General features: G+C 41.3%; 51 protein-coding genes, 1 tRNA gene and 3 other annotated features (1 of these 55 only partly in view). Of the genes, 46 read left to right on the forward strand and 6 right to left on the reverse strand.

Annotated features, from left to right (window positions below):
- Positions 1-84: 84 nt before the first annotated feature.
- The gene (gene sspI / locus AC0KTX_RS03490) at positions 85-309 is read right to left on the reverse strand and encodes a small acid-soluble spore protein SspI (protein ID WP_474250848.1); all 225 of its coding nucleotides are present in this window, start codon (positions 307-309) and stop codon (positions 85-87) included.
- Between the two features lie 97 nt (positions 310-406).
- Between sspI and AC0KTX_RS03495 the strand changes: the two genes are divergently transcribed.
- From AC0KTX_RS03495 to trxA, 13 genes are all read left to right on the forward strand, one after another.
- The gene (locus tag AC0KTX_RS03495; RefSeq protein ID WP_474250849.1) at positions 407-1,159 is read left to right on the forward strand and encodes a TrmH family RNA methyltransferase; all 753 of its coding nucleotides are present in this window, start codon (positions 407-409) and stop codon (positions 1,157-1,159) included.
- A gap of 49 nt (positions 1,160-1,208) precedes the next feature.
- Positions 1,209-1,440, forward strand: a binding site (T-box leader).
- Between the two features lie 44 nt (positions 1,441-1,484).
- On the forward strand, positions 1,485-2,519 hold the full coding sequence (pheS, locus tag AC0KTX_RS03500; protein ID WP_474250850.1) for a phenylalanine--tRNA ligase subunit alpha: 1,035 nt from the start codon (positions 1,485-1,487) through the stop codon (positions 2,517-2,519).
- 25 nt (positions 2,520-2,544) lie between these two features.
- Complete coding sequence (gene pheT, locus AC0KTX_RS03505) at positions 2,545-4,956, forward strand: phenylalanine--tRNA ligase subunit beta (protein ID WP_474250851.1); 2,412 nt, start codon at positions 2,545-2,547, stop codon at positions 4,954-4,956.
- A 229-nt stretch (positions 4,957-5,185) separates the two neighbouring features.
- Complete coding sequence (gene zapA, locus AC0KTX_RS03510) at positions 5,186-5,449, forward strand: cell division protein ZapA (protein WP_474250852.1); 264 nt, start codon at positions 5,186-5,188, stop codon at positions 5,447-5,449.
- Positions 5,446-6,012 (forward strand): CvpA family protein, encoded by a 567-nt coding sequence (locus AC0KTX_RS03515; RefSeq protein ID WP_474250853.1) that lies wholly within the window; start codon positions 5,446-5,448, stop codon positions 6,010-6,012. Before zapA ends, AC0KTX_RS03515 begins: the two co-directional genes overlap by 4 nt.
- A 154-nt stretch (positions 6,013-6,166) precedes the next feature.
- Complete coding sequence (polX, locus tag AC0KTX_RS03520) at positions 6,167-7,879, forward strand: DNA polymerase/3'-5' exonuclease PolX (RefSeq protein WP_474250854.1); 1,713 nt, start codon at positions 6,167-6,169, stop codon at positions 7,877-7,879.
- Between the two features lie 27 nt (positions 7,880-7,906).
- Positions 7,907-10,267 carry an endonuclease MutS2 gene (locus AC0KTX_RS03525; RefSeq protein ID WP_474250855.1) on the forward strand — a complete coding sequence of 787 codons (2,361 nt, stop codon included), beginning with the start codon at positions 7,907-7,909 and terminating at the stop codon, positions 10,265-10,267.
- A 22-nt stretch (positions 10,268-10,289) separates the two neighbouring features.
- Positions 10,290-10,700, forward strand: a complete 411-nt coding sequence (locus tag AC0KTX_RS03530; RefSeq protein ID WP_474250856.1) for a DUF350 domain-containing protein — start codon at positions 10,290-10,292, stop codon at positions 10,698-10,700.
- Between the two features lie 214 nt (positions 10,701-10,914).
- Positions 10,915-12,618 (forward strand): long-chain-fatty-acid--CoA ligase, encoded by a 1,704-nt coding sequence (locus tag AC0KTX_RS03535; RefSeq protein ID WP_474250857.1) that lies wholly within the window; start codon positions 10,915-10,917, stop codon positions 12,616-12,618.
- Between the two features lie 107 nt (positions 12,619-12,725).
- Positions 12,726-13,331 (forward strand): TetR/AcrR family transcriptional regulator, encoded by a 606-nt coding sequence (locus AC0KTX_RS03540; RefSeq protein WP_474250858.1) that lies wholly within the window; start codon positions 12,726-12,728, stop codon positions 13,329-13,331.
- Positions 13,332-13,382: 51 nt separating this feature from the next.
- Positions 13,383-14,156: an electron transfer flavoprotein subunit beta/FixA family protein gene (locus AC0KTX_RS03545; RefSeq protein ID WP_474250859.1), complete on the forward strand. Its 774-nt coding sequence runs from the start codon at positions 13,383-13,385 to the stop codon at positions 14,154-14,156.
- Positions 14,157-14,183: 27 nt separating this feature from the next.
- Positions 14,184-15,161: an electron transfer flavoprotein subunit alpha/FixB family protein gene (locus AC0KTX_RS03550; RefSeq protein ID WP_474250860.1), complete on the forward strand. Its 978-nt coding sequence runs from the start codon at positions 14,184-14,186 to the stop codon at positions 15,159-15,161.
- A gap of 198 nt (positions 15,162-15,359) precedes the next feature.
- Positions 15,360-15,674 carry a thioredoxin gene (trxA, locus tag AC0KTX_RS03555; RefSeq protein WP_474250861.1) on the forward strand — a complete coding sequence of 105 codons (315 nt, stop codon included), beginning with the start codon at positions 15,360-15,362 and terminating at the stop codon, positions 15,672-15,674.
- Positions 15,675-15,785: 111 nt separating this feature from the next.
- Here trxA and AC0KTX_RS03560 read toward each other — a convergent pair whose 3' ends face one another.
- Positions 15,786-16,016 (reverse strand): hypothetical protein, encoded by a 231-nt coding sequence (locus AC0KTX_RS03560; protein ID WP_474250862.1) that lies wholly within the window; start codon positions 16,014-16,016, stop codon positions 15,786-15,788.
- 232 nt (positions 16,017-16,248) lie between these two features.
- Here AC0KTX_RS03560 and uvrC point away from each other — a divergent pair, with 232 nt between their 5' ends.
- Entirely contained in the window at positions 16,249-18,021 is a 1,773-nt protein-coding gene (uvrC, locus tag AC0KTX_RS03565) for an excinuclease ABC subunit UvrC (RefSeq protein ID WP_474250863.1), read from the forward strand.
- Positions 18,022-18,066: 45 nt separating this feature from the next.
- Here the strand turns inward: uvrC and AC0KTX_RS03570 are convergent, their stop codons facing one another.
- Entirely contained in the window at positions 18,067-18,531 is a 465-nt protein-coding gene (locus tag AC0KTX_RS03570; protein WP_474250864.1) for a YslB family protein, read from the reverse strand.
- A gap of 336 nt (positions 18,532-18,867) precedes the next feature.
- Between AC0KTX_RS03570 and AC0KTX_RS03575 the strand changes: the two genes are divergently transcribed.
- From AC0KTX_RS03575 to AC0KTX_RS03625, 11 genes are all read left to right on the forward strand, one after another.
- Positions 18,868-19,476, forward strand: a complete 609-nt coding sequence (locus AC0KTX_RS03575) for a succinate dehydrogenase cytochrome b558 subunit (protein ID WP_474250865.1) — start codon at positions 18,868-18,870, stop codon at positions 19,474-19,476.
- Positions 19,477-19,513: 37 nt separating this feature from the next.
- The gene (gene sdhA, locus AC0KTX_RS03580; RefSeq protein ID WP_474250866.1) at positions 19,514-21,265 is read left to right on the forward strand and encodes a succinate dehydrogenase flavoprotein subunit; all 1,752 of its coding nucleotides are present in this window, start codon (positions 19,514-19,516) and stop codon (positions 21,263-21,265) included.
- A gap of 29 nt (positions 21,266-21,294) precedes the next feature.
- Complete coding sequence (gene sdhB / locus AC0KTX_RS03585; protein WP_474250867.1) at positions 21,295-22,059, forward strand: succinate dehydrogenase iron-sulfur subunit; 765 nt, start codon at positions 21,295-21,297, stop codon at positions 22,057-22,059.
- Between the two features lie 410 nt (positions 22,060-22,469).
- Positions 22,470-22,694 (forward strand): spore germination transcription factor GerE, encoded by a 225-nt coding sequence (gene gerE / locus AC0KTX_RS03590; protein WP_474250868.1) that lies wholly within the window; start codon positions 22,470-22,472, stop codon positions 22,692-22,694.
- Between the two features lie 129 nt (positions 22,695-22,823).
- Positions 22,824-23,264, forward strand: coding sequence for a MarR family winged helix-turn-helix transcriptional regulator (locus AC0KTX_RS03595; protein ID WP_474250869.1), 441 nt, complete (start codon positions 22,824-22,826; stop codon positions 23,262-23,264).
- Positions 23,265-23,274: 10 nt separating this feature from the next.
- Entirely contained in the window at positions 23,275-24,093 is an 819-nt protein-coding gene (racE, locus tag AC0KTX_RS03600; RefSeq protein WP_474250870.1) for a glutamate racemase, read from the forward strand.
- Positions 24,094-24,197: 104 nt separating this feature from the next.
- Positions 24,198-25,280 carry a GerMN domain-containing protein gene (locus AC0KTX_RS03605; RefSeq protein WP_474250871.1) on the forward strand — a complete coding sequence of 361 codons (1,083 nt, stop codon included), beginning with the start codon at positions 24,198-24,200 and terminating at the stop codon, positions 25,278-25,280.
- 109 nt (positions 25,281-25,389) lie between these two features.
- A complete protein-coding gene (gene rph, locus AC0KTX_RS03610; protein WP_474250872.1) occupies positions 25,390-26,157 on the forward strand; it encodes a ribonuclease PH in 768 nt (255 codons plus the stop codon).
- On the forward strand, positions 26,154-26,753 hold the full coding sequence (locus AC0KTX_RS03615; protein ID WP_474250873.1) for an XTP/dITP diphosphatase: 600 nt from the start codon (positions 26,154-26,156) through the stop codon (positions 26,751-26,753). The genes rph and AC0KTX_RS03615 overlap by 4 nt, the downstream gene beginning before the upstream one ends.
- Positions 26,750-27,253 (forward strand): metallophosphoesterase family protein, encoded by a 504-nt coding sequence (locus AC0KTX_RS03620; RefSeq protein ID WP_474250874.1) that lies wholly within the window; start codon positions 26,750-26,752, stop codon positions 27,251-27,253. Before AC0KTX_RS03615 ends, AC0KTX_RS03620 begins: the two co-directional genes overlap by 4 nt.
- A gap of 123 nt (positions 27,254-27,376) precedes the next feature.
- Positions 27,377-27,450: transfer RNA gene (locus AC0KTX_RS03625), tRNA-Arg, on the forward strand.
- A 349-nt stretch (positions 27,451-27,799) separates the two neighbouring features.
- Here the strand turns inward: AC0KTX_RS03625 and AC0KTX_RS03630 are convergent.
- Positions 27,800-28,255, reverse strand: coding sequence for a DUF1284 domain-containing protein (locus AC0KTX_RS03630; RefSeq protein ID WP_474250875.1), 456 nt, complete (start codon positions 28,253-28,255; stop codon positions 27,800-27,802).
- 1,009 nt (positions 28,256-29,264) lie between these two features.
- Positions 29,265-29,520: a binding site (T-box leader), on the forward strand.
- Positions 29,521-29,596: 76 nt separating this feature from the next.
- Here AC0KTX_RS03630 and ilvB point away from each other — a divergent pair.
- From ilvB to yihA, 13 genes are all read left to right on the forward strand, one after another.
- On the forward strand, positions 29,597-31,318 hold the full coding sequence (ilvB, locus tag AC0KTX_RS03635; RefSeq protein WP_474250876.1) for an acetolactate synthase large subunit: 1,722 nt from the start codon (positions 29,597-29,599) through the stop codon (positions 31,316-31,318).
- Positions 31,315-31,830 (forward strand): acetolactate synthase small subunit, encoded by a 516-nt coding sequence (gene ilvN, locus AC0KTX_RS03640; protein ID WP_474250877.1) that lies wholly within the window; start codon positions 31,315-31,317, stop codon positions 31,828-31,830. Before ilvB ends, ilvN begins: the two co-directional genes overlap by 4 nt.
- A gap of 45 nt (positions 31,831-31,875) precedes the next feature.
- Positions 31,876-32,901: a ketol-acid reductoisomerase gene (gene ilvC, locus AC0KTX_RS03645; protein ID WP_474250878.1), complete on the forward strand. Its 1,026-nt coding sequence runs from the start codon at positions 31,876-31,878 to the stop codon at positions 32,899-32,901.
- On the forward strand, positions 32,888-34,429 hold the full coding sequence (locus AC0KTX_RS03650; RefSeq protein WP_474250879.1) for a 2-isopropylmalate synthase: 1,542 nt from the start codon (positions 32,888-32,890) through the stop codon (positions 34,427-34,429). Before ilvC ends, AC0KTX_RS03650 begins: the two co-directional genes overlap by 14 nt.
- A 27-nt stretch (positions 34,430-34,456) precedes the next feature.
- Complete coding sequence (gene leuB, locus AC0KTX_RS03655; RefSeq protein ID WP_474250880.1) at positions 34,457-35,572, forward strand: 3-isopropylmalate dehydrogenase; 1,116 nt, start codon at positions 34,457-34,459, stop codon at positions 35,570-35,572.
- A gap of 101 nt (positions 35,573-35,673) precedes the next feature.
- On the forward strand, positions 35,674-37,089 hold the full coding sequence (gene leuC, locus AC0KTX_RS03660; protein ID WP_474250881.1) for a 3-isopropylmalate dehydratase large subunit: 1,416 nt from the start codon (positions 35,674-35,676) through the stop codon (positions 37,087-37,089).
- 12 nt (positions 37,090-37,101) lie between these two features.
- Positions 37,102-37,695 (forward strand): 3-isopropylmalate dehydratase small subunit, encoded by a 594-nt coding sequence (gene leuD / locus AC0KTX_RS03665; protein WP_474250882.1) that lies wholly within the window; start codon positions 37,102-37,104, stop codon positions 37,693-37,695.
- Between the two features lie 81 nt (positions 37,696-37,776).
- A complete protein-coding gene (locus AC0KTX_RS03670; protein WP_474250883.1) occupies positions 37,777-38,757 on the forward strand; it encodes a tetratricopeptide repeat protein in 981 nt (326 codons plus the stop codon).
- A gap of 228 nt (positions 38,758-38,985) precedes the next feature.
- On the forward strand, positions 38,986-40,272 hold the full coding sequence (gene tig / locus AC0KTX_RS03675) for a trigger factor (protein ID WP_474250884.1): 1,287 nt from the start codon (positions 38,986-38,988) through the stop codon (positions 40,270-40,272).
- Positions 40,273-40,552: 280 nt separating this feature from the next.
- A complete protein-coding gene (gene clpX / locus AC0KTX_RS03680; protein ID WP_474250885.1) occupies positions 40,553-41,818 on the forward strand; it encodes an ATP-dependent protease ATP-binding subunit ClpX in 1,266 nt (421 codons plus the stop codon).
- A gap of 135 nt (positions 41,819-41,953) precedes the next feature.
- Entirely contained in the window at positions 41,954-43,612 is a 1,659-nt protein-coding gene (gene lonB / locus AC0KTX_RS03685) for an ATP-dependent protease LonB (RefSeq protein WP_474250886.1), read from the forward strand.
- Positions 43,613-43,806: 194 nt separating this feature from the next.
- A complete protein-coding gene (gene lon, locus AC0KTX_RS03690; RefSeq protein WP_474250887.1) occupies positions 43,807-46,131 on the forward strand; it encodes an endopeptidase La in 2,325 nt (774 codons plus the stop codon).
- Positions 46,128-46,709, forward strand: coding sequence for a ribosome biogenesis GTP-binding protein YihA/YsxC (yihA, locus tag AC0KTX_RS03695; protein ID WP_474250888.1), 582 nt, complete (start codon positions 46,128-46,130; stop codon positions 46,707-46,709). Before lon ends, yihA begins: the two co-directional genes overlap by 4 nt.
- Before the next feature lie 63 nt (positions 46,710-46,772).
- On the opposite strand, the gene AC0KTX_RS03700 is transcribed toward yihA, so the two are convergent.
- Positions 46,773-47,249, reverse strand: a complete 477-nt coding sequence (locus tag AC0KTX_RS03700) for a LiaF transmembrane domain-containing protein (RefSeq protein ID WP_474250889.1) — start codon at positions 47,247-47,249, stop codon at positions 46,773-46,775.
- A gap of 194 nt (positions 47,250-47,443) precedes the next feature.
- Between AC0KTX_RS03700 and hemA the strand changes: the two genes are divergently transcribed.
- The 7 genes from hemA (at position 47,444) to spoVID (ending at position 54,950) form a co-directional block, all read left to right on the forward strand.
- Positions 47,444-48,781 carry a glutamyl-tRNA reductase gene (gene hemA / locus AC0KTX_RS03705; RefSeq protein WP_474250890.1) on the forward strand — a complete coding sequence of 446 codons (1,338 nt, stop codon included), beginning with the start codon at positions 47,444-47,446 and terminating at the stop codon, positions 48,779-48,781.
- A gap of 13 nt (positions 48,782-48,794) precedes the next feature.
- Positions 48,795-49,616: a cytochrome c biogenesis protein gene (locus tag AC0KTX_RS03710; protein ID WP_474250891.1), complete on the forward strand. Its 822-nt coding sequence runs from the start codon at positions 48,795-48,797 to the stop codon at positions 49,614-49,616.
- A 24-nt stretch (positions 49,617-49,640) separates the two neighbouring features.
- Positions 49,641-50,585: a hydroxymethylbilane synthase gene (gene hemC, locus AC0KTX_RS03715; protein WP_474250892.1), complete on the forward strand. Its 945-nt coding sequence runs from the start codon at positions 49,641-49,643 to the stop codon at positions 50,583-50,585.
- A complete protein-coding gene (locus AC0KTX_RS03720) occupies positions 50,572-51,372 on the forward strand; it encodes a uroporphyrinogen-III synthase (protein WP_474250893.1) in 801 nt (266 codons plus the stop codon). The genes hemC and AC0KTX_RS03720 overlap by 14 nt, the downstream gene beginning before the upstream one ends.
- Positions 51,373-51,375: 3 nt before the next feature.
- Complete coding sequence (hemB, locus tag AC0KTX_RS03725; protein WP_474250894.1) at positions 51,376-52,356, forward strand: porphobilinogen synthase; 981 nt, start codon at positions 51,376-51,378, stop codon at positions 52,354-52,356.
- Positions 52,357-52,374: 18 nt separating this feature from the next.
- The gene (gene hemL, locus AC0KTX_RS03730; RefSeq protein ID WP_474250895.1) at positions 52,375-53,658 is read left to right on the forward strand and encodes a glutamate-1-semialdehyde 2,1-aminomutase; all 1,284 of its coding nucleotides are present in this window, start codon (positions 52,375-52,377) and stop codon (positions 53,656-53,658) included.
- 137 nt (positions 53,659-53,795) lie between these two features.
- Positions 53,796-54,950: a stage VI sporulation protein D gene (gene spoVID / locus AC0KTX_RS03735; RefSeq protein WP_474250896.1), complete on the forward strand. Its 1,155-nt coding sequence runs from the start codon at positions 53,796-53,798 to the stop codon at positions 54,948-54,950.
- Positions 54,951-55,476: 526 nt separating this feature from the next.
- Here spoVID and AC0KTX_RS03740 read toward each other — a convergent pair.
- On the reverse strand, positions 55,477-55,668 hold the full coding sequence (locus tag AC0KTX_RS03740) for a hypothetical protein (protein ID WP_474250897.1): 192 nt from the start codon (positions 55,666-55,668) through the stop codon (positions 55,477-55,479).
- A 140-nt stretch (positions 55,669-55,808) separates the two neighbouring features.
- Positions 55,809-56,033: a binding site (T-box leader), on the forward strand.
- A 54-nt stretch (positions 56,034-56,087) separates the two neighbouring features.
- Here AC0KTX_RS03740 and AC0KTX_RS03745 point away from each other — a divergent pair.
- A protein-coding gene (locus AC0KTX_RS03745; protein WP_474250898.1) for a valine--tRNA ligase crosses the window boundary here: on the forward strand, positions 56,088-57,671 show its 5' portion. The gene runs 1,059 nt beyond the window's last position; only the first 1,584 of its 2,643 coding nucleotides appear in the window; the start codon lies at positions 56,088-56,090; the stop codon falls past the right edge of the window.

The following is a 57,671-nucleotide window of genomic DNA, read 5'->3' on the forward strand; positions in this document are numbered from 1 at the left end:
TACAGTAAAACTGCTGACGGAAGTTATCAAACGTCTGGATAAAGAAACCGTTGAAAAAATCATCTATCACTAATAAAGAGCTGGTTATTTTCCAGCTCCTTTTCCTTTTAATCCTTGTTCAAGGGTTTCAACCATTTCTTGTTGATCGTGTTGACTCGAGTTTTCCCAGATGATTTCAAATAAGACTCCGAGTCCCGGAAGCATTTTTTCTTCCCCGCTTTTTATCGCATCAACAATCGTTTCTCTTAGCTCGTCTTGCGTATTATTCGATATATTGGCAATGACGGCGTTTCGTAAATCAAAATTCATCTTTTTCACCTCGTTTACCCTTCGTTCTTCTTTATTTTTTCCGCGGTATTCTATATTATGTATATGTTAGAAAAAACAAGTTGAAGGAGAAAGTTTCTTGAAACGGATTGAATCGGTGAAAAACGAAAAAGTGAAAAAATGGAAAAAACTCCGTTTGAAAAAGGAAAGAGAGAAACAAGGGCTTTTTTTAATAGAAGGCTTCCATTTAGTAGAGGAGGCGTTAAAACAGCAGGGCGTCGTCCAAGAGCTGGTCATGTTAGAAGGGACATCCCTCCCGGAAGACTTTGAACATGGCTCCATTCCGATGACTGTTGTATCAAAAGAGGTGTTCCGGCTTCTTTCGGAAACGGAAGCACCGCAAGGAATCATAGCTGTTTGCAAAAAACGATCCAGAGACATAAATATTCATGACAATAAATGGCTGTTGATTGATGCGGTACAGGATCCCGGGAATTTGGGCACCATCATCCGCACCGCCGATGCAGCGGGAATGGATGTCGTTATTCTTGGAGAAGGAACCGTTGATTTATATAATAGTAAAACGATTCGGGCAACCCAAGGATCGCTGTTTCATTTGCCTATAATCCATGCTTCTCTGAAAGATATCATTACTCAATTGAAAAATGCCTCGATTCCGGTATACGGCACCTCCCTTTCCAATGCAGTCTCCTATAAAACAATCGAACCTAGTGAAAAATTTGCATTAATAGTCGGGAATGAAGGAAATGGAGTGTCGGGTGAACTGTTGGCAATGACGGATCAAAATTTGAAAATTCCGATTTATGGACAGGCGGAATCTCTCAATGTAGCCGTTGCTTCCGCTATTTTCATGTATCATCTCCTAAAATAGTATTGCGTCTCTTTTCTCTTTTTTTTATAATAAAAAGCAATTGAATAAAGGAACAACCATGAAGGAGAAGAGTAGTTTGCTGATCGCCATTCCAGGGAGAAAATGCCGCAGACTGAAAGCATTTTTATGGTGGAAGCAAATGAATTCACCTCCTGAGTTGACGCCGGGACCATACGATTTTCGTATGTAAAGGCGCTCCGGCTTTGCCGTTATAACAATGAAGAGAACAAAGATATTTCTTTGTTAATAAGGGTGGTACCGCGGTTCAACTCGTCCCTTTAGGGGATGAGTTTTTTTTATTTTCAATAAAAAGGAGGATTTTTTCATGCAGGAAGAGTTGACAAAACTTCGAGATGAAGCGCTGCAAAAAGTGCAGGCTGCGGCGGATCTAAAAGAATTGCAAAACATACGTGTTCAATATCTCGGCAAAAAAGGACCGATTACGGAAGTGCTTCGCGGAATGGGGAAGCTGCCGAAAGAAGAACGGCCGAAAATCGGCGCTTTAGCGAATGAGGTGCGTGAATCTATTGCCGATGGAATCAGCAAAAAACAAACAGAACTTGAAAAAGCGGAAATTGAGAAAAAGCTTGAGAAAGAAACAATTGATGTTACATTGCCGGGGCGGCCTGTTCTGTCGGGGAACCGCCATCCTATTCAAGCGGTCATTGAAGAAATTGAAGATTTGTTCATTGGAATGGGCTATACGGTGGAAGAAGGGCCTGAAGTTGAAACAGATTATTATAATTTTGAAGCGCTGAATTTGCCAAAAGGGCATCCGGCCCGCGATATGCAAGACTCTTTTTATATAACGGAGGAAATATTGCTACGAACCCACACATCGCCCGTACAGGCAAGAACGCTTGAAAAATACAAAGGAAAAGGACCTGTCAAAATCATTTGCCCCGGAAAAGTGTACAGACGCGACACCGATGATGCGACACATTCTCACCAATTTACGCAAATCGAAGGGCTTGCTGTCGATGAAAACATTCGCATGAGCGATTTGAAAGGAACTCTTGAAGCGTTTGCGAAAAAGCTGTTTGGCGAAGACCGGCAAATTCGCTTGCGCCCAAGCTTTTTCCCGTTTACTGAACCTTCTGTTGAGGTGGATGTCTCCTGTTTTAAATGTTCCATGAAAGGCTGTCATGTTTGCAAAGGAACTGGCTGGATTGAAATTCTAGGAGCAGGGATGGTTCATCCGAACGTATTGGAAATGGCCGGATTTGATTCGAAAAAATACCGTGGTTTTGCGTTTGGAATGGGGCCTGAACGAATCGCCATGTTGAAATACGGAATTGATGACATTCGCCATTTCTATACGAACGATTTGCGATTCTTAAAACAGTTTAAACAAGCGTAATCTTCAAAGGAGGCTGGATCAATCGATGTTTGTTTCATATAAATGGCTTTGTGAATATGTTGATGTAGATATTTCTCCGGAGGAGCTGGCGGAAAAAATTACACGAAGCGGAATTGAAGTGGAAGGCGTTCATTTTGTCGGCGGAGAAATCAAAAATGTAGTCGTTGGCGAAGTGCTTGAAAAAGAACCGCACCCGAACGCCGAAAAATTGAGCAAATGTTTAGTCGATATCGGGGAAGAAAAACCGGTGCAAATTATTTGCGGCGCAAAAAACGTAGCAAAAGGACAAAAAGTGCCCGTGGCAAAAGTCGGCGCCGTTTTGCCTGGAAATTTTAAAATCAAACGGGTCAAACTTCGCGGGGAAGAATCAAACGGGATGATTTGTTCTTTACAAGAATTAGGGATTGAAGGAAAACTTGTACCAAAACCGTTTTCTGACGGCATTTTTGTTTTTCCGAGCGATGCAGAGGTTGGAAAAGATGCAATTGAACAGTTGTTTTTTAATGACCACATTTTGGAATTGGGCCTCACTCCAAATCGGGCGGACTGTTTAAGCATGATCGGGGTTGCATATGAAGTTGCTGCCATTTTAAACAAGAAGGTGCATATGCCCGACCCAGCGTATGTGCCGGCAGAAGAAAAAGCTTCAGATTATATTACAGTAAACGTCGAGGCAAAAGAAGATAATCCTCTGTATGTGGCAAAAGTGATTAAAAATGTCAAAATTGCTCCTTCACCGTTATGGATGCAAATGCGTTTGATAAAAGCAGGAATCAGACCCCATAACAATGTGGTCGATATCACCAACTATTGTTTATTGGAATACGGCCAGCCGCTTCATGCTTTTGATTATGATCGGCTCGGGTCAAAAGAAATTCTCGTCCGCCGGGCATACGATGGGGAAACGATTGTCACTCTTGATGATCAAGAACGGAAGCTCACAAACGATCATCTTGTCATTACAAATGGAACTGTTCCCATTGCATTAGCAGGAGTCATGGGAGGCGCTGATTCAGAGGTAAGGGAAGATACGACGACCGTTTTATTGGAATCCGCTTATTTTAAAGGATCCACCGTCCGCAAAGCTTCAAAAGATTTAGGGCTCAGAAGCGAGGCCAGCGCTCGGTTTGAAAAAGGAGTTGATCCTGTAAGGGTAAAAGAAGCGGCAGAACGAGCAGCACAATTAATTGCCAAATACGCTTCAGGAACAGTGTTAAAAGGCAGTGTTGAATTTCATGACCTTCAAGTTGAACCTAAGGTGATCTCTGTATCAGCGGAAAAAATTAACCGTGTTTTGGGAACGAACATTCAAGTTGATGAAATCAAAGCAATTTTTGAACGTCTGCAATTTGAAACCGTTGAAAAAAATGGTGTTTTCACTGTGACGGTGCCAACAAGACGAGGGGATATTGCGATAGAAGAAGATTTAATTGAAGAAGTGGCGCGGTTATATGGATATGACCATATCCCTTCCACATTGCCGGAGGGAAAGTCAACCTTGGGCAAATTAACAGACTATCAAGGAAAGCGGAGAAAGGTTCACAGGTTTTTAGAAGGAGCCGGCCTCTGCCAAGCCATCACATATTCATTAACAAGCGAGGAAAAGGCTGCGCTTTTTGCATTGGAAAAATCGCAACTAACAAGGTTGGCTCTGCCAATGAGCGAGGAACGCAGTGTTCTTCGGCTTAGTTTGATTCCTCATTTATTGGAATGTGTTCAATACAACAAGGCGCGGCAAATGGATGATGTCCATCTTTACGAAATCGGCTCCGTTTTCGTTTCGGAGAATAATGGTGGAAAACCGGTGGAAAAAGAACGGCTGTCAGCTGTTTTGACAGGGCATTTCGTCTATCATCCTTGGCAAGGCGAAAGAAAAAAAGTTGATTTTTATGTTGTAAAAGGAATTTTAGACGGTTTGTTTAATCTATTGGGGCTTTCAAAAAAGATTGAATACAAACGAGGGAATGCAGAAGGGCTTCACCCTGGCAGAACAGCGGATATTTATTTGAACGGGACGTTTATCGGATTTGTCGGTGAATTAAATCCACAGGTTGAAAAAGAATACGACTTGGATGAAACGTACGTCTTTGAACTTAAATTAGCAGAGCTTTTCCAATTTGAAGCCGAGCCGGTCGTCTATGAGGCGATTCCGAGATTTCCGTCGATTACTCGCGATGTTGCCTTCGTCGTTGATCAAAAAGTCCAAGCTGAAGAGCTGCAAAAAACAATTGTTACAGCCGGGGGACGATTATTAAAAGAGATTTCCCTTTTTGACGTATATGAAGGCGGGCATTTGGAAAAAGGAAAGAAATCTGTGGCATTCTCCCTTCGCTATTATGATCCTGAACGAACGTTAACGGATCATGACGTGGCGGCAGTCCATGAAAAAGTAATCAAATCGGTTGAAGAGAAATTTTCAGCAGTGCTTCGCAGTTAAAAATGGAGGTGCACGACGCACCTCCATTTGTGTTTGAAAGAAAATACCGAAATTATTTCATACCGTTAAAAAGCCTTCAGATTTACTGAGATAAAAAGACGTTGCTCTTTCCCAGCTCTCCCAAATTCCATTCATACTTCTTTCCATCTTTTCGACAATCATGTTATGATAATGGTTAGAATTTTATTATGGTTCAACGACAAATTTGACAGAAGGATGGATGATTCATTTGTCTGAAAAACCGAAACCGAAAAATAAAACAACCGTTCAAATATACGGACAGCAATATTCGATTGTCGGAGATGAAAGCGTGAGCCATATCCGTCTTGTTGCATCAATTGTTGATGAAAAAATGCGGGAAATCAGCAAGAAAAACCCAACTCTTGATCTCAATAAGATTGCTGTTCTGACCTCGATCAATGTCGTTCACGATTATTTGAAATTGCAAGAACAATATGAACGACTGAAAAAACAACTGGATGAAAAGGATTGAAAGTAAACATGCTTGATTTGATCATTTTCTTTTTCTTGACTTTCGGTTTATTGGTTGGTTTAAAAAGGGGATTTATTCTTCAAGTCATTTATTTGACAAGTGCGATTATTGCTTTTATTGTTGCCAGAACATATTATGATGATTTGGCTCCAAAATTGAAACTGTGGGTTCCGTTTCCTCATTTAGGTGAAGCCGACCCTGCCTTTTCCTTTTTAACCGGAGATTATTTGGAGCTTGCTTACTACAGAACCGTCGCATTTGTCCTGCTGTTTTTCTGTGCCAAAATTGCCCTTCATATAATAGGATCGATGCTAGATTTTGTTGCGCTTTTGCCCATCCTTAAACAAGTAAACCGGTTGTTGGGGGCAATATTTGGATTTGCGGAAACATACCTCATTTTATTCCTTGTTCTTTTTTTAGGGATGCTGTTGCCGATTGAACAAGTTCAAGGCATTCTCGGTAAGTCGGTGCTGGCGGAACTAATGGTTCATCATACCCCGATATTATCTGACCGTCTTCATGATCTGTTGATCAATTACTTAGGCAACGGAAACAAGCTGTGAACGGACGATGGAACTTTGATATGATGAAGCATCCATCGTCCTTCCTTGTTTATCATGCAACCCTCAAGATGATGGCAGCGATCCATATCATTGTATCCCGTCAAAAAAACTTGTATCATTTTGATAGTTGTTCGGTTTGAGAGGTGATTCGAACGTGGCTGTCCATAAAAAGGACGTAGTAAAGTTGTTGAAAACAATTGCGATATATATGGAAATCAAGGGAGAAAACCGTTTTAAAATAGCTGCATTTCAAAAAGCAGCCGCTGCTCTAGAACGAGATGACAGAAGCCTTTCTGATATTTACGATTTTACTGCGATCAGCGGCATCGGCAAAGGAACGAGCGCTGTTATTAAAGAATTTATGGAAACTGGCGAATCGAAAACTTTGCAAAACCTCAAGAAAGAGGTTCCGGAGGGGCTGATTCCGCTTTTGAAGCTTCCGGGGCTGGGCGGAAAAAAGATTGGAAAGCTGTATCAGCAATTAGGAGTCGTGGATCTCGATTCTTTAAAAACAGCCTGTGAATCACACCAAGTACGCAATCTCCAAGGTTTTGGGGAGATTTCAGAAGAAAAAATTTTGGCTGCCATTCAAGAATGGGATGAAAGGCTCGAACGGCTGCCTCTTGCCCGTGTACTGCCAATTGCAGAAGAAATAGAAAAGTTCTTGGAAAAAGAAGCTTCCATTGTTCGTTTTTCGCGGGCGGGAAGTTTAAGAAGAATGAAAGAAACTGTAAAAGATCTCGATTTTGTGATTGCGACCGAATCTATTGAAAAAACAAAAAATTATCTTTTGTCCATGCCAAACATTCGCGAAGTGATTGCGAAAGGAGATACGAAAATATCTGTTGAGCTCATGTTGGATGTTAAGGTCAATGTCGATTTTCGCCTTGTTCATCCGCAAGAATTCGCATCGGCTCTGCTTCATTTTACCGGATCTAAAGAACACAATGTAAAATTGCGCCAACTTGCGAAAGAGAGAGGCGAAAAAATCAGCGAATACGGGGTTGAAATAATTGAAACAGGGGAAATTCTCTCCTTTGAATCGGAAAGAGCGCTGTATAAGCATTTTGATTTGCCATTGATTCCGCCGGAAGTTCGGGAAGAAGGAACAGAAGTAGAAAAGTATACAGGCGGGCTTATTTCCGTTGAACAAATGAAAGGCGACCTCCATATGCATTCCACTTGGAGCGATGGAGCGCATTCCATTCGAGAAATGGCGGAGGCCGCAAGAAAAAAAGGATATAAATATATTGCCATTACCGATCATTCGCAATTTTTAAAAGTGGCCAACGGTCTAACGCCTCAGAGACTGCAGCAGCAAAAAGAAGAAATTGATCGATTGAATGATCAATATGGAGACTTTACCATTTTAAAAGGAGTCGAAATGGATATTTTGCCTGACGGAACTCTTGATTATCAGGATGAGTTTCTAAAAGATCTTGATATTGTCATTGCCGCTATTCATTCCGGATTCTCACAGCCGCATGAAGTAATCATGGAACGGCTGAAATCAGCCCTTTTCAACCGCCATGTAGACATCATTGCTCATCCGACAGGCAGATTGATTGGTGGAAGAAAAGGTTATGACGTCGATATTGACATGCTCCTTCAACTTGCGAAGGAAACCAATACGATTTTAGAATTAAATGCCAATCCCAATAGGCTTGACTTATGTGTGGAACACTTACAAAAAGCGCAGGAGCTCGGTGTAAAAGTGGCGATTAACACAGATGCCCATAGTATCGATATGCTGAATGATATGGAGATAGGGGTTGCGTATGCACGCAAAGCTTTCATTCGTCCGGAAGTTGTTGTCAATACGTGGGACATCGGCCAACTGCGCCAATTTTTGAAAAAGAAATGCTGACAATCCAGCATGTCGGGAGGGTACACTTTGCAAGAACGTGTCTTGAACGTTTTGGAATTTAACAAAATAAGGGAACAACTAAAAGATCATGCATCCTCTTCATTGGGGAAAGAGAAAGCGCAGCATTTAATGCCGTCTGGAGATTTTCAAGAAGTGCTCAAATGGCAGGAGCAAACGGATGAGGCAGCGACAGTGCTTCGAATAAAAGGACATATACCATTGGGAGGTTTAAGCGATATACGCCCTAGTGTCAAGCGTGCCCAAATTGGCGGAAGTCTAAGTCCGCAAGAGCTTGTCGCTATTTCCGCCGTTCTGTACGCCTCAAGGCAAATGAAACAGTTTGTGCTAAACTTGATAGAAAATGAGGATGTTTCTTTGCCCCATTTAGGAAGATTGGCCGGCGGCATTCATGTTTATTTCCAAGAAGAAAAAGAAATTAATCGCTGCATTCGGGATGATGGAGAGGTGCTTGATGATGCGAGCGAAAAATTGAGATCGATTCGCAGGCAACTGCGCACGCTGGAAGGGCGGATTCGGGAAAAACTCGAGTCGATCATCCGCTCTCCGTCCGCACAAAAGATGTTGTCAGATGCGATTATTACCATTCGGAACGACCGCTACGTCATTCCGGTCAAACAAGAATACAGAGGGGTTTACGGAGGGATTGTTCACGACCAATCTTCATCAGGCGCCACGTTGTTTATCGAGCCGCAGGCAATCGTTGATTTGAACAATTCGCTAAATGAAGCGAAAATGAGAGAAAAACAGGAAATTGAGCGGATTTTAACAGAGTTATCTAAGATGATCGCGGCGATAAGCGAAGGGATTTACCAAAATGTTTCGATTATGACGGAAATCGATTTTATGTTTGCAAAAGCTTTATATGCCAAAAGAATTCATGCAACAAAACCGGAGATCAATCACGATGGCGTCATTAAGCTTTATGAAGCACGGCACCCTCTGATTGATCCAGAGGCAGTTGTACCAAATACGATTGAACTAGGGGAAGAATTTCATTCGATTGTTATCACTGGTCCAAATACCGGAGGGAAAACGGTGGCATTAAAGACGATCGGACTCCTTACTCTAATGGCGCAGGCTGGTTTGCAGATTCCTGCTCAAGACGGCTCCAAAATGGCTGTATTTGAAGCTGTTTATGCTGACATTGGAGATGAACAATCGATCGAGCAGAGTTTGAGCACTTTTTCCTCGCATATGGTCAATATTGTCGATATATTACAGAAGTTGAACGACCGCTCGCTCGTGTTGTTTGATGAGCTTGGCGCAGGAACAGACCCCGGGGAAGGTGCCGCCTTGGCCATTGCGATTTTAGACGAAGCTTTAAACAAAGGAGCGAAAGTTGTCGCCACTACCCATTATCCGGAGTTAAAAGCGTACGCCTTTAACAGAGAAGGAGTCGTGAATGCGAGTGTAGAATTTAATGTCGATACGTTGTCGCCAACTTATAAGTTATTAATCGGCGTTCCCGGACGGAGCAATGCCTTTGAAATATCAAGAAGACTTGGACTGAAGAGCCATATCATTGACAGGGCTAAATCGCTTATCAACACGGAACGGACCGAAGTAGATCAGATGATCGCTTCTCTTGAAGAAAATAATAAACGGGCGGAAGAAAATTGGCGGGAAGCGGAAAAGACTTTGAACGAAGCTGAAAAACTGTACCATGAATTAAAACAAAAAATGATGGAATTTAGCCGGAAACGGGATCAACTATTGGAAGAGGCGGAACAGAAAGCGAAAGAAAAGCTGGAAGAGGCGCAAAAAAAGGCGGATGACATTATTCAGAGATTAAGAAAAATGCAAAAAGAACAGTTGGCCGCCGTGAAAGATCATGAACTAATTGAAGCCAAAAAACAGCTTGAAGCAGTTCTACCTGTATTTGCGAAATCTGAGCAGCTGCCGAAAAGGAAAAAAGAAAACAGAACCTTTAGACCAGGTGATGAGGTGAAAGTTTTAAATTTAAATCAAAAAGGCCAACTTATTGAAAAAGCTAACGAAAAGGAATGGCTTGTTCAAATCGGCATTTTGAAAATGAAGGTGAACGAAGAAAATCTTGAATATATCAAAAGTCCATCGGCTGTGGAGGAAAAGCCGCTTGCATCGGTAAAAGGAAAAGATTTCCACGTTCCATTGGAACTTGATCTGCGGGGAGAACGGTATGAAGATGCGCTTATTCGGCTTGAAAAATATTTGGATGATGTTTTGCTTGCTGGATATCCACGAGTTTCCATCATTCACGGAAAAGGAACAGGAGTGCTTCGACAGGGAGTTAGGGAGTATTTGCAACAGCACCGCGCCGTCAAAAGCATCCGCTTCGGTGAAGCAAATGATGGGGGCACAGGCGTAACAATCGTCAATCTAAAATAAATTGTTTGTAAGGAGAGTCAGCATGAATTCGTTTTGGGAAAATGTCTATGTTGAAACGGCCGCCAACTATAGTGTCGTCATTTTATGCGGCATTCTGTTTTTAGTCATTTTTGAGTTGGTAACCAAATACAGAAATTGGGAGGAAATTCATAAAGGCAACCTTGCCGTGGCTATGGCAACTGGTGGAAAAATTTTTGGCATATCCAATGTTTTCCGTTACACGATCGAACAGCACGATTCCCTCTTTGAGATGATTGGCTGGGGATTTTACGGATTTGCATTGCTTTTGATCGGATATTTTATCTTCGAGTTTTTAACGCCAAAATTTAAAATTGATGATGAAATTCAAAAAGATAACCGAGCGGTAGGATTTATTTCGATGGTCATTTCCGTCGGTCTTTCCTATGTGATCGGTACAGGCATTGGAAATTAGGGGAGAGTAAGGATATGGAAACGCTAGCGAAAATATTAATGGTTTTATGCGGTGTTTTTGTTGTTGTCGGCATTGTGTATTTAATGGTTTTTGCGTAACCGGCAGGGAAATGCAATCTCTGCTGGTTGGGTGTTGAATTTTCTTAAAATAAATATATTTCTGAATATATTTTTGATATAATGAAGAAAATGATTCTCAATGGGGAGGAAAGAAGATGGACCATCAAAAGCCATGGTTGAAATTTTATCCATCGGAAGTCCCGCATGCCATCATTTGGGAGAATAAGCCTTTAACTCGATACTTTAAGGAAACGGTCGAGCAATTTGCTGAAAGAATAGCTGTTTCGTTTTTTGGGAAGACGTTGACTTTTTACGAACTTTATGAACAAATGTTAAAATTAGCTAATTATTTAGAACAAATCGGTTTAAAGAAAGGAAGCCGAGTTGGATTAATGCTCCCAAATTCGCCGCAAGCTGTCATCTCCTATTACGCCGTATTGGAAGCAGGCGGCATTGTTGTGCAAATGAATCCCCTTTACACGGAAAAAGAATTGGAGCATCAATTGAAAGATTGCGAGGCGACATATCTTATAACATTGGATATCTTCTATCCGAAAGCGAGGAAAATAAAAGCGCTGACAAAATTGAAGCACATTATTATTACAAAAATTCAAGAATATTTGCCGTTTCCGAAAAACCTCTTATATCCGCTCGTCAACAAAAAACAGCAAAATGTTGCCGTCAGTATTGATCCTTCACCAGAAACCCATTTATGGAAAGACATTTTAAAAACATCTCCAGCGGCTGAATTGAATATAAACATTGATCCGAAAGAAGATGTAGCTCTTTTGCAATATACAGGGGGAACGACAGGATTTCTGAAAGGCGTCCAGCTGACACATGAAAATTTAATATCCAATGCCAAAATGTGCTCTGCTTGGACATATCCATGCCGGCGCGGGGAAGAATCAATACTTGGAGTTCTTCCGTTTTTTCATGTATATGGAATGACGGCAGTGATGAATTTATCCATTTTAGAGGGCTACAAAATGATTTTGCTGCCAAAATTTGAAGCGGAAGAAATTTTAAAAACGATTCAAAAAGAAAAGCCGACACTCTTTCCCGGAGTGCCAACGATTTATATTTCCTTATTAAACCATAAAGATTTAAAAAAATATGATTTGACTTCCATTAAATATTGCATAAGCGGTTCGGCTCCTCTTCCGGTAGAGGTGCAGGAAAGGTTTGAAAAGGAAACAGGCGGGAAGCTTGTGGAAGGATACGGGCTTTCGGAGGCATCGCCGGTCACGCACGCGAATGTCATTGATTCAAAGGTCAAAAAGAAAGGCAGCATCGGCATTCCATGGCCGAATACTGATGCGGCCATATACTCGGCTGAAAAACAGGGGATCGCTGATGTTTATGAATATGGCGAACTAATCGTAAAAGGCCCGCAAGTAATGAAAGGTTATTGGAACAACAAGGAAGAAACGGACGCTGTTTTAAAAGACGGCTGGCTGTTTACAGGCGATATTGGCTATATGGACGAGGACGGCTTCTTTTACATCATCGATCGCAAAAAGGACATGATCATCGCCGGCGGCTTCAATATTTATCCTCGCGAAATAGAAGAAGTTTTGTATGGGCATGAAAAAATAAAAGAAGTAGTTGTTGCCGGCATTCCTGATCCTTACAGAGGAGAAACCGTAAAGGCGTATGTCGTTCCGAAAGAAGGGGTCCAGCTGACTGAAAAGGAACTGGATCAATTTGCAAGGCAACATCTTGCTGCGTATAAAGTGCCGAAGCAATATGAATTTCGCCAAGAGCTCCCTAAAACACCTGTCGGAAAAATTTTGAGAAGAAGATTAATAGAAGAAGAAAAAAATAAAATGGAGAATAATGATGAGGGAAAAATTTAAAAAAAGTTTGCATGCTTGTTTTACGTCCGCTTGACAAAAAAAGCCTGCTAACATATGATGAAAATGAATGACTATTCATTCACTTATGATGAAGGAGAAGAGAGACGTTGAAAGAAAAAAGACCGAAATATAGACAAATTATTGATGCAGCCGTTATTGTGATTGCTGAAAACGGGTATCATGCAGCGCAAGTGTCAAAAATCGCTAAACAAGCAAAAGTAGCGGATGGAACCATCTATCTTTATTTTAAAAACAAAGAGGACATTTTAATTTCTTTGTTCAGAGAAAAAATAAGCGGACACTTAGAACAAGTAAAAAGCGAACTGAACCGTAAGCCGACGGCTTCGGAAAAATTGTTTGCATTGATACATCGACATTTTCAAATGCTTGTCGAGGATCCTCATCTTGCCGTTGTTTTGCAGCTGGAACTGCGGCAAGTGAACAAGGAGCTTCGAAAGCAAATCAACGAAATTTTAAAAGATTATTTAAAAGTTATCGATGAAGTGATTGAATTTGGAAAATCAACGGGTGAATTTCGCAAAGATCTGGATGTGAGGATTGCAAGACAAATGATTTTTGGCGCAATCGACGAGACGGCAACAACATGGGTGATGAAAGAACAAAAATACGATCTGCTTTCGAATGCGGAAAAAATATTTGATCTTTTAACAAACGGTTTCCATTCACCGAAAACGAACCGACATACAACATAGCAGATAATGATGCGGTGCCCGGAAAATTTTTTGAAAAAGGGGATGGATGAAATGAATATCGTTGTTTTAATCAAGAGAACGTTTGACACAGAAGAAAAAATTGTGATTGAAAATGGTGTGGTTGCTTGCGGGGATGCACAATATATTATCAACCCGTATGATGAATACGCTATTGAGGAAGCGATACGAATTCGGGAGGCTCATGGCGGTGAAGTGACGGTTGTTTCCGTAGGCTCTGAAGAAAGCGAAAAAGAATTGCGCACTGCTCTTGCGATGGGGTGTGATAAGGCGGTGTTAATCAATGTAGAAGATGAGCTTGAAGAAGGGGATCCATCCACAACCGCTTCCATTTTATACAAATATTTAAAGGATCAAGGAGCAGATATTATATTAGCCGGAAATGTCGCGATTGATGAAGGATCAGGCCAAGTCGGCCCCCGTTTGGCGGAACTGCTTGACATTCCGTATGTCACCACAATAACGAATATTGAAATAAGCGGAAAAGAAGTGAGAGTTGTTCGGGATGTGGAAGGGGATTCCGAGGTAATTGAAACAACTTTGCCGCTTTTAATCACCGCCCAGCAAGGATTGAATGAACCAAGATATCCATCATTGCCCGGTATAATGAAAGCAAAGAAAAAACCGCTTGAAGAAATGGATCTTACAGACTTGGATTTAGACGAAGACGATGTGAAACCGAAAACAAAGACAATTGAAGTATTTTTACCTCCGAAAAAAGAAACTGGAAAGATACTTGAAGGAGATCTTCAAGATCAAGTAAAAGAACTCGTTTCATTGCTGAGGACAGAGGCAAAAGTCATTTAGAAAAGAAAACAAGGGGGATGGGAGAATATGGCGCGCAAAGTATTAGTGTTAGGTGAATTGAAAGACCGATCATTAAGACAGGTATCATTTGAGGCTTTGGCCGCCGGGAAAATCATTTCAGAAGGAGGGGAAGTTGTCGCTGTTTTGGCTGGGGAACATGTAAGCTCTTTTGCAAGCGAATTGATTGCCCACGGGGCTGACAAAGTTGTGCTGGTAGAGGATGAAAAATTGAAGCACTATACTTCTGACGGTTTTTCGCAGGCTGTGTTGGCTGTCATTCGATCAGAAAAACCGGAAGCGATCATTTTCGGTCACACCGCATTAGGCAAAGACTTATCACCGAAGCTGGCGGCTAAATTAAATACAGGACTTATTTCTGATGCAACGGCGATTGAAACAGCAGGGGGCAACATCGTGTTTACAAGGCCGATATACTCAGGAAAGGCTTTTGAAAAAAAAATGATCACGGAAGGAATTGTGTTTGCAACCATCCGCCCCAATAACATTCAATCACTTGAAAAAGACGAAACGAAAACAGGCCGAGTGGAATCTTTATCTGTTGAAATAAAAGATTTGCGTACGGTTGTGAAAGAAGTTGTGCAAAATGTGGCTGAAGGTGTTGATCTAACGGAAGCAAGAGTAATAGTTGCCGGCGGCCGCGGTGTCAAAAGCGCGGAAGGATTTAAACCATTAAAGGAGTTGGCGGATATACTGGGGGGAGCAGTCGGAGCTTCGCGTGGGGCCTGTGATGCTTTTTATTGCGACTATTCGATGCAAATAGGCCAAACCGGAAAAGTTGTCACCCCTGATCTCTATATTGCCTGCGGAATTTCCGGAGCCATTCAGCATTTAGCGGGAATGTCGAATTCAAAAGTGATTGTTGCGATCAACACAGACCCGGAGGCAAACATTTTCAGTATTGCTGATTACGGAATCGTCGGTGATTTGTTTGAAGTTGTGCCGCTGTTGACGGAGGAAATAAAAAAAATAAAAATCCATTCTTAACGTGGAGGAACTCGTAGATGCTGCAATGCCAGTTCATATAAAAAGATGAATGTTTAGCACCTTTTACTGGTGCATTTTTTGTGCATAAAGACTAGAAATGATGGAAACATTAGAGGCAGATCAAAACATTCGCATCAAGCAATCGATCATGGTATACTTCAACATATAGTTGAAACCAGCAAATTAGGAGGAGTACAAATGGCAATTACAAACGTTTCTGATCAAAATTTCTCTCAAGAAACAAGAGAAGGATTAGTATTAGTGGATTTTTGGGCTCCATGGTGCGGACCATGCAAAATGATTGCTCCGGTTCTTGAAGAATTGGATCAAGAAATTGGAGACAAAGTAAAAATTGTGAAACTGAATGTTGATGAAAATCAGGAAACAGCCGGCCAATATGGAGTGATGAGCATTCCTACATTGATTGTCTTTAAAAACGGCGAAGTTGTTGATAAAGCAGTTGGATACCAGCCAAAAGAAGCACTGGCAGAGCTTTTAAACAAACATATGTAATAAAACATTAAGGCGCCCAAATGTTTGCGGCGCCTCCTTATTTTTGGAAAATGTTGTATCTTCAGAAGGAAGTGAGAACTTTAGCAAAAAAGCCTCGGCTTTTATGAAAAGCTAGGATGGATTGCCCTGTTTATTGATCCGTTCTGCTGTTTTATAAGCATCGATCATGCCATAAATCCAAAGAATAGGAGTAGTTATGAAGCCGATAAGGACAAACATCAGCAAAACGGAAAGAAAATAAAGAACAATAATTAAAATTCCTTTGCCGATTTGGCCGTTGTAGATTTGGCCCAACCCTGCAACAAAAAAAGATAAAACAGCTGCGACACCGGGATTTTTCATGTGCTTACCCCCTTTCCTTTCCCAGAAAATCTTTATTTCATTACTTGAACGAAGGAAAAGTCCTTATTTCTTTAGACATGAGATACATTTCACTTAACCCCTCTGAAGTATTGGAAATTATATCATATTTATTCAATGAAATAAATGTTATTATAAATTCTGCCAAAAGGTTGCATAAACAAAAATTGATGTACAATAGAGCTTAGAAGGATGAACATGGAGTGGTTGTAGCATGAATGAGTTATTAAAGGAAAAGCTGTTGATCCTGCCGGATAAACCGGGCTGTTATTTAATGAAAGATAAAAATGGTACAGTCATTTATGTCGGAAAAGCGAAAGTATTAAAAAACCGGATTCGCTCTTACTTTACAGGATCGCATAACGGCAAAACATTAAGGCTTGTTCAAGAAATCGCCGATTTTGAATATATTGTTACTTCCTCCAATATAGAAGCATTGCTGTTAGAAATGAATTTAATTAAAAAATATGATCCAAAATACAATGTGATGTTAAAGGATGACAAAAGTTATCCATACATTAAAATTACTGCTGAACGCCATCCAAGATTGATCGTGACGAGGAAGGTAAAAAAAGATAAAGGGAAATATTTTGGCCCTTATCCGAACGTTCAGGCGGCAAGGGAAACAAAAAAGCTGCTTGATCGGATGTATCCGCTTAGAAAATGCAACACGCTTCCTGATCGCGTTTGCTTATATTATCATATGGGTCAATGCCTCGCCCCTTGTGTCAATAAAGTTCCAGAAGAGACGAACAAGCAAATGGTTGAAAGCATTATCCGCTTTTTAAATGGGGGCTATAAAGAAGTAAAAAAAGAATTAACGGAGAAAATGATGGAAGCAGCAGAAAATCTTGAATTTGAAAGAGCAAAAGAGTATCGTGATCAAATTGCCAACATCGAAGCAACGATGGAGAAGCAGAAAATGGTATTCAACGATTTCATCGATCGGGATGTGTTTGCTTATGACTATGATAAAGGCTGGATGTGCGTTCAAGTATTTTTCATCAGACAAGGAAAATTAATTGAACGGGATGTATCGTTTTTTCCCCTTTACCAAGAACCTGAGGAGGAATTTTTGTCGTTTATCGGCCAGTTTTATTCAAAAAACCACCATTTTCTTCCAAAAGAAATTTTGCTTCCGGAAGACGTGAACGAAGAAATGGTCAAAGCGCTCTTTAATGTTCAGGTTATTAAGCCGAAAAGGGGAAAAAAGAAAGAGCTAGTACAGCTTGCTTATCAGAATGCCAAAATTTTTTTGCAGGAGAAATTTTCCCTAATCGAAAGGGATGAAGAACGAACAATTAAAGCGATTGAAAATTTAGGGGAAAAGTTGAAAATCCCAACGCCGCATCGAATTGAAGCGTTTGACAATTCGAACATTCAGGGAACGGCTGCGGTGTCTGCTATGGTTGTGTTTATAGATGGTAAACCGGAAAGGAAGGAATATCGGAAGTATAAAATGAAAACGGTAAAGGGGCCTGATGATTACGAATCAATGCGGGAAGTGATTCGAAGAAGATATTCCCGCGTTCTTAAGGAAGAACTGCCTTTGCCGGACCTCATTATTGTCGATGGCGGGAAAGGACAGATGGCGGCTGCAAGCGACGTGTTGGAGAATGAACTGGGACTGGATATTCCTGTGGCTGGGCTTGTAAAAGATGAAAGGCATCGCACCAGCAATTTGCTCATGGGAAATCAAGAGGAAATGTTAAAACTTCCAAAAAACAGCCAGGAATTTTATTTGCTGCAGCGCATTCAAGATGAAGTGCATCGGTTTGCCATCAGTTTTCATCATCAAGTTCACAGAAAAAACGCGTTGAAATCTGTCTTAGATACAATACCGGGTGTAGGACCGAAGCGAAAAAAACAATTGCTGAAAACGTTTGGTTCTGTTGAAAATATGAAAAAGGCATCCGTTGAGGAGCTAAAAAAAGCCGGGATGCCTGAGAATGTGGCGGAGAATATATTAAGGCATTTGAAAGGGTGAGTAGAGAATCCCCCTTCTCACCCACGTGAGAAACGGGGGAAACTATTACGGCAGAACGGGTTGAATGGTGTCTTTTTCATCCCATTTCACTGAAATGATGACTTTGTTCGCCCGTTTTTTAATTTCCTCATGGGCTTCCGTCACAAAGCCTTTCATTTGCTCAATTTGTTGGGCGATAAATCCTGCTTCCAGCTGAAATGATAAATCGGGTGAAAGCTTCATTCTTTCTTCAATCAGCTTGCTCGTTAATTCGAGTTCCATTTCATTCTTTTTTTGATGAACGATTTGCAGATGGCCCCATCCTGCCGTCTGAAAAAAAGATATTAATTCTTCCAGCGTGGACAGCCGGAATTTGCGCGCAAGCTGCTTGCCCCCCCAATACAAAATAGTCTGCTGCTCTCTGCCTAACAACTCCGGAATAAAATGATCGCGTAGCAGTGTAAAGCTGAATGAATGCAAATTGAGTTCTCCAAGCGCTTTTAAATAATCATGGTATGATTGCCCTTTCAATCGTTTCCCCTCTTTCTAATGAACAATTATATTATAACAGTTTTGGAGATCGAAGAAAGAACTTTCACAACATTCATTTCAAGTATATTAAAAAAATAAATTTGCAATCAATTTTTGAACAAAATAGAAGTTTCAAGCCTTGCACCATTTAGGGCAAAATTTTCTTTTTGTAGCCGTTTTCTTGACGCTCCTACTTTATGAGAGTACAATGAATTTGTCATATTATTTTAAGATTTCGTCAAACTTTGTCGGGAAGATGGATTACATGCCAAGCAAAACAGGGGGAAGAATGAATTTTAAAACATTATAGTTATTAAAAAATGGGGGGTAAAGCAGATGTCTGGTAACAGAGAATTTGCGAATCGCAGACTACATTCTTTTTTAGGAGTTTTTCCGATCGGCGTCTTTTTAATCCAGCACTTAACTGTCAATCATTTTGCCACAAAAGGGGAAGACGCGTTCAACAATGCAGCTCATTTCATGGAAAATTTGCCTTTCCGCTATTTTCTTGAAATTTTTATTATTTTCCTTCCTCTGTTATACCACGCAATTTACGGGATCTACATTGCGTTTACGGCCAAAAACAATGTGAGCCGTTTTAACTATTTCCGCAATTGGATGTTCCTTCTTCAGCGGATTACTGGTATTATCACCCTTATTTTTGTTGCATGGCATGTATGGGAAACTCGAATCGCAGCAATGTTTGGTGCAGATGTGAACTTTCAGATGATGGAATCAATTTTAAGCAATCCTATTAATTTAGCTTTGTATATTGTTGGGGTGTTATCAGCTATTTTCCACTTTGCCAACGGTCTGTGGTCTTTTGCTGTAAGCTGGGGAATTACTGTTACTCCTCGATCTCAACAAATCTCAACTTATGTCACTATGGCCATTTTTTTGTTGCTTTCCATTGTAGGTCTTCGCGCAATTTTTGCTTTTGTCTAATCTAACAAATATTGCAATACTAAAGGGAGTGGACCAAATGAGTAAAGGAAAATTAATCGTTGTCGGCGGTGGTTTGGCCGGTTTAATGTCAACCATTAAAGCTGCAGAAGCTGGAGTAAGTGTTGACTTGTTTTCGTTGGTGCCTGTAAAACGGTCGCATTCAGTTTGCGCACAAGGAGGCATTAACGGAGCAGTCAATACAAAAGGTGAAGGTGACTCTCCTTGGATTCATTTTGATGATACGATATACGGCGGAGACTTCCTTGCAAACCAGCCGCCTGTTAAAGCAATGTGTGAGGCCGCACCTGGCATCATTTATCTTTTAGATCGCATGGGTGTTATGTTTAATCGTACACCTGAAGGATTGCTTGACTTCCGCCGTTTTGGCGGCACACAACATCACCGCACAGCTTACGCTGGGGCAACGACTGGACAGCAGCTGCTTTATGCTTTGGATGAGCAGGTTCGCCGCCATGAAGTGGCAGGATTAGTGACAAAATATGAGGGTTGGGAATTTTTAGGGATCGTTCAAGATGACGAAGGCCGTTGCCGTGGTATTGTAGCTCAAAACTTAACGACAATGGAGATCCGCTCTTTTCGATCCGATGCAGTCATTATGGCTACCGGAGGACCCGGCATAATTTTTGGCAAATCGACAAACTCCGTTATCAATACAGGATCGGCAGCTTCGATTGTCTATCAGCAAGGCGCTTATTATGCAAACGGCGAATTTATTCAAATCCATCCTACTGCTATTCCGGGCGATGATAAGCTGCGCTTAATGAGTGAATCTGCACGTGGAGAGGGAGGACGGATTTGGACATATAAAGATGGAAAACCATGGTATTTCCTTGAAGAAAAATATCCTGCATACGGCAATCTTGTTCCGCGCGACATTGCAACACGGGAAATTTTCCATGTGTGCGTTGACTTAAAGCTCGGCATTAACGGGGAAAATATGGTTTATCTTGATTTGTCCCATAAAGATCCGAAAGAGCTGGATATAAAACTTGGCGGAATTATCGAAATCTATGAGAAATTCATGGGAGAAGATCCAAGAAAAGTTCCAATGAAAATTTTCCCAGCTGTCCACTATTCAATGGGCGGTTTGTGGATTGACTATGATCAAATGACAAACATTCCGGGCTTATTTGCAGCAGGGGAATGCGATTACTCGCAACATGGTGCAAACCGTCTTGGCGCCAATTCATTGCTGTCGGCAATTTACGGCGGTATGGTTGCTGGGCCGAAGGCGATTGAATATATGAACGGATTGGAAAAATCAGCAGAAGATTTATCATCATCCCTCTATGATGCACGCGTCAGAGAGGAACAAGATAAATGGGATCAAATTTTGAAGATGGATGGAAATGAAAATGCTTATGTATTGCATAAAGAGCTAGGCGAATGGATGACCGAAAATGTTACAGTTGTCCGTTACAATGATAAACTTTTGAAAACTGATGAAAAAATACAAGAACTTATGGAACGGTGGGAAAACATTAATATTAATGACACAGCCAAATGGAGCAACCAAGGGGCAACGTTTACCCGTCAATTAAGAAACATGCTAGTTTTGGCCCGCGTCATCACCTTGGGGGCCTATAACCGCAATGAAAGCCGAGGCGCTCATTATAAACCGGAATTTCCGGAGCGGAACGATGAAGAATGGCTGAAAACGACAATGGCATCTTTTGCAGGTTTAACAGAAGCTCCCAAATTCCATTATGAGGATGTAGACATCTCACTCATTAAACCTCGTGTACGCGACTATACGAAGAAACATTAAGGAATGGAGAAAAGAAGGGGGAGAAACAAATGAGTGAAAAAACTGTACGGTTTATTATCACAAGACAAGATCGTCCGGATTCTGAACCATACCAAGAGGAATTTGATATTCCCTATCGCCCGAATATGAACGTTATATCGGCTTTAATGGAAATCCGCCGCAATCCTGTTAACGCCAAAGGCGAAAAAACAACCCCGGTTGCTTGGGATATGAACTGTTTAGAAGAAGTTTGCGGAGCATGTTCAATGGTGATTAACGGAAAACCGCGTCAATCTTGTACGGCCTTGATTGACAAGTTAGAACATCCCATTCGCTTGGAACCGATGAGAACCTTTCCGGTTATCCGCGACCTTCAAGTGGACAGAAGCCGGATGTTTGACTCGCTGAAAAAAGTGAAAGCATGGATTCCGATCGACGGAACATATGATTTGGGACCGGGGCCTAGAATGCCTGAGAAAAAACGCCAATGGGCATATGAGCTTTCAAAATGCATGACTTGCGGTGTATGTCTCGAAGCGTGCCCGAATGTAAACAGCAAATCAAACTTTATCGGCCCTGCACCATTGTCTCAAGTCCGGTTGTTTAATGCTCACCCGACTGGCGCTATGAATAAATCGGAGCGCCTTGAAGCGATCATGGGCGATGGTGGATTGGCGAATTGCGGAAATTCACAAAACTGCGTCCAATCTTGCCCGAAAGGAATTCCGCTTACGACATCGATTGCTGCCTTAAACAGAGAAGCGACTTTGCATTCTTTTCGCAAGTTCTTTGGAAGTGACTATATTGACAGTTAATGAACCGGAGCGCCTCTTTTCTGAGGCGCTTTTTTCTTTGCAACGATCACGTTTGTGTGATGGATTGCTTTCACGTATTGGATTGTTTCAAAAAGGAAATGATTCATTTACCTTTTTGGCTAAGATTTGATTGTATTGAGGGCAAAATCCTTTCCATTTGGGAATGATCAATTGAAAGCGACTTTTCCTGGGAAATGCTTTTTCCTGATTGCCCTGACAGTAAATAACAGGTCAGACGTCTTTTTTCTTGGTCGAATATCTTCTTTTGTTCAGAAATGGTTTTTTACATAAAAATGCACTGCAAGCCACAATCTTGTCACAGTCATCCGTAACAATACATAGTATATGTTGACAATTCTATATCCATCCTATTCGGCTGGCTTCTCACCTGCCAAGGAGGGTTACCATACTTGAAAGAGAAAGAATTTCAATCCAAACCGCTGCTGACGAAAAGAGAAAAAGAAGTTTTTGAACTGTTGGTGCAAGATAAAACAACAAAAGAAATAGCCAGTGAACTTTTTATCAGTGAAAAGACTGTTCGAAACCATATTTCAAACGCAATGCAAAAATTGGGAGTAAAAGGACGTTCACAAGCCGTTGTAGAGCTTCTGAGAATGGGTGAATTAAAGTTATAACCAAGAGGCAGCCGCAAATTTGAGGCTGCCCTTTTTATGGATTGCTCTTTTTTTGAACAGTACTTGAAATTTTACATAAAAAAATGGACAATAGATGTGATCTTACGCTTTTACTAATCAAGAAAGGGTATGAACATGGCGAGCGGCTTGAATTATGTAGAGGAAATTGAAAAATGTCTCCGCGATATTTCAATCATTGTGAAAAAAAAGGGGCGGGAAATTTACAGCGATTATTCCATTACTCCGCCCCAGTTTGAAGCGCTGTTAATTTTGTGGGAATACGGAAATATGACAATAGGCGAGCTCTCAAACAAAATGTTTCTTGCTTATAGCACGATGACCGATTTGATAGATCGGATGGAGAAAAACAATTTGGTGAAAAGAGTGCGGGATGACAGGGATCGCCGTGTTGTACACGTTCATCTTTTGCAGGAAGGAATTGCAGTCATTGAAGAAGTGCTGCAAAAGAGGCAAAATTATTTAAAGAGTGTACTGAGAAACTTCTCGAAAGAGGAAATTATTCAATTGAAAAATTCTTTAAAGAAATTGCAACAAGAAATGATAGAATAGAGGCGATTTTTTGAACAGACCAATAGGAGTAATTGATTCAGGAGTAGGAGGCTTAACAGTATTAAAAGAATTGATGAGGCAGCTTCCAAAGGAAGAATTGATCTATTTAGGGGATACTGCCCGCTGTCCTTACGGGTCAAGGCCGAAAACGGAAGTTCGCAAGTTTACTTGGGAAATGACCAATTATTTAGTCTCCCGATTTCATATAAAAATGCTCGTGATTGCGTGCAATACGGCGACAGCCATGGTCTTGAAGGAAATAAAGCAACAACTTGACATTCCTGTTATTGGTGTCATTCAGCCAGGAGCTAGAGCTGCTTTGAAAGTTACTCGCTCGGGGCATATTGGCGTGATTGGAACCGAAGGAACCATTTCCAGCGGAGCCTATGTCCGTGCCCTGAAAATGATTAACAGCGACGTTATTGTGGAAAGCCTTGCATGCCCTAAATTTGTCCCGTTAGTGGAAAGTGGAGAATTGGAAGGGGAGCATGCGGAGCAGATTGTCAGGGAATCGCTGCTGCCTTTAAAGGGGAAAAAAATAGATACGCTCATTTTGGGCTGCACCCATTATCCTCTTTTAAGCCCTTTCATACAAAAAATTATGGGGGATGATGTGAAAATCATTGCTTCTGGAGTTGAAACGGCTCGGGAAGTAAGCGCAATATTGGCTTTTCATCATTATTTAAATAAAGAAGAAGGAACAAAGCAGCATCTTTATTTAACGACTGGTTCAATGGACTTGTTTCAAAAAATAGCTTCAAAATGGTTTGGATATGAGATTCATAATATAAAACATATCGAATTGGAAAAAACAGTTTGCTCGGATTGAGCAAGCTGTTTTTTATTCTAATAAATGATTTTTTGTGGGGGCTGGTCTATTTTTTTTGAATGCTCGTATACATAGTAGTACAAACTGCCATAGGAGGGATTACAATGCCTAACCGCATACGGGCCAAATTTACATCAACAGCATTGGCTGCTTTCGTTTTGCTATCGGGGTGTTCGTCTTTAACCAGCAAGCAGACCGAACAGGAAATAGATCCACCGCAAGAAATCACCTATCAAGAAGACGGCCAACTTGATCAAAATCTTGACAACGCCCAATCTGAAGCAGGCGGAAAAGAAGAGGCGACGAAAGAAACGGTCAAAAGAGTGTTGTATTTAATTGACAAAAACGGAATGGTTGCGCCGCAAACGTTGGAACTTCCCAATACAAAGGAAGTTGCCAAACAAGCTCTAGAGTACTTAGTTGCCGGCGGTCCGGTGACAAACATTCTTCCAAACGGGTTTAGAGCAGTTTTGCCTGAAGATACGGAAATAAAAGGAGTAGATATAAAAGACGGAACAGCCATTGTAGATTTTTCAAAGGAATTCAGCAATTACCGCCCAGAAGATGAAGAAAAAATTTTGCAGGCGATCACATGGACATTGACGCAGTTTAACAATATTGAACGAGTGAAACTTTGGATTAATGGACATGAGTTGAAAGAAATGCCTGTAAACGGAACACCGATTGGCGATGGAGCAACAAGAGAAGATGGAATTAATATTGAAACGAGCGATGCCGTCGATATTACGAACACATATCCGCTGACCGTCTATTATGTAGGGGAAGAAGGGGAGCAAATCTATTATGTGCCAGTGACAAAAAGGATCAGCAACGAAGAAAAAGACCCTGTCGTTGCCGCCGTTAATGCGCTCGTTACTGGACCTGATCATTCCAGCGGACTGTTAAGCGAATTTCAGCCGGACGTCAAACTAATTGATAAGCCAAAATACGAAGATGGCCATGTAACGCTAAATTTTAATGAGGCTATTTACGGGAGTTACGATGAGGAGAAAAAAATCGTTTCAAACAATGTGCTAAATTCCCTTGTTTTAACTTTAACGGAACAACAAGGCATTGAAAAAGTTTCCTTAATGGTCAATGGAAAACAAGATATTGTGAGCGAGGACGGCAAAAGTTTATCAGAACCCGTTTCAAGGCCTGCGAATATAAACACCGGTAGTTTTTAAACAACCATTTTTGATATACTATAAGAATGAAGTACTAGAGGCTAGCTTGAAAGCTGCCTCTTCTTTCATGTCGACGTACATAGCAGCATTTTAATGGGAGGGAAAATAAATGCGCCTTGATGGCAGAAATCAAAATGAATTACGGAAGGTAACGATCACAGCCGATTATTTAAAACATCCTGAAGGATCTGTTTTAATTACAGTCGGAGATACAAAAGTAATTTGCACAGCAAGCGTAGAAGATCGGGTCCCTCCTTTTATGCGCGGTGAAGGCAAAGGATGGATTACGGCGGAATATTCAATGCTTCCTAGGGCGACAGCACAAAGAACCATTCGTGAATCATCAAAAGGAAAGATTTCGGGGCGAACAATGGAAATTCAGCGTTTAATCGGCCGCAGTCTCCGGGCGGTGGTCGATTTGGAAAAATTAGGGGAAAGAACGATATGGATTGACTGCGATGTGATTCAAGCTGACGGTGGCACGAGAACAGCGTCCATTACCGGAGCATTTGTTGCTGTATGCCTTGCCCTTGGAAAACTGTTTAAGGAAGGCGTCCTAGAAACATTCCCGGTCACAGATTTTCTAGCTGCAACATCCGTCGGTATTGCTCCAGAGCATGGGGTGATATTAGATTTAAATTATGAAGAAGACTCTTCTGCAGTTGTCGATATGAATATTGTCATGACATCGAGCGGCCAATTTGTCGAAATTCAAGGAACAGGTGAAGAATCCACATTTTCGCGGCAGCAGCTGAATTTGTTATTGCAATACGCGGAAAAAGGAATCATGGAGCTGATCGAAAAACAAAAAGAAGCAATCGGGGATTGGACAGGGAAAATTGACGAAAATAGAGAACGAAAAGAGGAGCGTTCATGAAAGAATTCATCATAGCCACCAAAAATAAAGGAAAAGTTGAAGAATTTCGGACAATGTTCGGAAAAAAAGGCTTTCTCGTCAAGTCGTTGTTGGATTATCCGGAACTGCCCGAAGTAGAAGAAACAGGGAAGACATTTGCAGAAAATGCCGTTCTCAAAGCAGAAACTATAAGTCAAATGATTCATAAACCGGTTATTGCGGACGATTCAGGACTTGCCGTTGATGCCCTAGGCGGTGAACCTGGTGTCTATTCAGCCCGTTATGCAGGGATGGAAAAGGACGATCGGAAAAACATAGAAAAAGTTTTAAAAAAAATGGAAGGCGTGAAGAATCGTAAGGCAAGGTTTGTTTGCGTTTTGGCGCTGGCGGTGCCGGGTGAAAAAACCGTTACGGTGGAAGGCGTCTGTGAAGGAGAAATTGCAATGAAACCAATTGGCAGCAATGGTTTTGGCTATGATCCGATTTTTTTTCTAACGGATAAAGGAAAAACGATGGCCCAACTAGAAAAAAGCGAAAAAAACGAAATAAGCCATCGGGGAAAGGCTTTAAAAAAATTGGAAGCAATGATCGAAAAACTGGGGAGAGATGAATTTTGAAGGTACTCATTGTCAGTGACAGTCACGGTCTTACGGGAGAACTGCTGCAAATAAAAAGGCGGCACAAGCATGAAGTCGACGCATTTATTCATTGCGGTGATTCAGAATTGCCTAAAGGTGCCGATCCCATTGAGGATATGCTGATTGTTAGAGGCAACTGCGATTTTGAAGCAAAGTTCCCTAACGAAATCATTCAGTCCATCGGTTCATATCGTTTTTTCATTACACATGGGCATTTATATTCAGTGAAAATGAATTTAATGAAGCTGAAATACCGTGCGGAAGAACAACAAGCAAAGATTGTTTGTTTCGGACATTCTCACATAGCTGGCGCTGAGGTGATCGATGGCATTTTATTTATTAATCCTGGCAGTATTTTTCTGCCAAGGATGCGAAAAGAAAAAACATATGTTATACTAGAATTAACCAATGGCCAAGCAATCGTAGAATTTTACGATCTTAATGGAGAGATTGTTTCTAACTTGTCCACGATGCTTTAATGTTGCTTACTATTAGCGAGGGAGATTTTTCTCCCTCAAAAAATTGAAAAATGGGTTGACATTCCTGCTTGATAAAAATATAATAAAAATTGTCTTTCAGGATTTTATCAAATAATATGTCATGTCCCAGTAGCTCAGCTGGATAGAGCAGCGGCCTTCTAAGCCGTCGGTCGGGAGTTCGAATCTCTCCTGGGACGCTATTATGTTGATTTTGAATATGATCAAATTTATTACATATGCTCATAAACGTTGATATATCAATGTTTATGAGCTTTTTTCTTTTGTTAAGAATGCGATGAAAAACGGTATAAAGTGATTTCGTTTTACACATTACACATCCATTGAAGAAAACACTTTTGCTGTTTTTTCTTGATCTTATTCACGAAACTCTTTAACGATATGAGCATAATAATTTTTCTTTCTTTGTCCCGCGACCTTTTTGAAACATCATAATAGATAAAACCTTGTTAAAGAAGAACGCTTTATCAAGAAAGGGGTTTTTTAGCAAAGGAAAACGCCAATTTTAGGCAAAACAGTCCATTTTGTTTATCCATTTTTTTGATTAGAAATCTTTTTTTTTAAAAGAGCAATGCCCTCCTTGCATACACCGTAACTGAGCCATGAACATCCTTCGCACAAATAATCAAGATCGTCCGGATAAACGTGATTGGCAACAAGAGAAACAAGCTCGTTTTTCATATAAATTTCACCATTTTCAAGGTTTAAATGATTCATCACTTTTTCATCCAAGTGGGTGACAAAAGCATTTGACTTAGGGGAATTGCAAACACCATCGCCTTTATGCGGGCAATAAAAACAGGCTTCATCTAAACCGACAACAACTTTGATTGGAAAATCTATCTCATGATTGTTGATCTCCGTTACCAAATCGTGCATTTTTTCAATAAATGCTGGACTGTAGCCCATTCCGCGAAAACCATGAACGCACAACAGATGATGTCCTCGGAGCACCCGGCCATTCTTAAATTTTTTTCTATTCATCCACGATCACTCTTTCCATTCGAATTGGATTTACATGAAAAATCGAATTCTTACTGTAATCCCGATCCAATCGGCCAGAAAAGCTTTTCTCAAACCGATTAGAATAAATGGATAGACACCAACAGCCGCTTCTTGCCCTCATTCCATATTAAGCGCGAACTTTAATTTGGATGGAGCCGAATTATAATGTAATCAACATTCCAATCGTATTGCGACCCGTGGCAATTGTGAGGTTAAAAGTAGTTTTTTCTAAAAATTAAGCCCGTTGCAAAATCCAAAAATGTATCCGCCGGTTGGATCGATTAATACTTCAGTAACTAAAGGAAGCCTATTGCTCCTCTTAATGCATAACAATGCATTGAAATCGTGCCGTATACGCTGCCAATATAGCGGTTAATTTAACTGCTAATTTTGCCCCTTAATCGGAACATAGGGGAAGGGGAATTTCAAAATAACTGTGATGACAGTAAAAAACTGCAATGACCATTTTTCTTGACTTTGTTTTCTCCATAGGGAGGTTAACCGCTTCTTTTATGTAAACTTATTCTCATACTATGTTAACATACATGATTTTGAAAGTTAAGTAGAAATAGAACACAGGCTTCTTGGAGGGGAATGGCGGCAATAAACAAGGCTTAAAGGATTCACTTTTACAACGAAGCGGGTATTAAAAAACGCCAGTTCATTTGCGGGAATATTTATAGAAAAATGGGGAAAAATGAAATGATCTTTAACTGAATGAATTCTACTGTTTTTTGTTTACGGGTTGGGAATTCAATCTTTTTTAAAAATTGAAATGGCGGTGTGAATTTTATTTGCGTTAAAAATTTTTTGACTGTTAAAAGTGTTGATACAATCATCATGTAAACGCTATCAACTATTTGGGCTTAATGAAAAAAATCGAACAATTCATAAAATGGTGTTGACACTTTAAAAAAATAAGCGTATTATAAGGCTCAAATAAACAATCAAAAACCGATTTTTCAAAAAATATTTATTATTGCAATAGATGAAAACGATGATGAGGAGTAGTAATCTTTGGCCTTGATAACTGCAGAGAGCCGGGGCAGCTGGAAACCGGTGTTGTCACCAAAGATGAACTCGCCTCAGAGTGCCGATTCGAACGCTGATGAAGCTAGTAGGGTGGGCCGGGTGTGTTTTCTCGAAGCACTCGTTAGTAAAAAGAACGGTTCAAACCGTTCGTGAGGTGGCATGCGCCACGAAGAAGGGTGGTACCGCGGGAAATAAACCTTCTCGCCCCTTTTAGTCTGTTATATCAGGCTGCTTGGGGTGAGAAGGTTTTTCATTTTCATCACATCTGTCTAAAAGGAGGATATTTTAATGGCTGCAAATGTACAATTGGATGAGAAAACCAAATGTACAACAACAATTATGTCGGGCTCGGAAATGCTCATTGAAGCATTGAAAAAAGAAAATGTCGAAGTTATCTTTGGCTATCCTGGAGGAGCGGTTTTGCCGATATATGATAAACTCTATCATTCCGGAGTATTTCATGTGTTGACGAGACATGAGCAAGGAGGCATTCACGCAGCAGAAGGTTATGCAAGAATTTCCGGAAAACCCGGAGTAGTCATTGCAACTTCAGGACCAGGAGCAACCAATTTGGTGACAGGGCTTGCTGATGCGATGATTGATTCATTGCCTCTCGTAGTCTTTACAGGACAAGTAGCAACAACCGTGATCGGTTCTGATGCTTTCCAAGAAGCAGATGTGATTGGAATAACGATGCCTGTTACAAAACACAATTATCAAGTGCGTCACATCAACGATTTGCCAAAAATCATCAAAGAGGCGTTTCATATTGCTACGACAGGGCGCCCTGGACCGGTTTTGATCGATATACCGAAAGATGTTGTGCAAACAGAAGGCACTTTCAATTATGATATCGAAGTTTCATTGCCTGGATATCAACCGACTTTGGAACCTAATTATTTGCAAATTCGCCGATTGGTGGAAGCTGTCAGCGCAGCAAAAAAGCCTGTCATTTTGGCAGGTGCGGGAGTACTTTTTGCCAATGCTGCTAATGAGTTGAGAGAATATGTTGAACAACAGCAAATCCCAATTACAAATACGCTTCTTGGCTTAGGCAGTTTTCCGGCTGATCATCCTCTTTTCTTAGGAATGGCTGGAATGCACGGGACATATGCCGCCAATATGGCACTTTATGAATGCGACTTATTGATTAGCATCGGAGCACGTTTTGATGACAGAGTAACAGGAAATCTTAAACATTTTGCACCGAATGCAACGGTAGCCCATATCGATATTGATCCGGCTGAAATTGGCAAAAATGTACCAACGCAAATACCGATTGTCGGCGATGCGAAATATGTTTTGAAGCTTTTAGTGGAACAACAGGGAAAACAAGGGGATCATCAAAAATGGATCAAGCATTTGGATGACTATAAAAAAGAATATCCTTTATGGTATGAAAAGTCAGAAAAAGAGATAAAACCGCAAGAAGTGATTGAAAAAATATTTGAACTAACAAAAGGAGAAGCAATTGTGGCGACAGATGTCGGTCAGCATCAAATGTGGGCTGCGCAATATTACCGCTTCAATGCGCCAAACAGATGGGTTACTTCAGGCGGACTTGGTACGATGGGCTTTGGCCTCCCTTCAGCCATCGGCGCGCAATTTGCCGACCGCAATAGAACGGTTGTCGCTTTATTGGGAGATGGGGGTTTTCAAATGACCTTCCAGGAGCTTGCTGTTATTAGAGAGCATAATCTGCCAATCAAAGTGGTCGTTCTGAACAACAATTCGCTCGGAATGGTACGTCAGTGGCAAGAACTCTTTTATGAAAAACGCTATTCCCATTCCGTCTTTCAAGCTCAGCCGGATTTTATTAAATTAGCGGAAGCTTTCGGAATTAAAGGGGCTAGAGTGCAAAACAATCAAGATCTAGAGAAAGTGTTGAAAGAAAGCTTGGCAAGTGATGAACCTGAACTGATTGAAGTCGTTGTGGCATCTGAAGAAAACGTTTATCCAATGGTTGCACCTGGCAAAGGATTGAATGAAATGGTGGGGATTAAAAAATGAAGCGGATTATTACGCTGACAGTTATGAACAGATCAGGAGTTCTGAACCGAATTACCGGCCTTTTTACAAAAAGAAATTATAATATCGAAAGCATTTCTGTCGGCCATTCGGAAGTAGAAGGTGTTTCCCGAATCACATTTGTTGTGAATGTGAAAGAAGAAAAAGAAGTTGAACAAATTACTAAGCAATTAAATAAGCAAATAGATGTCCTAAAAGTGATGGATATAACCAATCAATCAATTGTAGCAAGAGAACTGGCTTTAATCAAAGTTGTTGCCAATCCATCGACGAGAATGGAAATATACGGCGTGATCGAACCGTTCAGAGCTTCGATTATTGATGTCAGCAAGGACAGCGTGGTCGTGCAAGTAACGGGAGAACCGAATAAAATCGAAGCTTTAATAGATTTGCTGAAACCGTATGGCATAAAAGAGGTAGCAAGAACTGGGTTAACTGCCTTTCCTAGAGGAAATCAAAGATTGCAACAGGAAAAAAACATATCAATTGTTTAAATCATATTTAATATAAAATTTTTAAAGTGAAAGGGAGAGATCAAGATGACAAAAGTATATTATAACGGAGATATCAATGAAGCAGTATTAAATGGAAAAAAAGTGGCTGTTTTGGGATATGGATCTCAAGGCCATGCCCATGCATTGAATTTAAAGGAAAGCGGCGTTGATGTCGTTGTCGGCGTTAGAAAAGGGAAATCTTTTGAGAAAGCACAGGAAGACGGTTTAGAAGTTAAAACAGTCCGTGAAGCGGTTGAAGAAGCAGACATTATCATGGTGCTTGTTCCTGATGAAAAGCAAAAAGAACTTTACGAAAATGAAATAAAGTCAGGACTCAAATCAGGAAATGCTCTCGTATTTGCCCACGGGTTCAACGTCCATTTCAATCAAATTGTTCCGCCAAATGATGTGGATGTGTTCTTAGTTGCTCCTAAAGGTCCCGGCCATTTAGTAAGAAGAACTTATACAGAAGGTGCGGGAGTTCCAGCATTAATAGCTGTTGAACAAAACGTAACAGGCCAAGCGAAGGAATTGGCACTTGCATATGCAAAAGCAATCGGAGCAGCACGGGCAGGTGTTCTGGAAACAACGTTTAAAGAAGAAACCGAAACGGATCTTTTCGGTGAGCAAGCTGTTCTTTGCGGCGGTTTGACTTCACTTGTCAAAGCTGGATTCGAAACGCTAGTGGAAGCAGGCTACAAGCCTGAAGTGGCCTATTTTGAATGTTTGCATGAATTAAAATTAATCGTCGACTTAATGTATGAAGGCGGACTTTCCAACATGAGATACTCCATTTCCGATACAGCTCAATGGGGAGATTTCGTATCAGGCCCGCGCGTAGTGGATGAACATGTAAAAGAAAATATGAAAGCTGTGTTGAAAGATATTCAAACAGGCAAATTTGCGAAAGAATGGATTATGGAAAACCAAGTCGGCAGACCACAATTTACGGCGATTAACAAACGTGAAAATGAACATCAAATTGAGCAAGTTGGCAAAGTTTTAAGAGAGATGATGCCGTTTGTAAAGCCGAAAAATAAGGAAGCGGTGGTAAATAGTGCGAAAAATTAACTTCTTTGACACAACTTTAAGGGATGGGGAGCAATCCGCAGGCGTAAACCTCAATTTGAAAGAAAAACTGGAAATTGCCAAGCAATTGGAGCGACTTGGCATGGATATCATTGAGGCGGGATTCCCTGCCTCATCTCCTGGAGACTTTCGCTCCGTTCAGGAAATCGCCAAAACGATCAAAAACTCTTCTGTTACGGGGTTGGCAAGATCGGTTAAAAGAGATATTGATGCAGCTTGGGAGGCTTTGAAAGACGGCTCAGAGCCCAGACTGCATACATTTATTGCGACATCGCCGATCCATCGAGAATACAAATTAAGAATGACAAAAGAACAAGTAATTGAACGAGCGGTTGAATCGGTAAAATATGCCGCAAAGTTTTTCCCGATTATTCAATGGTCTGCGGAGGATGCCTGCCGCACAGAACTTGACTTTTTGGCTGAAATTATCGAAAAGGTAATCGAAGCAGGCGCTAAAGTCATCAATATTCCTGATACAGTCGGCTACATCAACCCTATCGAATACGGGAAAATTTTTGACTATTTGAAACAGAATGTCAAAAATATCGACCAAGTCATTTTGTCTGCTCATTGCCATGATGATTTAGGAATGGCTGTCGCAAATGCCCTCAGCGCGATCGAACATGGAGCGGGGCAAATAGAAGGGACGATTAACGGAATTGGAGAACGCGCCGGCAATTCAGCTTTGGAAGAGATTGCTGTTGCTCTTTATATCCGCAGAGATTATTACCAAGTTGAAACGAACATTAAACTGAATGAAATCAAACGGACAAGTGATATGGTGAGCAAGCTGACCGGAATGATCGTTCCGCCAAATAAAGCGATCGTTGGCAAAAACGCTTTTGCCCATGAATCCGGGATTCACCAAGACGGCGTGTTAAAAGAAAAAACTACTTACGAAATTATTTCGCCGGAACTTGTCGGTGTGCAGTCCAATAGCTTAGTGCTTGGAAAACATTCCGGACGCCACGCTTTCAGAGTGAAGCTTTATGAACTTGGATTCGAATTGGATGATGAAGCAATCAACCGATTATTCAATGCATTTAAAGAACTTTCTGAAAAGAAAAAAGAATTGACAGAAGACGATTTAGTTGCATTGGTTTTGGATGAGCAATTGACCGGTGAAGATGAAACATATGAACTTACTGGACTTCAAGTTACTTATGGCACAACAGGCATCCCATCAGCAACGGTGACGCTGAAAACACAAGATGCCGTTATCCAAGAAGCCGGAACGGGCAACGGAAGCGTAGAAGCTGTTTACAACACGCTTGAGCGTTGTATGAAGCAATCTGTCACCTTATTAGACTACCGCATCCAGTCCAATTCAGGGGGACGCGATGCATTGGCTCAAGTATATGTAAAAGTAAAGGTCGACGATTTGGAAATGGGCGGAAGAGGCATTGCCCAAGATGTCCTTGAAGCTTCAGCCAAAGCTTATATTAATGCTGTAAACCGTGCCATATTGGTGAAACATATGGCGAAGGAAAATCAACGGACGATTGTATAATGCCAGCATAAAGGGAGGGCAGCGGAAGTGAAGAAAAAGATTGCTGTTTTACCTGGAGACGGAATAGGGAAGGAAGTAACAAACGGAGCTATTGAAGTACTGAAAGCGGTCGGAAAATATTATCAACATGAATTTGAATTTGCTTACGGCCTCATCGGGGGGGAAGCAATTGATCAATGCGGCGATCCTTTGCCGGATGAAACTCTTGCATTATGCCGTTCATCCGATGCCGTGCTGCTTGGTGCGGTAGGCGGTCCTAAATGGGATCGCAATCCCCCGGAATTGCGTCCGGAGAAAGGTTTGCTGAAAATCCGGAAAGAGCTTGATTTGTTTGCGAATCTTCGCCCTGTTAAAACTTATAAATCCCTTCGAGATGCGTCGCCATTAAAAGAGGAGTACATTGAAAACGTTGATTTTGTCATTGTTCGGGAATTAACTGGCGGGCTTTATTTCGGAAAGCCGAGCGAAAGGCTTCACTCAGACGGTGAAGAGGCCGCTGTCGACACTCTGTTTTATAAGCGAAAAGAAATTGAGCGCATCCTTGAGACTGCTTTTCAAATAGCGCAAAAACGGAGAGGGAAAGTAGTCTCTGTTGATAAAGCGAATGTGTTAACAACTAGCAAGCTGTGGCGGGAAATTGCTGAAGAAACGGCTGCTAAATATCCTGAAGTGGCATTGGAGCATATGCTCGTTGACAATGCCGCCATGCAGTTGATTCGCAAACCGGGCCAGTTTGATGTTATTGTGACGGAAAATATGTTTGGCGATATATTGAGTGATGAAGCATCCATGATCAGCGGATCACTAGGCATGCTGCCATCGGCAAGTTTATCCAGCAGCGGGCTGCATTTATATGAACCCGTCCATGGATCAGCCCCTGATATTGCCGGACAAAATGTTGCAAACCCGATCGGAATGATTTTATCAAGCGCCATGCTTCTGCGTCATTCTTTTAATCTTCATGAAGAAGCGAGCGCAATTGAAAAAGCTGTGGAAAATGTATTAAATTCAGGAAAACAAACGAAAGATTTGGCGAAAAATAGCGAATCATATCTGCATACAAATGAAATGATAGAAGCGATCATCGAAGGGATTGCCGAAGATTATTCCATTATTAGCATGATTGAATCCTATGAAAGCTAAGGAATTTTTTCAACAGAACATATTTCAGTGAGCTTTTCTTCCATAAGAAAAGCTCTCGGTTTTCTTATAGATAGAGAACATTCAGGCAAGGGGGAGAAAAAATGAGACCTCGTAATATAATAGAAAAAATTTGGGATGAGCATGTCGTTGTCAGAGAAGAGGGAAAACCAGACCTTCTATATATCGATCTTCACCTTATACATGAAGTGACATCACCGCAGGCATTTGAAGGATTAAGACAAACCGGCCGAAAAGTGAGACGGCCTGATCTAACATTTGCGACAATGGATCATAATATTCCAACGGTTAATCGCTTTGTGATAAAAGATGAAGTTGCGAAAAATCAAATAAGCGCATTGGAAAGAAACTGCCAAGAATTCGGCATTACACTCGCAGGTTTAAATAGTGAAGATCAAGGAATTGTGCACGTAATTGGACCGGAATTAGGCTTAACGCTGCCAGGGAAGACGATTGTATGTGGCGATAGCCATACATCTACGCACGGTGCCTTTGGTGCGCTGGCCTTTGGAATTGGAACAAGCGAAGTAGAACATGTTTTAGCAACGCAAACTTTATGGCAACACCGACCAAAAACATTGCAAATCAAAGTGACAGGATCGTTGGCGAAAGGGGTCACGGCGAAAGACGTCATCCTTTATATTATTGGAAAATACGGTGTTGATTTTGGAACAGGCTATGTCATCGAATATTGCGGAGAGGTCATTGAAAATTTATCAATGGATGAGCGGATGACCATTTGCAACATGTCCATTGAAGCCGGAGCGCGTGCGGGATTGGTTGCACCGGATGAAACAACATTTAACTACATTAAAGGCAGAAAATACGCTCCTAAAGGCGAAAAATTTGAGAAGGCAGTAGAGTATTGGAAGTCATTGAGAACAGATCCGGGCGCTCACTTTGATAAAACAATTGAAATCCGCGGCGAAGACATTGCGCCTATGGTCACTTGGGGAACAAACCCAAGCATGGTGCTTCCGGTAAACGAATCGATACCGGCGCTTGAAGATGCCCGCAATGAAAGCGAAGCAGCTTCATTTAAACGGGCGTATGAGTATATGGATCTTTCACCTAAAACGAACATTCAAGATATTGAGATCGACTATGTGTTCATCGGTTCTTGCACAAATTCCAGATTGACTGATTTACGTGAGGCGGCTAATATGGTCAAAGGACAAAAAGTGGCGCCGAACGTAAAAGCAATTGTTGTACCGGGTTCACAAAGAGTGAAAAAAGCCGCAGAACAAGAAGGTTTGCACGAAATATTTATTGAAGCGGGTTTTGAGTGGCGCGATTCAGGATGCAGCATGTGCTTAAGCATGAACAATGATGTTGTTCCTCCTGGCAAACGTTGTGCATCAACGTCAAACAGAAACTTTGAGGGACGGCAAGGAAAAGGAGCCAGAACTCACCTAGTCAGCCCGGCGATGGCGGCGGCTGCGGCCATTTACGGAAAATTCGTCGATATTCGCACATTAACATTAGAAGCTGTAAAATAAGGAGGGGATCATATGCAGCCGTTTACAACTTTGACAAGCAAAGTTGCAGTATTAAATAGAACAAATGTCGATACTGACCAAATTATTCCTAAGCAATTTTTAAAGCGAATTGAACGGACTGGATATGGACGATTTGCTTTCTTTGATTGGAGATATTTGGATAATGGTGAAGAAAACCCGCAATTCGAACTAAATAAGCCAGTTTATAAAGGATCGCAAATTTTGCTTGCCGGCGAAAACTTCGGCTGCGGTTCTTCAAGAGAACATGCACCATGGGCGCTTAGCGATTACGGTTTTCGTGCGATTATTGCGCCAAGTTTTGCGGATATTTTTTATCAAAACTGCTTGAAAAACGGATTGCTGCCAATTCGCGTTCATTCCGATGTTTTTCAAACGCTGCTCGAAAAGGCGGAAGGAAATGCCTACGAATGCACGATTGATTTACAACAGCAAAAAGTGTCCGATCAGGAAGGATTTGAATTTTATTTTGAAATTGATCAGCATTGGAAAGATATGCTTCTAAACGGACGCGATGAAATTGCGTTTACCTTGCTATACGACGATCAAATTAAACAATTTGAGCAAAAAGAAAAAGCGTGGGCTTGAGCCTGCGCTTTTATTCTTATTGCCTTGTTTTCTTTTCGTTGGGCTGGTAAACTTGTAGAAAATGATAAAGAGGTTTTTTATATGAAGAAGAGAAGTGGGAAAATTATTCCGTTTCCAATGCTAAAAGAACGTCTCATTGAAATGGGAATGGATGCTTTAAACAATAAAAATTATGAAGAAGCGCTTGAACTTCTTTTCGAAGCAAGACAATGGGATTCCAATCATCCAGAAATTGACTTTGGAATCGCTATTTGCTTTATGGAGCTTGGGGATTTTGTGAGCGCTAAACAAATTTGCAAAGAAATGCTTCATCAAGCAAAAGGAAATTATTTTCAAGTATTGCAAATGTATTTAACCATACTCGTTCAGCTCGGACAATATGAGGAAGTGGAAGCGACGATTGAAGCGGTATTGGAAGAAAATAAGCTGCCATCCACTCACGCTGAACAGTTTTACAAGCTTCTTGATTTAAGCCGAAAGATGACAGAAGCGAATCCAAAAGCAGCGGAAGACGAAGATGACGACCTTTTTCGCCTTATAGACAAACAGCTACTATTTGTTCAAACGTTAAAAAATAAGAGTGCAGAAGGTTATCTCGATACGATTCAAAAAATGCTCCTTTCGAAAACTGTCCATCCCATTGTCAAAACAATGCTGCTGCAATTGTTAAGGGATCAGGAAATATCCGGAAGCATGAAGGTTGCCAAATTTGGCGAATCGATCGTTGTCAAACCGGACAGGCTGCATGATTTATTAGAAACACCTTTTGCCAAAAAGGTAATTAATCTTCTTGATGACGTTTTAGGCAATGAAAATCCGACACTTTTTGAAGCGGTAAAAGAAATGTGGATACGCCATCTTTACGTCATGTATCCTTTTCAACCGATACCAGACAATCATGCGCTTTGGGCCGCCTCGCTGCATGCAGTAGGTTATGAGGTTTTTGGCATCCCCATTCATTTAGAAGAAGTTGGAAACATTTATCAAGTAAAAAAGGCAAAAATGACGGCGATTTGCCAAAAGATCAGGCAGATCGAAGAATTTTCAAATATTCCAATATGAGAACCTATTGAAACGTTTGTATCCTATGTTATAATAAAATGGTTGTAAAATGTTTTTTTCAAGATGATTGCCGATTTATATGTCTTTTGTCCAAGTCTTGAATGTACAAGGCTATCTTCTTCATTTATTAATAGAACGTTTATTCAGGGTAAATTTCATATGGACAAGTCATATGAATTTGCCGTATGTGTAAATGAATTATATTTTTCGATTGTTGGAGGGAAACAGATGTCAGTGAAGTGGGAAAAATTAGAAGGCAATGAAGGCGTCTTAACAGTAGAAGTAGACGCACAAACATTTAATGAAGCGCTCGATAAAGCCTTTAAAAAAGTTGTAAAAAATGTAAGTATTCCTGGCTTCCGCAAAGGAAGAGTGCCGCGGTCAATTTTTGAGAAAAGATTCGGCGTTGAAGCGCTTTATCAAGATGCGCTGGATCTTTTGCTTCCTGAAGTTTATCCGAAAGCTGTGGAAGAAGCGGGCATCGAACCGGTAGACCGTCCGGAGATTGATATTGAACAAATTGAAAAAGGGTCGCCGCTGATTTTCACTGCAAAAGTAACGGTGAAACCTGAAGTGAAACTTGGTGAATATAAAGGGTTGGATGTTCAAAAAGAAGATGCAACCGTTACGGACGAAGACGTTGAAAACGAATTGAAGCAATTGCAAGAGCGTCATGCTGAGTTGGTTGTGAAAGAAGAAGGCAAAGTGGAAGAAGGAGATACAGTTGTCATCGACTTCGAGGGTCAGGTGAATGGCGAAGCGTTCGAAGGCGGAAAAGCGGAAAATTATTCGCTTGAGATCGGTTCAGGAACCTTCATCCCCGGTTTTGAAGAACAGCTGATCGGCCTCGAAGCTGGCGCTGAAAAAGATGTGGAAGTTACCTTCCCGGAAGAGTATCATGCAGAAAATTTAGCTGGCAAACCTGCTGTATTTAAAGTGAAAATTCATGAAATCAAAAGAAAAGAATTGCCAGCTTTAGATGATGAATTTGCAAAAGATGTAAATGAAGATGTCGAAACGCTTGATGAGTTAAAAGCGAAAATCAGAAAGCGTTTGGAAGAGGAAAAGAAAACATATGCGGAAAATAAACTTCGTGATGACCTTGTGGAAAAGGCGGCGGAAAATGTCGAAGTTGATATTCCGCAAGTAATGATTGACAATGAATTGGATCGAATGATGAGGGAATTTGAACAACGTTTGCAAATGCAAGGTTTAAATTTACAGCTTTATTTCCAATTCTCCGGCCAAGATGAAGAAGGCTTGCGCGAACAAATGAAGGAAGATGCGGAAAAACGGGTAAAATACAGCCTGACACTCGAAGCGATTGCCAATGCCGAGAACATTGAAGTATCGGAAGAAGAAGTGAATGAAGAGCTGCAAAAAATGGCTGAAGCCTACAATTTATCTGTTGAGAACATGAAAAAGATTATCGGATCCACTGATCATCTAAAAGAAGATTTAAAAATTAAAAAAGCAATCGATTTTCTTGTAGAAAATAGAAAAGATGTTGCATAATATAGAAAAGGGATATTTGAAATCAACGGTGAAAGGAAAACAAGGCGCGACTTGATCGTGCCTTGTTTTATAAAATGAAAAGCGTATCATTGAATTTGTAACAGTAGCTTTACATAGTTTTGGAAAAAAATGATACATACTTTTGATTAACGCTTTTCAGTCTTTTTATGTTAAAATGCAGTACATACTCTTTTTTCGGGCGGTTTTGATCGTTCCCCCAATCATTTTGCCGCGTTTGTTTTGGATGGGGATGAAAGGAAGGATATTAAGGGGTGATCACATGTTTAAGTTTAATGACGAAAAGGGACAATTAAAATGCTCTTTTTGCGGAAAAACTCAAGACCAGGTAAGAAAACTTGTCGCTGGTCCAGGCGTATATATTTGCGATGAATGCATTGAGCTTTGCACTGAAATAGTGGAAGAAGAGTTAAATACAGAAGAAGAAGTTGAATTTAAAGATGTCCCGAAACCGAAAGAAATTCTAGAAATATTAGATGAATATGTCATCGGCCAGGAGCAAGCAAAAAAATCATTGTCTGTGGCTGTTTATAACCATTATAAACGGATCAATTCCAACAGTAAGATTGATGATGTCGAACTTTCCAAAAGCAACATCGTTTTGATCGGGCCGACTGGAAGCGGAAAAACGCTACTCGCTCAAACGCTTGCCCGCATTTTAAATGTGCCTTTTGCCATTGCTGATGCCACATCGCTTACTGAAGCGGGGTATGTAGGGGAAGACGTAGAAAACATTTTGCTTAAACTCATCCAAGCGGCTGATTATGACGTAGAAAAGGCGGAAAAAGGAATTATTTATATTGACGAAATCGATAAAATTGCTCGCAAATCAGAAAACCCATCCATCACAAGAGACGTTTCTGGAGAAGGGGTGCAGCAAGCCCTCTTAAAAATTTTGGAAGGAACGGTTGCGAGCGTCCCGCCGCAAGGAGGAAGAAAGCATCCGCATCAAGAATTTATCCAAATTGATACAACCAACATCCTATTTATTTGCGGGGGTGCCTTCGACGGAATTGAAGGAATTATTAAGCGCCGATTAGGGCAAAAGGTCATGGGTTTTGGAGCCGATAACCGAAACAAAGAGTTGGATCAAAAGGAACTGCTTTCAAAAGTATTGCCTGAGGATTTGCTGAAGTTTGGCCTCATCCCGGAATTTATCGGTCGATTGCCGGTTATTGCCAGCCTCGAACCGTTGGATGAAGAAGCTTTGGTGGAAATTTTAACAAAACCGAAGAACGCACTCGTCAAACAATATCAAAAAATGCTTGAACTTGATGGTGTTATGCTTGAATTTGAAGAAGAAGCCTTAAAAGAGATTGCCAAAAAAGCCATTGAGAGAAAAACAGGCGCCCGCGGTTTGCGATCCATCATTGAAGGCATCATGCTTGATGTGATGTTTGAATTGCCGTCACGCGAGGATATTGTGAAGTGCGTGATTACAGCAGATACAGTGGCGGAAAAATCTTCACCGAAGCTGATTACAAAAGACGGAACAGTCGTTCATGAAGATACGAAAACATCTGCATAAATTCAGCTAAAAGAGGATCAATCCAAAGGAATGGTGATCCTCTTTCTTTTTCAACTGCTCTTCGATCACATGTTTAATCCTTCTTTACAAGGGAGATAATAGGAGGTAAACAGTTGGTCGAGGAGGAGAAAAAGGATGAATTGGACAGGAATAGCCCTTTTTATACAGCTTTTTTTCGGCATCATTGTCGGATTGTATTTTTGGAATTTGCTGCGAAACCAGCGAACGCAAAAAGTGACCATTGACCGAGAGTCGAAAAAAGAAATGGAGCAGTTGCGCAAATTGCGTTCGATCAAACTATCAGAGCCTCTTGCTGAACGGATTCGTCCGAAAAGTTTTTTCGATATCGTTGGCCAGGAAGACGGAATAAAAGCATTAAAGGCAGCCTTATGCGGTCCGAATCCACAGCATGTCATTATTTACGGACCACCTGGGGTAGGGAAAACGGCTGCTGCAAGGCTCGTTCTTGAAGAGGCAAAACGAAATAAAAAATCGCCGTTTCAGCCAAATGCTGTATTCGTTGAATTAGATGCAACAACGGCAAGATTTGATGAACGGGGAATAGCCGATCCCTTAATCGGTTCCGTCCATGATCCGATTTATCAAGGGGCGGGGGCTTTGGGTCAAGCGGGGATTCCTCAGCCGAAACAAGGAGCCGTCACGCATGCCCATGGAGGGGTGTTGTTTATTGATGAAATTGGCGAGCTTCATCCTATTCAAATGAATAAACTTTTAAAAGTTCTGGAAGATCGAAAAGTGTTTTTAGAAAGCGCCTATTATAGTGAAGAAAATTCCCAAATTCCGAATTATATTCATGACATCTTTCAAAATGGCCTGCCGGCTGATTTTCGTTTAGTCGGGGCTACGACGCGGACTCCGAATGAAATTCCGCCGGCGATCCGCTCCCGTTGTTTGGAAGTATTCTTTCGGGATTTAACAAAGGATGAACTGGCCGTTGTAGCGAAAAAAGCAGCGGAAAAAGTCAATATGCTTGTGTCTGAAGAAGGGATTTCCATCTTAACCACTTATGCGCGAAATGGCCGGGAAATCGTCAATATGATGCAAATTGCAGCCGGAATAGCCATTACGGAAGACCGTCAGGAAATCAGAACGGAAGATATTGAATGGGTGGTCCATTCGAGCCAGCTTACGCCAAAAGATGAAAAGAAAATCGGCGCTGAGTCGAAAGTCGGTTTAGTGAACGGATTGGCGGTTTATGGGCCAAACAGCGGCTCGCTTCTGGAAATCGAAGTAACGGTTATTCCAGCGAGGGAAAAAGGAACAATCAATATTACAGGAATTATTGAAGAGGAAAGCATTGGCGATCACGGCAAATCAATAAAAAGAAAAAGCATGGCGAAAGGATCAATAGAAAATGTCATCACTGTTTTAAGATCAATGGGAATAAACGCGCACGATTATGACATCCACGTCAATTTTCCCGGCGGAGTTCCGGTCGATGGACCAAGTGCGGGAATTGCCATGGCCACCGGAATTTTTTCTGCGATACATAAAATAGCTGTTGATCACACTGTTGCGATGACAGGAGAAATTAGTATTCATGGATATGTGAAGCCGATTGGCGGCATCATTCCGAAAATAAAGGCAGCCAAAAACGCAGGGGCCAAAAAAGTTATTGTTCCGGCGGATAATATGCAGTCGATCTTGAAAACGATAGAAGGCATAGAAATTATTCCTGTCCGCCATTTTCAAGAAGTCCTCGACCACGCATTAGTGAATCCGCCCACAGAAGAAGTCCGGCAAGACTCTTTTGCGAAAAAGGAATCGGTATAAAGATCAATCGATTATGCACGGACTTTTTGAAAGGTTCAGTACAAAGCACTGAACCTTGTTTTGTTGGAAAATCGCTCTATTTGGCAGATGGACGAAAATGAAGATAACATTCAAAATAGACAGTACCAACAGAATAAGATAGAATTGAACAAGAACCATTGTATAATCCCTTTTTACTATGGAGGTGTAAGCGTATGGCGAAAAAAGACAGCATCATTGTCCCCCTCCTACCACTTCGAGGTTTGTTAGTTTATCCATCGATGGTTTTGCATTTGGACGTCGGACGTGAAAAATCTGTACAAGCTCTTGAAAAGGCGATGATCGATGACCATATTATTTTTATGACCACACAAAAAGAAATATCAATAGATGAACCAGATGAGGACGATTTATATCTTGTAGGGACATTAACAAAAATTAAGCAAATGTTGAAGCTGCCGAACGGAACAATCCGGGTGCTTGTGGAAGGATTGAAAAGAGGAACCATTCAAAAATTTGAAAATAAAGACCCATACATTTCGGTAGAAGTTGTTACCTTTGAGGAACCGAATGAAAAAAGTATAGAAGAAGAAGCTTTAATGAGAACGGCGCTTGAATATTTCGAGCAATACATAAAAATGTCCAAGAAAATTTCCAGCGAGACATTTGCAACAGTGATGGATATTGATGAACCTGGGAGACTGGCTGATATCATCGCCTCCCACTTGCCGATAAAATTGAAAGATAAGCAAGAAATTTTAGAAACATTCGATGTAACGAATCGATTAAACAAAATTATTCAAATGCTCCATAATGAAAAAGAAGTGCTCCAGCTTGAAAAGAAAATCGGCCAGCGCGTCCGCCAATCAATGGAACGGACACAAAAAGAGTATTATTTGCGCGAGCAGATGAAGGCCATTCAAAAAGAGCTTGGAGAAAAAGAAGGAAAAACGGGCGAAGTCGAAGATTTGACGGAAAAAATCAATCAATCCGGCATGCCGGAACATGTATATAAAACAGCAATGAAAGAGTTGAGCCGCTACGAAAAAATACCGGCGACATCAGCGGAAAGTGCCGTCATCCGCAATTATTTGGATTGGCTCATTTCGCTGCCATGGAAAAAAGCGACAGAGGAAAAGATTGATATTGCATTTGCGGAAGAAACGTTAAACAAAGAGCATTACGGATTAGAAAAAGTCAAAGAGCGTGTATTGGAATATTTGGCCGTGCAAAAGCTGACAAGCTCATTAAAAGATCCGATATTATGTTTAGTCGGTCCTCCGGGCGTTGGAAAAACATCGTTGGCGCGCTCCATTGCCAAATCGCTCAATAGAAAATTTGTGAGAATATCGCTCGGCGGTGTAAGAGATGAATCGGAAATACGCGGGCATAGAAGAACGTATGTTGGGGCAATGCCTGGGCGGATTATTCAAGGAATGAAAAAAGCCGGCACGGTCAACCCTGTGTTTCTTCTCGATGAAATTGATAAAATGTCAAGCGATTTTCGCGGCGACCCTTCCGCTGCTCTTCTCGAAGTGCTCGATCCTGAACAAAACCATAATTTCAGCGACCACTATATTGAAGAGCCGTATGATTTATCAAGAGTAATGTTTATTGCTACCGCCAATAATTTAGCGACGATACCGGGACCGCTGCGCGACCGCATGGAAATTATTTCGATTGCCGGATATACAGAATTAGAGAAAGTTCAAATTGCAACAGAGCATTTGCTGCCGAAGCAAATAAAAGAACACGGATTGAAAAAAAGCCATTTGCAATTAAAAGAAGAAGCCATTTTGAATATCATTCGCTATTATACTCGTGAAGCAGGGGTCAGAGGCCTTGAACGGCAAATTGCAACGATTTGCCGTAAAACGGCAAAACTGATCGTCACAGGCGAAAGAAAAAGAATTGTCGTAACGGCAAAAAACTTGGAAGATTTCCTCGGCAAAAAATTGTTCCGCTATGGACAGGCGGAATTGAAAGATCAAGTTGGAGTTGCCACAGGTCTTGCCTATACGACGGTAGGCGGCGATACGTTGTCCATTGAAGTATCCGTCACTCCCGGCAAAGGAAAACTGATTTTAACGGGAAAACTGGGCGATGTGATGAAGGAATCAGCTCAGGCAGCTTTTAGCTACATCCGCTCAAGAGCGCACGAACTAAATATCGATCCGGATTTTCATGAAAAACAAGACATTCACATACATGTTCCGGAAGGCGCGGTTCCGAAAGACGGACCGTCAGCAGGAATTACGATGGCAACTGCCTTGATCTCAGCGTTGACAGGAAGACCTGTCAAAAAAGAAGTGGGCATGACCGGAGAAATTACGTTAAGAGGGCGCGTGCTGCCAATTGGCGGATTGAAAGAAAAAACATTAAGCGCTCATCGCGCCGGATTAAAAAAGATTATTTTGCCTGCTGAAAATGAAAAGGATTTGGAGGATATTCCGGCTAGTGTGAGAAATGAACTGACATTTGTTCTTGTCTCCCATATGGATGAAGTGCTTAAACATGCTTTGGCAGGTGAGAGCAAATGAAGGTTTCAAGTGCGGAAATGGTCATTAGTGCGGTTCGCCCCGATCAATATCCGAATGATCAGCTGCCTGAAATTGCTTTGGCCGGACGATCTAATGTCGGGAAATCCTCTTTTATTAACAAAATGATCAATCGGAAAAACTTGGCTCGAACATCCTCGAAACCTGGGAAAACACAAACGCTGAATTTTTATTTAATCAACGAGCAATTCTATTTTGTCGATGTACCGGGATATGGTTTTGCCAAAGTTTCAAAAAAAGAGCGGAAAAAATGGGGGGAAATGATGGAAAGGTATTTGACGGGGCGCGAAGAGCTGAAAGCGTGCATCCTCGTCGTTGATTTGCGCCATCCGCCAACAAGCGATGATGTCATGATGTATGAATTTTTAAAATATTGCGGTCTTCCAACGATCGTCATTGCGACAAAGGCGGACAAAATAGCAAAGGGGAAATGGCAGCAGCATTTGAAAGTGGTGAAAGAGACGCTGAATATGGAGAAAAACGATCCGCTCATCTTGTTTTCAGCGGAAACAGGCTATGGGAAAGAAGAAGCATGGTCAGCGATTAGCTCATGGACTTAAGGAGACAAAAACCGCTCGAAAAAACGGAAAGTTTCGAGCGGTTTTTTACAGCTCAAATCCCACTCATTTTCTTTTGACAAATAAATAAAACCCAACGATCAGAAAAAGAATCGGCCATAAAGATTCCCAATTCGGCACACGTTTTTGAACAAAAAAGAGGGATATCGACGGCAAAAAATAAAGAACTCCTCCAATCAAAAGCAGCATAAAGCCTTGGACGGCTCCCCTTTTTGCCATGAAGGATCGGACGGTGAAAGCAAGACCAAGTATGAGAAGAATGGCTGTCAAATCATCAGGCCAAAAGGGATAGTTTTTGCCCCATAAAAAATGGCTTCCAAGACCTGTTAGTAAGATGGCGGGAACAATGCTTTCTCCATCGCCATCCACTTTTGAGTGTATAAAAAAAGCTATTCCAAACATGATAAGAAAGAAAGGCCAGCTGTTCATTTGCGGATAAGGCAAAAGATGAAAATGTTGAAGCAAAAAAAACAAGCCGATTTCCATCATGATGACTGCAACAAGAGTAAAATGCTTTTTCATATCAACACCTCAAAATAGCTAAAGACTTGATCGAGCGAGATTTATTTGATAATATTTATTACATAATAATTAATATAAATTAAGATCATCCTTTCCTTTTCATCATAACATAACGGTTCAAAGACTGTTCACTTTTTTTGCGCAATAATTTGTTATAATATAAACAGTATGTACTAGCATTTGGGGGGTCGGACATGCACATTTTTGCTGCTGGGCTAAATTATAAAACAGCCCCTGTTGAAATTCGCGAAAAGCTAAGTTTCAGCACAAGCGATTTGGCTTTGGCGATGAAACAGTTGAAAAAAGAAAAAAGCATATTGGAAAACGTGATTGTATCCACTTGCAACCGAACGGAAATATATGCTGTTGTCGATCAACTGCATACGGGCCGCTATTATATAAAAGCTTTTTTGGCAAAATGGTTCGATATGGAGATTGATGAATTTGCTCCTTATTTAAAATACTTCGAAAATGAACATGCTGTCCAGCATTTATTTCGCGTGACATGCGGGCTGGATTCGATGATTTTAGGGGAAACGCAAATTCTTGGACAAGTGCGGTCAAGTTTTTTGCTGGCTCAGGAAGGCGGAACGACCGGCACGATTTTTAATCAACTGTTCAAACAAGCAGTAACGTTGGCAAAGCGGTCGCATTCGGAAACGGATATTGGCTCTAATGCGGTTTCCGTCAGCTATGCTGCCGTTGAATTGGCGAAAAAGATCTTCGGCGATTTATCGAACAAACATGTGCTGATTTTAGGCGCCGGCAAAATGGGCGAACTTGCTGTCCAAAATTTGCATGGCAGCGGCGCAAAGCAAATCACTGTCATGAACCGTACATTTGAAAAGGCTAATGAGCTTGCCAAACGCTTTTCTGGACAAGCAAAAACAATGCATGAACTGCAATGCGCACTTGTTGAGGCGGATATTTTAATCAGCTCAACAGGGGCAAAGCAATTTGTGATCACAAAAGATATGATGGAATATGTGGACAAGATGCGGAAAGGCCGTCCTCTTCTGATGGTTGATATTGCGGTTCCCCGCGATTTGGATCCTGCGTTAAGCGAGTTTGACAGCATCTTTTTGTATGATATTGATGACTTAGAGAATATTGTAGAGGCGAATTTACAAGAGCGAAAAGCGGCTGCCGAACAAATTGAATTGATGATTGAACAGGAAATGCTGGAGTTTTCCAATTGGCTGAACACCTTGGGGGTAGTTCCCGTCATTGCGGCATTGAGGGAAAAAGCTCTTCTTATTCAAGAAGAAACGATGAAAAGTATTGAACGGAAGCTTCCCGGTTTAACGGAACGGGAGAGAAAAATATTAAACAAACATACGAAAAGTATTGTTAACCAGCTCCTGCGCGATCCGATATTAAAAGTAAAAGAATTGGCCGCACTTCCCAACGGCGATCAGTCGCTTGAGCTTTTTAAAGAGATTTTTAACTTGAATGACGAAAAGATCGGCCATTCATCAACTGCTCAGTCGAAAACATCCTATTCAAAAAACGTTTCACTTGAAATGAAGTGAAAGGAAAAACTTTATGTTGGAAGGGAATTTTGTTCGGTTAAACGAATTGATGATCGTTTTATATGCTTTTAGCATTTTCTTATATTTTATCGATTTTTTGCAGCCTAACCGGAAGGCAAACAAATTCGCCTTCTGGTTACTTTCTATTGTTTGGGGACTGCAATCCTTTTTTTTATTTGCCCAAATGATGCAAACAGGGAGATTTCCGGTTTTAAATATTTCAGAAGGCCTCTATTTTTATGCATGGGTGCTTGTCACCCTTTCCCTTGTGGTCAATCGGCTGCTTCGGGTTGATTTTTTCGTCTTTTTTACTAATGTGATCGGTTTTATCATGATCGCTATTCGGACATTTGCTCCTTCTGATGCCGTTTCAACGGAAGTAGCCAGCCAGCTCATTTCCGAATTGTTGTTAATACATATCACAATGGCTATATTGTCTTATGGAGCGTTTTCCCTTTCTTTCGTTTTTACGATCCTTTATTTGATCCAATATAATTTATTAAAAAAGAAAAAGTGGGGAAAAAGGCTTCTCCGTATTCAAGATTTGGCAAAACTGGATTACATGTCGTATGTTTTAAATATGATTGGTGTCCCTGTTCTCATTTTAGGGCTTATTTTGGGAATTATTTGGGCATACTTGAAAATTCCAGACTTCCATTGGTATGATGCCAAAGTGCTTGGATCGTTTACAGTTTTAGGAATTTATTGCTTTTATTTGTATGCCCGAGTGGTGAAAAATTGGCAAGGAAAAAACATTGCCTTCTTAAATACGGCTTCTTTTTTAGTGCTGTTAATCAATTTCTTTTTGTTTGGGAGCTTATCAAACTTTCATTGACGGAAAACATAAGGAGGAGCATGGATGAGGAAAATTGTGGTGGGATCAAGACGGAGCAAACTGGCGTTAGTCCAGACCAATTGGGTGATTTCAAAATTAAAAGAGACAGGGGCGCCGTTTGAATTTGAAATAAAAGAAATTTCGACAAAAGGCGATGAAATTGTTCATGTTACTCTATCAAAAGTAGGCGGAAAAGGGCTGTTTGTAAAGGAAATTGAACAGGCAATGTTAAATGGAGAAATAGATATGGCTGTACATAGCATGAAAGATATGCCGGCGGTTTTGCCAACTGGTTTGACGATTGGATGCATACCGGAGAGAGAAGATGTAAGCGATGTATTGATTTCAAAAAGCGGACAGACCTTTAGAGAGTTAAAAGAGGGTGCCGTCGTCGGCACGAGCAGCTTAAGAAGAAGCGCGCAAATTCTTGCGGCTCGCCCTGATGTGAAGATTCGCTGGATTCGCGGCAATATTGATACGCGTTTGCAAAAACTTCAGGAAGGCGATGAATATGATGCGATCATTCTCGCAGCTGCCGGGCTGAAACGAATGGGCTGGCGGGACAAACTGAAAGCTGAAAATTTGCCGCTGGATATATGTGTTCCTGCTGTCGGTCAAGGGGCTTTAGCGATTGAATGCCGGCAGGAAGATCATGAACTTCTCTCAGCTTTGAAAAAGTTGAATGATCAAAAAACGGCTGCCGCCATTCAGGCAGAGCGTTCATTTTTACAAGAATTGGAAGGTAGCTGCCAAGTGCCGATTGCCGGTTTTGCCGAAGCAAAGGAGAATGGAAAAGTAGAATTGACAGGTCTTGTTGCCGACAGCAATGGAAAAACCATTTACAAAAAAACAAAAACCGGAACGGATCCAATTGCCCTCGGAAAAGATGTGGCTGCTGCTTTAATTTCTCAAGGGGCAAAACAGTTGATTGAAAAAGTAAAAAAGGAGCTTGAACATGGCAAGCAATGAGAAGCCGCTGAAAGGATATACCGTTTTAGTGACAAGAGCTCCCGATCAAGCCCATTTATTTTCGGAAAAAATTATAGCGGCGGGCGGATGCCCGGTTGAAATCCCGCTGATTGCAACGAGAAAAACATCCACAGACGATCAAATTGCCGATTTATTAAAAAAATTGACAAAAGATGATTGGGTCGTTTTTACAAGTGTAAATGGCGTTCGCTATTTTTTGGAGCACCTTCATACCCTTCACATCCCACTAAACGATGTACAAAATGTGAACGTCGCATGCGTTGGCGAAAAAACAAAAAAAGCGGCAGAAAGGGAAGGATTTTTAGTTTCCTTCTATCCAAAGGAATTCCGTGCAGAGGCTTTAGCCGAAGAGCTGGCCAAACGGGCGCATCAAAAAAGCAAAATTGTCATTGCAAGAGGGAATTTGGCTCGACCATACTTGCGGGAGGAGCTTTTCAACAAAGGCTTTCATTGTCTTGATTTCATCGTTTACGAAACAATCCCATTGCGAAATAAGGAAGATGAACTGGCCAATAAAATTTTAGGCAAAAAAGTGGATTTTATTACGTTTACCAGTACATCCACCGTTTCAGCATTCATGGAAATGGTGAAAAAACATAAATTAGAAAACGCTTTGCAAGGGATTGTCTTCGTCTGTATTGGCCCTGTTACGAGGGATGCGTTTTTATCTTATCAAATTTCATGCACATGTTTAACCCCAGCTATTTATACAATAGACGGAATGGTGGAAGAAATGTGTGCGTTTATCATGAAAGGGAGGAATTAACTAATGCAAAATTTTGCACGCCACCGTCGTTTGCGCCAAACAGCTAACTTGCGGGCAATGGTTCGAGAAACTCACATTCGCAAGGAAGATTTCATTTACCCTATCTTTGTCACGGAAGGGGAAAATGAGAAAAAACCCGTTAAATCAATGCCGGGAGTTTATCAGCTGTCCCTTGACCGTTTGAATGAAGAGATAGAAGAAGTTGTAAGCTTAGGAATTCCATCTGTTATCGTATTTGGCATCCCTCACGAAAAAGATGAAGTGGGATCAGGGGCATACCATGAATGCGGAATTGTCCAACGTGCGATCTCGCAATTAAAGCGGCATTTTCCTGATCTTGTTGTCATTGCGGATACTTGTTTATGCGAATATACGGATCACGGACATTGCGGCATTGTTGAAAACGGCCAAATTTTAAATGATCCGTCTTTGGAATTGTTGGCGAAAACCGCTGTCAGCCAAGCTAAGGCAGGAGCAGACATTATTGCGCCATCCAATATGATGGACGGCTTTGTCTGGAAAATCCGTGCTGCGTTGGATGAAGCCGGTTTTCAACATATTCCGATTATGTCATATGCGGTCAAATATGCAAGCGCCTTTTACGGACCGTTCCGCGATGCCGCCGAAAGTGCGCCGAAGTTTGGAGACAGAAAATCGTATCAGATGGATCCCGCCAACCGAATGGAAGCATTGAGGGAAGCGGAATCAGATGTTGAAGAGGGCGCCGACTTCTTAATAGTAAAACCGGCCTTATCTTATTTAGACATTGTTCGGGATGTAAAAAATCATTTTAACCTTCCTGTTGTTGCTTATAATGTTAGTGGGGAATACTCCATGATCAAAGCAGCGGCGCAAAATGGCTGGATTGATGAAAAGGAAACGGTTTTAGAAATGCTTACAAGCATGAAACGGGCGGGAGCCGATTTAATCATTACGTATCATGCCAAAGAGGCAGTTCGGTGGTTGGAAGAAAAGCATAGATGATTGAAAGGAGGATTACGAATGAGATATGAAAATTCGCAAAAAGCATATGAAAAAGCGAAAAAGCTGATGCCGGGCGGAGTCAATAGTCCTGTCCGCGCTTTTAAATCGGTTCAGATGGATCCGATTTTCATTGAAAGGGGAAAAGGATCCAAAGTTTATGACATCGATGGTAATGAATATATTGATTATGTTCTTTCATGGGGTCCGCTCATTTTAGGGCATGCCAATGACAGGGTTGTTGAAGCGCTAAAGAAGGCGGCCGAACTGGGAACGAGTTTCGGTGCGCCGACTTTGATGGAAAACAAGCTGGCTGAACTAGTTGCAGAACGTGTTCCTTCGGTAGAAATTGTGCGCATGGTAAACTCCGGTACGGAAGCGACAATGAGTGCGCTTCGTCTTGCCCGCGGGTATACGGGGAGAAACAAAATTTTAAAATTTGAGGGCAGCTATCACGGGCATGGAGATTCACTGCTCATAAAAGCCGGTTCGGGTGTCGCCACTTTAGGATTGCCTGATAGTCCGGGTGTTCCCGAAAGCGTTGCCCAGCATACGATTACCGTTCCTTACAATGATTTGGAAAGCGTTCGCTTCGCTTTTGAAAAATTCGGCGAAGACATCGCGGCGGTGATTGTTGAACCAGTAGCGGGAAACATGGGAGTAGTCCCCCCTGTAAAAGGATTTTTAGAAGGATTGCGGGATATCACCAAACAATATGAATCGCTTTTAATCTTCGATGAGGTGATGACGGGCTTCCGTGTGGACTTTCATTGTGCACAAGGGTATTTTGGCGTGACACCGGACTTAACTTGTTTAGGGAAAGTAATCGGCGGCGGTCTTCCTGTCGGCGCTTACGGAGGACGTGCTGATATTATGGAAAAAGTGGCGCCGGACGGACCGATTTATCAGGCGGGTACCCTTTCAGGAAATCCGCTTGCCATGACGGCAGGCTATGAAACACTTATTCAGCTGACACCTGATACGTACAAAGAATTTAATCGGAAAGCCGATAAACTGGAAAATGGCTTGCGAAAGGCCGCGGAAAAATATGAAATTCCGCACACGATTAATAGAGCGGGCTCTATGATTGGCTTCTTCTTTACAAACGAAGAAGTCACCAATTATGAAAAGGCGAAAACATCAAATCTTGACTTTTTTGCCCGTTATTTCCGCATCATGGCGGATGAAGGCATTTATCTGCCGCCTTCCCAATTTGAAGGATTGTTTTTATCAACTGAACATACAGATGAAGATATTGAAAAAACGATTGCCGCATGTGAAAAAGCATTCGCAGCTTTGCGATAGAAGGATGGAAAGGATTCGTTTCAATCGACTTACTTTGAAACGAATCCTTTTTCTTTGCATATTTCCTTCTTTTCTATCATACATCTTTTAATGACATGTTGATTCCTACCGCTGTGAAAGGAGGCTTTCTTTTTTCTATGGAACAAACGTCCGTATTACAATTTTCCATTGAGGAGTTGATCTATTTCCGAACTGGTTTGGAAGCGTCCGAGCTTTTATCCATTTCGCTTGAACCAGACATATCCATTGAGGAACGAAATGGATATGTGACGATTAAAGGAGTGCTTGAACTTTCAGGAGAATATATACTAAGCGAAAAAGAACAAGGGGAAAATGATTCATTTCCGGAATACGGCGTCCGCTTTATTCAGCAATTGGAGGCAAGAGAGGACGGCATAGCCGAGTTCACTCATCAGCTTCCGGTAGATATTACAATCCCGAAAAAGCGGATTTCCAATTTAGAAGAGGTGTTTGTGGCAATTGAATCATTCGATTATGACTTTCCACAGGAAAACTGTTTAAAACTATTGGCGGATTTATCGATTTATGGAGTTATGGGACAAGAAAAAGAAGCGCCTGCCCATGAAATGGACGAGGTGCGCCAGGAAGAGGAAATGACTTTCAGCCGCCAAGATGAAATGCAAGAAGAGGAAATGACTTTCAGCCGCCAAGATGAAATGCAAGAAGAGGAAATGACTTTCACCCGCCAAGATGAAATCAATGAGGAAAAGATGGTGGAGGAAAAAGAGGAGCCGCTTGCCAGTGAAACTGAAATGGTGCGCAAAGAGGAACAATCAATGGAAGAAGAAGAGCAGCAGGAATCATCGGAAGAGGAACATGATATAGATGAAGAAGAAAATGATGCAGACATTGTGTTCGCAGAACCGCTTAAAAGAGAAGAAGAGGAGGAAGACGACTATACTACAATTACGATTGAGGCCAAACAAGATCATCATGTAAAAACAGCGGAACAAGCAGATGAAAGGGCGGAGGAAACAGAGAATGAACACGAAGATGTTCAATTAGAGGAAGAATCGGACATTCAAAAAGAGGAACATGCAAGAAAAAATGATAATGCGTTGTATTTGACAAAGCTGTTTGCGAAAGAAGGCGAAGAAGAATTTTCAAGGCTGAAAATCTATATTGTCCAGCAGGGAGATTCGCTCGAAAATATTTGTCAGCGCTACAACATTACGGTTCAACAGCTGGGAAGAATCAACAACATCAGTTATGATCAAGAAGTGAAAGAAGGAGACCTAATATATATTCCGGCGGAAAAACAAAAAGCATAACGGTTGGAATAACTTGAGAAAGGAAAATTCAGAACTCAAACTGTTCTCATTTTTTAGATGTGAGGGGCAAAATTAAATGAAGCATTGAAAGATGTGAAGAGTGTTTCAAAGAAAACACATTTTGAACAAGAAACGGAAAATGTTTATAAAATTTCTTTTGTCATTGGGATATTTGCTTTAAAAAAACTACCTTGGAAAAGGGGCAGCATATCGGAAGACTATGATCCTTTTTTCCGGATTTTCGGTATATAGGAGTTGCTCCAATCCTTCCAAATCGGAATGGCCAATGATTGGCGACTGCTTCCCTTCATTCCTGCTATTATGTTGCCTTGGCAAGAAAGCCGGCTCGCGGATGAAAAGCGTGGCCCGGCATTGTTTTGTAAACGGAACTCCATACGAAAAACAAAACAGAAAGGAAAGTTCCTGATCAGTAGATTAAAACATTTTTATTAAACTGAATGAGGAAATGGAAAAACCCGTCAACCCTATTCGTTGACGGGTTTTTCAGTTTTTTGAAGGAAAACATTTAAAACCACTCCAAATACACGGCGGCGGCCAAAATAATTAAAGCGGCAAGGAGAATAACATCAAATGTTGAGGGAAAGAAGATGGTGCGAATTCCTTGAAATATCGCTATCGGAACGATAAATTGTTCAAGAAGGGAACGGAAATGCTTGATGCGCGATCGAAAACTGTAAGGATTGATTTTTTTTGCCATGAAAATCACCTGTAAATTTGTTATTTTATATTATGTCATGAAAAGAGAATGGTGAATTTGAATAAACATGCCGGAAACAGGGGAAAATATTGACGAAAAAAACAATTTTTTAGTACTATAAGTTTATAGAATTGCAGATAGAAAATGCGTTGAAAGGGAAGAGTACAACGAACGGCCCCTTCCAGAGAGGGAAATCGAAAGCTGGAAGATTTCCTAGGAGGTCCCGTTGGAATGTCGCCCCGGAGCAGCTTCCTTGAAGTTTTTTAGTAAAGGAAGACGGCGTTCGTCCGTTACAGTTAAGAAGTGCACAGAGTTTTTCTGTGAAAAAAGGTGGTACCGCGAAGATTTCTCCTTTCGTCCTTTTGGATGGAAGGAGTTTTTTATTCATAATGAAGAGATAAGGAGGTTGCACAGTCAACATGGAAAATCAAGAGATCACTCTTTCAACAAAATACGATCCGAAGGCCGTTGAAAAGGATCGATATGCTTTTTGGCTGGAAGGTAAATTTTTTGAGGCAAAGGATGATGAGAGGAAAAAACCTTTTACGATTGTTATTCCTCCGCCGAATGTAACCGGGAAGCTCCATCTTGGCCATGCTTGGGATACGACATTGCAGGATATTTTGACAAGAATGAAAAGAATGCAAGGATATGATGTTTTGTGGCTGCCTGGCATGGATCATGCCGGAATCGCCACCCAAGCGAAGGTGGAAGCGAAACTTCGCGAGGAAGGCAAAACGAGATACGACCTTGGACGGGACAAATTTCTCGAGGAAACATGGAAATGGAAGGAAGAATATGCGGATCATATTCGCAAGCAATGGGCGAAATTAGGGCTCGGACTTGATTATACGCGTGAGCGGTTCACCTTGGATGACGGTCTATCAAAGGCAGTTAGAGAAGTATTTGTTTCGCTCTACAAAAAAGGCCTTATTTACCGCGGCGAGTACATTATTAACTGGGATCCGGTGACAAAGACGGCTCTTTCTGATATTGAAGTCATCTATAAAGAAGTGAAAGGCGCGCTTTATCATATGAAATATCCTCTTGCCGATGGCTCCGGACATATTGAAGTCGCCACGACCCGTCCGGAAACAATGCTTGGAGATACGGCGGTTGCTGTTCATCCGGAAGACGAGCGGTATAAGCATTTAATAGGAAAAACCGTAAAATTGCCGATTACCGGACGCGAAATTCCAATCATTGCCGATGAGTATGTCGATATGGAATTCGGTTCAGGCGCTGTAAAAATTACCCCTGCTCATGATCCGAACGACTTTGAAATCGGCAACCGCCACAATTTGGAAAGAATTTTAGTGATGAATGAAGACGGCACGATGAATGAAAAAGCCGGCAAATATAAAGGAATGGATCGCTTTGAGTGCCGGAAACAATTGGTGAAAGACCTTGAAGAGGAAGGCATTTTAATCAAAGTGGAAGAACATATCCATTCCGTTGGCCATAGTGAGCGCAGCGGTGCGGTCGTTGAACCGTATTTATCCACTCAATGGTTTGTGAAAATGAGGCCGTTGGCCGAAGCGGCTATCAAGCTTCAAAAAGGAAAAGAGAAGGTTCATTTTGTTCCGGAACGGTTTGAAAAAACGTATTTGCATTGGCTTGAAAATATCCGCGACTGGTGTATTTCGCGTCAATTATGGTGGGGGCACCGCATCCCGGCATGGTATCATAAACAAACAGGGGAAGTATATGTTGACCATGAACCGCCGGCCGACATTGAAAATTGGGAACAAGATCCAGATGTTTTGGATACGTGGTTCAGTTCAGCTTTATGGCCGTTTTCGACGATGGGCTGGCCTGATAAACAATCAAAAGATTATCAGCGATATTATCCGACAGATGTACTTGTCACAGGCTATGATATCATTTTCTTCTGGGTGTCCAGAATGATTTTCCAAGGTTTGGAGTTTACCGGGGAGCGCCCGTTTAAAGATGTACTGATTCATGGACTTGTTCGCGATTCAGAAGGAAGAAAAATGAGCAAA

It is taken from the genome of Aeribacillus sp. JST-2, assembly GCF_056032925.1.

Coding starts and splice junctions, on each gene's coding strand:
- sspI (WP_474250848.1), bottom strand. CDS start 309: ATGAATTTTGATTTACGAAACGCCGTCATTGCCAATATATCGAATAAT.
- pheS (WP_474250850.1), top strand. CDS start 1,485: ATGCAGGAAGAGTTGACAAAACTTCGAGATGAAGCGCTGCAAAAAGTG.
- pheT (WP_474250851.1), top strand. CDS start 2,545: ATGTTTGTTTCATATAAATGGCTTTGTGAATATGTTGATGTAGATATT.
- AC0KTX_RS03530 (WP_474250856.1), top strand. CDS start 10,290: ATGAATTCGTTTTGGGAAAATGTCTATGTTGAAACGGCCGCCAACTAT.
- AC0KTX_RS03535 (WP_474250857.1), top strand. CDS start 10,915: ATGGACCATCAAAAGCCATGGTTGAAATTTTATCCATCGGAAGTCCCG.
- AC0KTX_RS03545 (WP_474250859.1), top strand. CDS start 13,383: ATGAATATCGTTGTTTTAATCAAGAGAACGTTTGACACAGAAGAAAAA.
- AC0KTX_RS03550 (WP_474250860.1), top strand. CDS start 14,184: ATGGCGCGCAAAGTATTAGTGTTAGGTGAATTGAAAGACCGATCATTA.
- trxA (WP_474250861.1), top strand. CDS start 15,360: ATGGCAATTACAAACGTTTCTGATCAAAATTTCTCTCAAGAAACAAGA.
- AC0KTX_RS03560 (WP_474250862.1), bottom strand. CDS start 16,016: ATGAAAAATCCCGGTGTCGCAGCTGTTTTATCTTTTTTTGTTGCAGGG.
- uvrC (WP_474250863.1), top strand. CDS start 16,249: ATGAATGAGTTATTAAAGGAAAAGCTGTTGATCCTGCCGGATAAACCG.
- AC0KTX_RS03575 (WP_474250865.1), top strand. CDS start 18,868: ATGTCTGGTAACAGAGAATTTGCGAATCGCAGACTACATTCTTTTTTA.
- sdhA (WP_474250866.1), top strand. CDS start 19,514: ATGAGTAAAGGAAAATTAATCGTTGTCGGCGGTGGTTTGGCCGGTTTA.
- sdhB (WP_474250867.1), top strand. CDS start 21,295: ATGAGTGAAAAAACTGTACGGTTTATTATCACAAGACAAGATCGTCCG.
- AC0KTX_RS03595 (WP_474250869.1), top strand. CDS start 22,824: ATGAACATGGCGAGCGGCTTGAATTATGTAGAGGAAATTGAAAAATGT.
- AC0KTX_RS03605 (WP_474250871.1), top strand. CDS start 24,198: ATGCCTAACCGCATACGGGCCAAATTTACATCAACAGCATTGGCTGCT.
- rph (WP_474250872.1), top strand. CDS start 25,390: ATGCGCCTTGATGGCAGAAATCAAAATGAATTACGGAAGGTAACGATC.
- AC0KTX_RS03615 (WP_474250873.1), top strand. CDS start 26,154: ATGAAAGAATTCATCATAGCCACCAAAAATAAAGGAAAAGTTGAAGAA.
- AC0KTX_RS03630 (WP_474250875.1), bottom strand. CDS start 28,255: ATGAATAGAAAAAAATTTAAGAATGGCCGGGTGCTCCGAGGACATCAT.
- ilvB (WP_474250876.1), top strand. CDS start 29,597: ATGGCTGCAAATGTACAATTGGATGAGAAAACCAAATGTACAACAACA.
- ilvN (WP_474250877.1), top strand. CDS start 31,315: ATGAAGCGGATTATTACGCTGACAGTTATGAACAGATCAGGAGTTCTG.
- ilvC (WP_474250878.1), top strand. CDS start 31,876: ATGACAAAAGTATATTATAACGGAGATATCAATGAAGCAGTATTAAAT.
- leuC (WP_474250881.1), top strand. CDS start 35,674: ATGAGACCTCGTAATATAATAGAAAAAATTTGGGATGAGCATGTCGTT.
- leuD (WP_474250882.1), top strand. CDS start 37,102: ATGCAGCCGTTTACAACTTTGACAAGCAAAGTTGCAGTATTAAATAGA.
- AC0KTX_RS03670 (WP_474250883.1), top strand. CDS start 37,777: ATGAAGAAGAGAAGTGGGAAAATTATTCCGTTTCCAATGCTAAAAGAA.
- tig (WP_474250884.1), top strand. CDS start 38,986: ATGTCAGTGAAGTGGGAAAAATTAGAAGGCAATGAAGGCGTCTTAACA.
- clpX (WP_474250885.1), top strand. CDS start 40,553: ATGTTTAAGTTTAATGACGAAAAGGGACAATTAAAATGCTCTTTTTGC.
- lonB (WP_474250886.1), top strand. CDS start 41,954: ATGAATTGGACAGGAATAGCCCTTTTTATACAGCTTTTTTTCGGCATC.
- lon (WP_474250887.1), top strand. CDS start 43,807: ATGGCGAAAAAAGACAGCATCATTGTCCCCCTCCTACCACTTCGAGGT.
- yihA (WP_474250888.1), top strand. CDS start 46,128: ATGAAGGTTTCAAGTGCGGAAATGGTCATTAGTGCGGTTCGCCCCGAT.
- AC0KTX_RS03700 (WP_474250889.1), bottom strand. CDS start 47,249: ATGAAAAAGCATTTTACTCTTGTTGCAGTCATCATGATGGAAATCGGC.
- hemA (WP_474250890.1), top strand. CDS start 47,444: ATGCACATTTTTGCTGCTGGGCTAAATTATAAAACAGCCCCTGTTGAA.
- AC0KTX_RS03710 (WP_474250891.1), top strand. CDS start 48,795: ATGTTGGAAGGGAATTTTGTTCGGTTAAACGAATTGATGATCGTTTTA.
- hemC (WP_474250892.1), top strand. CDS start 49,641: ATGAGGAAAATTGTGGTGGGATCAAGACGGAGCAAACTGGCGTTAGTC.
- AC0KTX_RS03720 (WP_474250893.1), top strand. CDS start 50,572: ATGGCAAGCAATGAGAAGCCGCTGAAAGGATATACCGTTTTAGTGACA.
- hemB (WP_474250894.1), top strand. CDS start 51,376: ATGCAAAATTTTGCACGCCACCGTCGTTTGCGCCAAACAGCTAACTTG.
- hemL (WP_474250895.1), top strand. CDS start 52,375: ATGAGATATGAAAATTCGCAAAAAGCATATGAAAAAGCGAAAAAGCTG.
- spoVID (WP_474250896.1), top strand. CDS start 53,796: ATGGAACAAACGTCCGTATTACAATTTTCCATTGAGGAGTTGATCTAT.
- AC0KTX_RS03740 (WP_474250897.1), bottom strand. CDS start 55,668: ATGGCAAAAAAAATCAATCCTTACAGTTTTCGATCGCGCATCAAGCAT.